The sequence below is a fragment of the Nocardia sp. SSK8 genome, assembly GCF_037034205.1.
Lineage (GTDB): Bacteria > Actinomycetota > Actinomycetes > Mycobacteriales > Mycobacteriaceae > Nocardia.
In genome coordinates, this window is the sequence record NZ_JBAGKD010000010.1 from 57,672 (window position 1) to 115,342 (window position 57,671).

Annotated in this window: 48 protein-coding genes, 2 pseudogenes and 1 riboswitch (1 of these 51 only partly in view); of the genes and pseudogenes, 23 read left to right on the top strand and 27 right to left on the bottom strand. The window is 71.6% G+C overall.

From position 1 onward, the window contains the following. Positions 1-30: 30 nt before the first annotated feature. From WA675_RS19075 to WA675_RS19090, 4 genes are all read right to left on the bottom strand, one after another. Positions 31-786, bottom strand: a complete 756-nt coding sequence (locus tag WA675_RS19075; RefSeq protein ID WP_336085984.1) for a cell division protein SepF — start codon at positions 784-786, stop codon at positions 31-33. 107 nt (positions 787-893) lie between these two features. After that, positions 894-1,694, bottom strand: coding sequence for a YggS family pyridoxal phosphate-dependent enzyme (locus tag WA675_RS19080; protein WP_336085986.1), 801 nt, complete (start codon positions 1,692-1,694; stop codon positions 894-896). Next, positions 1,691-2,422 carry a peptidoglycan editing factor PgeF gene (pgeF, locus tag WA675_RS19085; protein WP_336085988.1) on the bottom strand — a complete coding sequence of 244 codons (732 nt, stop codon included), beginning with the start codon at positions 2,420-2,422 and terminating at the stop codon, positions 1,691-1,693. The genes WA675_RS19080 and pgeF overlap by 4 nt, the downstream gene beginning before the upstream one ends. Before the next feature lie 210 nt (positions 2,423-2,632). Beyond that, entirely contained in the window at positions 2,633-5,977 is a 3,345-nt protein-coding gene (locus WA675_RS19090) for an AAA family ATPase (protein ID WP_336085990.1), read from the bottom strand. A 165-nt stretch (positions 5,978-6,142) separates the two neighbouring features. On the opposite strand from WA675_RS19090, the gene WA675_RS19095 reads away from it, so the two are divergent. Further along, positions 6,143-6,685, top strand: a complete 543-nt coding sequence (locus WA675_RS19095) for an LppU/SCO3897 family protein (protein WP_336085992.1) — start codon at positions 6,143-6,145, stop codon at positions 6,683-6,685. A 67-nt stretch (positions 6,686-6,752) separates the two neighbouring features. Here the strand turns inward: WA675_RS19095 and ftsZ are convergent, their stop codons facing one another. From ftsZ to WA675_RS19170, 15 genes and pseudogenes are all read right to left on the bottom strand, one after another. Continuing rightward, positions 6,753-8,012: a cell division protein FtsZ gene (ftsZ, locus tag WA675_RS19100; RefSeq protein ID WP_336085994.1), complete on the bottom strand. Its 1,260-nt coding sequence runs from the start codon at positions 8,010-8,012 to the stop codon at positions 6,753-6,755. 132 nt (positions 8,013-8,144) lie between these two features. Continuing rightward, positions 8,145-8,822 (bottom strand): cell division protein FtsQ/DivIB, encoded by a 678-nt coding sequence (locus tag WA675_RS19105; RefSeq protein ID WP_336085996.1) that lies wholly within the window; start codon positions 8,820-8,822, stop codon positions 8,145-8,147. A gap of 8 nt (positions 8,823-8,830) precedes the next feature. Beyond that, positions 8,831-10,342, bottom strand: coding sequence for a UDP-N-acetylmuramate--L-alanine ligase (gene murC, locus WA675_RS19110; protein WP_336085997.1), 1,512 nt, complete (start codon positions 10,340-10,342; stop codon positions 8,831-8,833). After that, entirely contained in the window at positions 10,339-11,454 is a 1,116-nt protein-coding gene (gene murG / locus WA675_RS19115) for an undecaprenyldiphospho-muramoylpentapeptide beta-N-acetylglucosaminyltransferase (RefSeq protein WP_336085998.1), read from the bottom strand. Before murG ends, murC begins: the two co-directional genes overlap by 4 nt. Further along, on the bottom strand, positions 11,451-12,893 hold the full coding sequence (gene ftsW, locus WA675_RS19120; RefSeq protein ID WP_442945671.1) for a putative lipid II flippase FtsW: 1,443 nt from the start codon (positions 12,891-12,893) through the stop codon (positions 11,451-11,453). Before ftsW ends, murG begins: the two co-directional genes overlap by 4 nt. A gap of 43 nt (positions 12,894-12,936) precedes the next feature. Beyond that, positions 12,937-14,373: a UDP-N-acetylmuramoyl-L-alanine--D-glutamate ligase gene (gene murD / locus WA675_RS19125; RefSeq protein ID WP_336086148.1), complete on the bottom strand. Its 1,437-nt coding sequence runs from the start codon at positions 14,371-14,373 to the stop codon at positions 12,937-12,939. Between the two features lie 50 nt (positions 14,374-14,423). Next, positions 14,424-15,500, bottom strand: coding sequence for a phospho-N-acetylmuramoyl-pentapeptide-transferase (gene mraY, locus WA675_RS19130; protein WP_336085999.1), 1,077 nt, complete (start codon positions 15,498-15,500; stop codon positions 14,424-14,426). A 52-nt stretch (positions 15,501-15,552) separates the two neighbouring features. Continuing rightward, positions 15,553-17,046 (bottom strand): UDP-N-acetylmuramoyl-tripeptide--D-alanyl-D-alanine ligase, encoded by a 1,494-nt coding sequence (locus tag WA675_RS19135; RefSeq protein ID WP_336086000.1) that lies wholly within the window; start codon positions 17,044-17,046, stop codon positions 15,553-15,555. Next, a complete protein-coding gene (locus WA675_RS19140) occupies positions 17,043-18,626 on the bottom strand; it encodes a UDP-N-acetylmuramoyl-L-alanyl-D-glutamate--2,6-diaminopimelate ligase (RefSeq protein WP_336086001.1) in 1,584 nt (527 codons plus the stop codon). The genes WA675_RS19135 and WA675_RS19140 overlap by 4 nt, the downstream gene beginning before the upstream one ends. A 104-nt stretch (positions 18,627-18,730) precedes the next feature. Beyond that, positions 18,731-20,614 carry a peptidoglycan D,D-transpeptidase FtsI family protein gene (locus WA675_RS19145; protein WP_336086003.1) on the bottom strand — a complete coding sequence of 628 codons (1,884 nt, stop codon included), beginning with the start codon at positions 20,612-20,614 and terminating at the stop codon, positions 18,731-18,733. After that, positions 20,611-21,576 (bottom strand): hypothetical protein, encoded by a 966-nt coding sequence (locus tag WA675_RS19150; RefSeq protein WP_336086004.1) that lies wholly within the window; start codon positions 21,574-21,576, stop codon positions 20,611-20,613. The genes WA675_RS19145 and WA675_RS19150 overlap by 4 nt, the downstream gene beginning before the upstream one ends. After that, positions 21,573-22,726 (bottom strand): annotated as a pseudogene (gene rsmH, locus WA675_RS19155) (16S rRNA (cytosine(1402)-N(4))-methyltransferase RsmH). The gene WA675_RS19150 and the pseudogene rsmH overlap by 4 nt, the downstream one beginning before the upstream one ends. A gap of 28 nt (positions 22,727-22,754) precedes the next feature. Then, positions 22,755-23,186, bottom strand: a complete 432-nt coding sequence (gene mraZ, locus WA675_RS19160; RefSeq protein ID WP_336086006.1) for a division/cell wall cluster transcriptional repressor MraZ — start codon at positions 23,184-23,186, stop codon at positions 22,755-22,757. A gap of 412 nt (positions 23,187-23,598) precedes the next feature. Beyond that, complete coding sequence (locus WA675_RS19165; RefSeq protein WP_336086007.1) at positions 23,599-24,027, bottom strand: DUF3040 domain-containing protein; 429 nt, start codon at positions 24,025-24,027, stop codon at positions 23,599-23,601. A 125-nt stretch (positions 24,028-24,152) separates the two neighbouring features. After that, positions 24,153-24,602 carry an SAV_6107 family HEPN domain-containing protein gene (locus tag WA675_RS19170; RefSeq protein ID WP_336086008.1) on the bottom strand — a complete coding sequence of 150 codons (450 nt, stop codon included), beginning with the start codon at positions 24,600-24,602 and terminating at the stop codon, positions 24,153-24,155. Between the two features lie 116 nt (positions 24,603-24,718). Here WA675_RS19170 and WA675_RS19175 point away from each other — a divergent pair, with 116 nt between their 5' ends. From WA675_RS19175 to WA675_RS19195, 5 genes are all read left to right on the top strand, one after another. Then, a complete protein-coding gene (locus WA675_RS19175; protein ID WP_336086009.1) occupies positions 24,719-25,351 on the top strand; it encodes a GNAT family N-acetyltransferase in 633 nt (210 codons plus the stop codon). Next, positions 25,348-26,916, top strand: a complete 1,569-nt coding sequence (locus WA675_RS19180; RefSeq protein ID WP_336086010.1) for a phytoene desaturase family protein — start codon at positions 25,348-25,350, stop codon at positions 26,914-26,916. Before WA675_RS19175 ends, WA675_RS19180 begins: the two co-directional genes overlap by 4 nt. Positions 26,917-27,154: 238 nt before the next feature. Next, positions 27,155-27,937 carry a carotenoid biosynthesis protein gene (locus WA675_RS19185; RefSeq protein WP_442945678.1) on the top strand — a complete coding sequence of 261 codons (783 nt, stop codon included), beginning with the start codon at positions 27,155-27,157 and terminating at the stop codon, positions 27,935-27,937. Positions 27,938-28,085: 148 nt separating this feature from the next. Beyond that, complete coding sequence (locus WA675_RS19190) at positions 28,086-28,865, top strand: LppM family (lipo)protein (RefSeq protein WP_442945672.1); 780 nt, start codon at positions 28,086-28,088, stop codon at positions 28,863-28,865. A gap of 1 nt (position 28,866) precedes the next feature. After that, positions 28,867-30,039, top strand: a complete 1,173-nt coding sequence (locus WA675_RS19195) for a glycosyltransferase (protein ID WP_336086011.1) — start codon at positions 28,867-28,869, stop codon at positions 30,037-30,039. 14 nt (positions 30,040-30,053) lie between these two features. Here WA675_RS19195 and WA675_RS19200 read toward each other — a convergent pair whose 3' ends face one another. After that, complete coding sequence (locus tag WA675_RS19200; RefSeq protein ID WP_336086012.1) at positions 30,054-30,758, bottom strand: hypothetical protein; 705 nt, start codon at positions 30,756-30,758, stop codon at positions 30,054-30,056. 213 nt (positions 30,759-30,971) lie between these two features. Further along, positions 30,972-31,062: riboswitch (SAM riboswitch) on the top strand. A gap of 39 nt (positions 31,063-31,101) precedes the next feature. On the opposite strand from WA675_RS19200, the gene WA675_RS19205 reads away from it, so the two are divergent. From WA675_RS19205 to WA675_RS19245, 9 genes and pseudogenes are all read left to right on the top strand, one after another. Then, positions 31,102-32,718 (top strand): ABC transporter substrate-binding protein, encoded by a 1,617-nt coding sequence (locus tag WA675_RS19205; protein ID WP_442945679.1) that lies wholly within the window; start codon positions 31,102-31,104, stop codon positions 32,716-32,718. A 34-nt stretch (positions 32,719-32,752) separates the two neighbouring features. After that, complete coding sequence (locus tag WA675_RS19210; protein ID WP_336086152.1) at positions 32,753-33,778, top strand: ABC transporter permease; 1,026 nt, start codon at positions 32,753-32,755, stop codon at positions 33,776-33,778. Then, positions 33,771-34,664: an ABC transporter permease gene (locus tag WA675_RS19215; protein WP_336086013.1), complete on the top strand. Its 894-nt coding sequence runs from the start codon at positions 33,771-33,773 to the stop codon at positions 34,662-34,664. The genes WA675_RS19210 and WA675_RS19215 overlap by 8 nt, the downstream gene beginning before the upstream one ends. Continuing rightward, positions 34,661-36,325 carry an ABC transporter ATP-binding protein gene (locus tag WA675_RS19220; protein WP_336086014.1) on the top strand — a complete coding sequence of 555 codons (1,665 nt, stop codon included), beginning with the start codon at positions 34,661-34,663 and terminating at the stop codon, positions 36,323-36,325. Before WA675_RS19215 ends, WA675_RS19220 begins: the two co-directional genes overlap by 4 nt. Beyond that, positions 36,322-37,395, top strand: a pseudogene (locus WA675_RS19225) (LLM class flavin-dependent oxidoreductase); the annotation flags it as partial. The gene WA675_RS19220 and the pseudogene WA675_RS19225, both read left to right, overlap by 4 nt. Positions 37,396-37,700: 305 nt before the next feature. Then, positions 37,701-39,062 (top strand): NtaA/DmoA family FMN-dependent monooxygenase, encoded by a 1,362-nt coding sequence (locus WA675_RS19230; RefSeq protein WP_336086016.1) that lies wholly within the window; start codon positions 37,701-37,703, stop codon positions 39,060-39,062. After that, the gene (locus tag WA675_RS19235) at positions 39,059-39,865 is read left to right on the top strand and encodes a DUF1684 domain-containing protein (RefSeq protein ID WP_336086017.1); all 807 of its coding nucleotides are present in this window, start codon (positions 39,059-39,061) and stop codon (positions 39,863-39,865) included. Before WA675_RS19230 ends, WA675_RS19235 begins: the two co-directional genes overlap by 4 nt. Further along, entirely contained in the window at positions 39,862-41,013 is a 1,152-nt protein-coding gene (locus tag WA675_RS19240) for an LLM class flavin-dependent oxidoreductase (RefSeq protein ID WP_336086018.1), read from the top strand. Before WA675_RS19235 ends, WA675_RS19240 begins: the two co-directional genes overlap by 4 nt. Before the next feature lie 131 nt (positions 41,014-41,144). Continuing rightward, positions 41,145-41,723: a DUF2867 domain-containing protein gene (locus WA675_RS19245; RefSeq protein ID WP_442945673.1), complete on the top strand. Its 579-nt coding sequence runs from the start codon at positions 41,145-41,147 to the stop codon at positions 41,721-41,723. A 3-nt stretch (positions 41,724-41,726) separates the two neighbouring features. Here WA675_RS19245 and WA675_RS19250 read toward each other — a convergent pair whose 3' ends face one another. Next, positions 41,727-42,668, bottom strand: coding sequence for a methylenetetrahydrofolate reductase (locus WA675_RS19250; RefSeq protein ID WP_442945680.1), 942 nt, complete (start codon positions 42,666-42,668; stop codon positions 41,727-41,729). 183 nt (positions 42,669-42,851) lie between these two features. Between WA675_RS19250 and WA675_RS19255 the strand changes: the two genes are divergently transcribed. From WA675_RS19255 to WA675_RS19270, 4 genes are all read left to right on the top strand, one after another. Beyond that, a complete protein-coding gene (locus tag WA675_RS19255) occupies positions 42,852-44,000 on the top strand; it encodes a polyprenyl synthetase family protein (protein ID WP_336086021.1) in 1,149 nt (382 codons plus the stop codon). A 19-nt stretch (positions 44,001-44,019) separates the two neighbouring features. Next, the gene (gene crtI / locus WA675_RS19260) at positions 44,020-45,591 is read left to right on the top strand and encodes a phytoene desaturase family protein (protein WP_336086022.1); all 1,572 of its coding nucleotides are present in this window, start codon (positions 44,020-44,022) and stop codon (positions 45,589-45,591) included. Positions 45,592-45,701: 110 nt separating this feature from the next. Next, positions 45,702-47,354: an alpha-(1->6)-mannopyranosyltransferase A gene (locus WA675_RS19265; RefSeq protein ID WP_336086155.1), complete on the top strand. Its 1,653-nt coding sequence runs from the start codon at positions 45,702-45,704 to the stop codon at positions 47,352-47,354. After that, a complete protein-coding gene (locus WA675_RS19270; protein ID WP_336086023.1) occupies positions 47,351-48,361 on the top strand; it encodes a phytoene/squalene synthase family protein in 1,011 nt (336 codons plus the stop codon). Before WA675_RS19265 ends, WA675_RS19270 begins: the two co-directional genes overlap by 4 nt. A gap of 207 nt (positions 48,362-48,568) precedes the next feature. Here WA675_RS19270 and WA675_RS19275 read toward each other — a convergent pair whose 3' ends face one another. Continuing rightward, a complete protein-coding gene (locus tag WA675_RS19275; RefSeq protein WP_336086024.1) occupies positions 48,569-48,937 on the bottom strand; it encodes an Rv2175c family DNA-binding protein in 369 nt (122 codons plus the stop codon). Positions 48,938-49,086: 149 nt separating this feature from the next. On the opposite strand from WA675_RS19275, the gene pknB reads away from it, so the two are divergent. Continuing rightward, a complete protein-coding gene (gene pknB / locus WA675_RS19280) occupies positions 49,087-51,036 on the top strand; it encodes a Stk1 family PASTA domain-containing Ser/Thr kinase (protein WP_336086025.1) in 1,950 nt (649 codons plus the stop codon). 17 nt (positions 51,037-51,053) lie between these two features. Here pknB and WA675_RS19285 read toward each other — a convergent pair whose 3' ends face one another. Beyond that, positions 51,054-51,302 carry a hypothetical protein gene (locus WA675_RS19285; protein ID WP_336086026.1) on the bottom strand — a complete coding sequence of 83 codons (249 nt, stop codon included), beginning with the start codon at positions 51,300-51,302 and terminating at the stop codon, positions 51,054-51,056. Between the two features lie 86 nt (positions 51,303-51,388). Between WA675_RS19285 and WA675_RS19290 the strand changes: the two genes are divergently transcribed. Together WA675_RS19290 and WA675_RS19295 are read left to right on the top strand one after the other, a co-directional pair. Continuing rightward, complete coding sequence (locus tag WA675_RS19290; protein ID WP_336086027.1) at positions 51,389-51,730, top strand: ArsR/SmtB family transcription factor; 342 nt, start codon at positions 51,389-51,391, stop codon at positions 51,728-51,730. Between the two features lie 3 nt (positions 51,731-51,733). Further along, a complete protein-coding gene (locus tag WA675_RS19295) occupies positions 51,734-52,219 on the top strand; it encodes an SRPBCC family protein (protein WP_336086028.1) in 486 nt (161 codons plus the stop codon). Positions 52,220-52,387: 168 nt separating this feature from the next. On the opposite strand, the gene WA675_RS19300 is transcribed toward WA675_RS19295, so the two are convergent. Next, positions 52,388-53,773: a class II 3-deoxy-7-phosphoheptulonate synthase gene (locus WA675_RS19300; protein ID WP_336086029.1), complete on the bottom strand. Its 1,386-nt coding sequence runs from the start codon at positions 53,771-53,773 to the stop codon at positions 52,388-52,390. Between the two features lie 123 nt (positions 53,774-53,896). Here WA675_RS19300 and WA675_RS19305 point away from each other — a divergent pair, with 123 nt between their 5' ends. Beyond that, on the top strand, positions 53,897-54,394 hold the full coding sequence (locus tag WA675_RS19305) for a polyadenylate-specific 3'-exoribonuclease AS (RefSeq protein ID WP_336086156.1): 498 nt from the start codon (positions 53,897-53,899) through the stop codon (positions 54,392-54,394). Positions 54,395-54,460: 66 nt separating this feature from the next. On the opposite strand, the gene qcrB is transcribed toward WA675_RS19305, so the two are convergent. The 3 genes in view from qcrB to qcrC are tightly spaced (each overlapping or abutting the next) and all read right to left on the bottom strand, a layout consistent with a single transcriptional unit that may run on beyond the window. Next, a complete protein-coding gene (gene qcrB / locus WA675_RS19310; RefSeq protein ID WP_336086030.1) occupies positions 54,461-56,086 on the bottom strand; it encodes a cytochrome bc1 complex cytochrome b subunit in 1,626 nt (541 codons plus the stop codon). Next, entirely contained in the window at positions 56,083-57,222 is a 1,140-nt protein-coding gene (gene qcrA / locus WA675_RS19315; RefSeq protein ID WP_336086031.1) for a cytochrome bc1 complex Rieske iron-sulfur subunit, read from the bottom strand. The genes qcrB and qcrA overlap by 4 nt, the downstream gene beginning before the upstream one ends. Then, a protein-coding gene (qcrC, locus tag WA675_RS19320) for a cytochrome bc1 complex diheme cytochrome c subunit (RefSeq protein WP_336086032.1) crosses the window boundary here: on the bottom strand, positions 57,219-57,671 show its 3' portion. 411 nt of this gene lie beyond the right edge of the window; the window shows 453 of its 864 coding nt (coding positions 412-864); the start codon falls outside the window, past its right edge; its stop codon occupies positions 57,219-57,221. Before qcrC ends, qcrA begins: the two co-directional genes overlap by 4 nt.

Below are 57,671 nucleotides of genomic sequence, written 5' to 3' on the forward strand. Positions count from 1 at the left end.
GCGGCCATCAGCCGGTGACGGAGACCGTCCCTATTTCTGGTTGTAGAAGCCGTTTTCGGCGATCCGGCGCCGCTCTTCCGCCGATACGTCGACATCGGCCGGTGAGAGCAGGAACACCTTCGTCGCCACCTTGTCGAAGGACCCGCGCAACGCGAAAGCGAGTCCGGCGGCGAAATCGACCAGCCGTTTGGCATCGGCGTTGCTCAGGTCGACCAGGTCCATGATGACCGGGTTGCCCTCGCGGAATCGCTCACCGATGATCCTGGCCTCGCTGTAATCGCGCGGGCGCAGCGTGGTGATCTTGGACAAGGGACCTCCGTCCTCGAAGATCCCAGGCCGCCGCGCGGGCGCAGGCTCGGGGCGCATGCGCTCCTCCAACCTGCGCTCCTCGGCGTCGGGATCGACCGCGAGCGCACCACGAGTGGAGCCGCGCATACCGGGTGCGACACCGCCGGCCCGGAACGAGCGGCCCGACGACGGGGCCGTATCGATCCTGGTCGGGCGCCGTGGCGTGTCGTAGCGATCGTCGGCGTAGGTGTCGGCGACATAATCGTCGCGACGCGCCTGGTAGGCCGACTTGTAGGCCGGCTGCGGGTAGTCGTCGGCCTCGTCCTCGAAACGGTCGGGGACGTACCGGTCTTCGGCGTAGCGGTCGTAGCCGCGCGGCCGGGGACGGCCCGCGCGCTCCTCGGCGCCGCGGGGGGCGTGATCGTCGACGTAATCGTCTTCGTACTCGTCGAGCGGAACCATGCCGAAGTACGCCTTGAACTTGTGCAGCGTGCTCATCTGGTCGACCTTCCTTCGGCCCCGGTGGCGGCCGGGTGTTGAAGTTCTTGCTCAGCGCCTCGTCGGCCCAATCGTATGTGTCGAATGTGACTGATGAGGTTTCTTTGCTACGCCGAGGTTATCGGTCGGGCGCCCATCAAGGCGGTACCGACACGCACACACGTCGAACCGTGTTCGACCGCTTTCTCCAAATCACCCGACATACCTGCAGAAAGTTCGGTGGCGTCGGCGTGTTGGACGAGCAGCGAAGTGTGCAAAGTCGCAAGCTTCGCAAAGGAGGCATGAGTGTTCGCGTCAAGGGGCGGAATCGCCATCAGACCGGCCAGATGCAGGCCGGGCGCCTTCGCGACCAGGTCCGCGAGGGCGGGCAGATCGGCAGGCGCGACACCCCCGCGCCCGGGGTCGTCGTCCAGGCTCACCTGTAGCAGCACACGCAGGGGTTCTGCGCGTTCGCCCGCGGCGAGCGCGTCCTGCGCGGCCCGGTCCAGCGCGTTAGCCAGACGTTCGCTGTCGACCGAGTGCACGGTGTGCGCCCAGCGGGCGACCGCGCGGGCCTTGTTGCGTTGCAAGCGGCCGATCATGTGCCATTCGGCGTCGTCGTAGGCCAGGGCGTCGACCTTGGCCGAGGCCTCCTGCTCGCGGGACTCGCCGAACTCGCGGCGGCCGAGGTGGTAGAGGATGTCGACGTCGGCGGCCGGGAAGAACTTCGTCACCGGGAGCAGGCGGACCGAACCGGCCGGTCGGCCCGCGGCGGCGACGGCGGTGTCGATCCGGGTGAGCAGGCCGTTCAGGGCGGTCGAGAGTTCGGCGACCCGGGCCGGGTCGGGCGCGCTCGTGCCGAGTCCGTTCGGCGTGCTCGGGCGGCCGTGGTCACGCGGCGCGTCCGCCTCCGGTCGCTGACCGCTCATGCCGTCGGGTCCATCCAGATCACCCCGGCGATGCGGCCGGTCGGGGCGCCGCGGCGGTGGCTGAACAGGGTCTTGTCCTCGATGGTGCAGCGCGGGTCGACGGCCACCCCGCCCACGCCCGCCTCGGTGAGCTGGCGGCGGATGCCCGCGCGCAGGTCGAGGCCGGGAGTCTTGCGGACCGTGGTGGTGGCGCTGCCCGGCAGGTGGGCCTCGACGTCGGCGCGCATGGCGGCGGGCACCTCGTACTGACGGCCGGAGGCGGCCGGGCCGAGGAAGGCGCCGATCCGCTCGACCCGGGCACCCACCGAGACCATGGCGTCCAGGACCCGGGGCACGATGCCGATGCGGGCGCCGACCCGGCCCGCGTGCACGGCGGCGATCACACCCGCCTCGTCGTCGGAGAGCAGGATCGGCACGCAGTCGGCGCTGAGCACCACCAGCGCGAGGTTCGGCACGGTGGTGACCAGCGCGTCGGTCACCGGCACCGGCTCGGCGCGCGGCCCGTCGACGATCTCCACCGCGCGGCCGTGCACCTGCTCCATCCACACCAGCCGGTCCGGGGTGAGCCCGATGCCCTCGGCCAGGCGAACCCGGTTGCGGCGCACGGCTTCCGGATCGTCCCCGACGTGATCGCCCAGGTTGAACGAGTCGTACGGGGCGACGGAGAAGCCACCGGCGCGGGTGGTGGTCACCCGGCGCACGGTCACGGTGGGAGGCGCGGAAGTCATGCGGTCGAGGGTAGTGCGGGTGGGGGTAGGGGTGCCCGGTGAGGTCGGTCGCCCCGCACCGCGTGGGCCGCCGACCGAGGCCGGGCGCCGCTTCGCCGATCCACCTACCGACACGACCCCGGTGACCCATTCGGGCAGACAATGTGGTTGGGCCGGGGCCTGGGCTGAGGCCGGAGCCAAGACTGGGCCAGGGTTGGGCCGGGGCCGCGGTCAGGCGATGGGGGTCGGTGTGTCGAGTTCGGCGAGCTTGCGGGCGATGCCCGCGCGGCCGGTGAGGCCGAGTTTGCGCAGGACGCGGCCGAGGTGGTCCTCGACGGTGCGCGGGCTCAGGTACAGATGGGCGGCGATGTCCTTGTTGGAGTGACCGTGCGCGGCCAGCTCGGCGACCTCGCGTTCGCGACGGGTGAGGGTGGCGGTACCGGGTCTTTGCCGTCCGGCCAGACTGCGCTGGGCGGTGATCGTCTCGGCGAGCAGCCGCTGCGCTCCGGCCTCGGCGAACACCGCGCGTGCGGCGGCGAACCGGCCGGTCGCCGCGCCGAAATCACCCCGGCGCCCAGCGCTGATCCCGCCCACGAGTTCGGCCTGGGCGGCATGGACGACCATGCCCGCCGCGCCGAACGCCCTGGCAGCCGCCGTCGCCGCCGCGGCCGCCGAATCCCACGCGCCGACCGCGGCCTCGTACTCCGCCCGCGCCAGCAGCGCCGCCCCGACCTGACTCCCGGGCGCGGCCTCGACCGGGCCGCCGTGCGCGACACCGGCGTCGCTCCCGTGCGCGACACCGACCTCGCTACCCGACGGGACACCGACCAGGCCGCCACGCGCGTCGGCGACCTCGCTGCCATGCGCCACACCGACCTCGCTCCCGCGCGCGACACCGACCTCACTACCGGGCGCGGCACCGACGTCGCTGTTCTGCGCATCACCCGCTGGGCCGCCGCGCGCGTCACCATGTGCGCTGTCGGGCGCGGCCTCGATGGAGATCGCGTCGGACGTCGGGAAGGAGTGTCCGGGGTGGGTGGCGGGGATCGGTGGGATGCCTGCTGCTCGTTCGGCTCGGGTGATCAGGGCGGCGGCGGTGGGGAGGTCGCCGGTGGACAGGGCGGTGTGGGCGGCGCGGGCCAGGAGGGTGGGTTGGAGGGGGCCTGGGTGGGGGTCGGGGGTGGGGGGCGGCGGGGTGGGGAGGCCGAGGGTGCGGGCGGTGTCGGTGAGGATGTTGTCGACGACGCGGCGCCACCAGCGGACGGCGGGGCGGGGCAGGGCGGCGACGGTATGCCAGTGGGCGGTGGTGAGGTCGGTGGGGGCGGTGAGCTGGAGGGTGCGGAGTTTGACGGCGCCCGCGAAGGCGAGCAGATCGGGGTAGTGGAAGGTGGTCGCGGATTCGGTGGCGTCGTCGGCCGCGGCGAGGGATTCGGTGAGGCGGCCGAGTTTGGCCAGCGAGTAGGCGCGCACGGTATGCAGTTCGGCGAGGGCGTAGCTGCGGCCGAAGCGGCGGCTCACGGCGATGGCGCGGTCGAGCAGGCGCAGGCCGTCCTGGTCGCGGTCGAGGAAGTACGCGCACCAGCCGAATGCGGGGACGGCATGGACGATCTCGCGCAGCCCCGCGTCGTCGAGAGCCGCGAAGGCCACGGCACAGCCGTCGTAGTGGGGACCGGCCTCGGCGAAGCGGGCATCGGCGAGCAGGCTCAGACAGCGCAGCGCGGTTACCGCGGCGACAACGGCCCGATCCGCACTCACGGTCGCGGGAACGAGGGCCGGATCCACGCTCGCCGTAGAAACAACGACCGGATCCGCACTCACGGCCGACGCAACGACAGCCAGATCCACGCTCGCCGTAGAAACAACAGCCGGGTCCGCACTCACGGCCGACGCAACGACAGCCGGATCGGCGACGGCCGGATCCGCGTGGGCGGGGGCGGCGACGGCGGGATCCGCGTGGGCGGGGACGGCGACGGCGGGATCCGTGTGGGCGGGGGCGGTGAACAGGGTGGCCAGGCGGGTGCGGGCCTCCGTGTCCTGGTGGTCCTGCATTTCGAGGATGGCGAGTTCGAGCTGGACGGGGCCGTCGCCGGGGCGGCGGGGTAGCGACGCGGCGGTTCCGAGTAGTGCGCGGGCCTGGTCGACGCGGCCCAGCATGCGGGCGCACCGGGCGGACAGCAGCAGGGCCTCTAGCTGGTGCGGGCCTGTCGTTTCGGCGACCGGCGCGAGCTCCTCCCCCGCTCGCGCGGCGGCACCGGACAACAGCAGCGCGCGGCCCAGGGCCAGTGCGTCGGCCAGTGGATCGGTGGCGGCGGGCGCGAGGCGCCGGGCGGTGGCGAGCCAGCGCGCGCTCGCTTCGGGGGCGTCGGCCAGGACCTGGCCGGCGGCCAGACGTAGTTCGGCACCCGCGAGCTCGTCGGCACCGAGCAGGGCGTGTTCGAGATGGCGGGCGCGCGCGGGCATCGGGGCGTCGCGCGCCCGCAGGGTGAGGGCGGCGCGACGGTGGGCCATGGCCCGCCAGCCGGGTGGGGCCAGCCGGTAGGCGGCGGTGCGGACCAGCGGGTGGGTGAAGGCCACGGCGCCGTCGCTCACCCCGGCCACGCCCCGGGTGACCAGCCCGTCGAGACCCGCGACCACCACCTCGGTGCCCAGATCGGCGGTCGCGCACACCAGTTCGAGATCGGGCGGGACACCGCAGACGGCGACCGCCTGGGCGACCAGCCGTTCGACGGCGGGCAGCTCGGCCAGTTCGGCGCGGATCGTCCGGTCCAGCGCCGCGTAGTCGTCCGCGGACGGATCCGGATCCGCCCCGCTCAGCGCGCGTTCCAGCGCCCGCTCGGACAGACCGGCCAGCAGCGACAGGTACAGCGGATTGCCGCGCGAGGCGATCAGCAGCCGTTCCCGCCTGCGCGCGTCCTGTTCCGGCAGCAGCCCCGCCACATCGGCTTGCGTGAACGGCGGCACGAGCACCCGCACCGCCCGCACCCGCGGCGCCCCCCACAACCGGGAGATCGCCGCCGGACAGCTCCCGCTCCGGCATCCGAGCAGCACCCGCAACCCCGCGGGCCGCTTCCGGATCAGATCCGCCAGCACCCGCACCGATTCCGAATCCGCCCACTGCACGTCATCGACGACGAGCAAGGTCTCGACCTCGCCCAACGCGCTCCGCAACCACCGCCCGGGGTCGGCATCCGTCCGCCCGATCACGGCGACGACGGAAACGCGGCCATCGGCATCGCGCACCGTCGACCGCGCGGGGTCGGTGGGCGGTTCCTCAGGTGCGGAGACCCTCGCGGCCGCGTCGGCGGCGGCTTCTGCGGCCGCGAAGGTGGGGTCGGCGGTGGTGAGCTGGTCGGTGATGTCGTCGGCCAGGTAGCGGGGTTGGGTGCGGGCGTCTTCGGCGCCGGTCACCACGATGACGCGGCACGGCGCGGTGTGCGCGAAGTGGGCGATCAAGCGGGACTTGCCGATTCCGGCGGGGCCCTCGACCAGCAGTAGCCAGGGGGCGTCGGGGGTGGTGAAGGTGGTGGTGAGGGCGGCGAGTTCGGCGGTGCGGCCCACGAAAGCGCGCTCGATCATGGCCCTCCGTCCGCCGCGCCGCTGTCCCGGCGCACAGAGCCTAACCCGGACCATAGGTCGGATAATCCCGTGGTTTCCCGGATGCTCGCTCGCCGGGGGTGCGGTTGGGTGATCGGGGCCGCTCGCCGCCGAGGCGCGGTGAGGTATTCCAGAAAGAAGGTTCGCATGACGTTCACCGGCAAGGGAATGGTTTCGCGGTTCGCGCTCGCACTGCTCGCGGTCACGGCACTCGGTGCCGCGGGCTGCTCCGCGGTGGACAAGGTCACCGAGGTGGCCAAGGACGCGGGCAAGTCCGACACCGCCCGCGCGAAGGTCGGTGACTGCATCAACGTCATCTCGGCGTCGGTGGTCGATTCCGAGACCGAGCCGGTGGCCTGCTCGGCCGAGAACGCGGTCTACCAGGTGGTGCAGGTCCACGATCAGAAGGTCGAGTGCCACGAGGACTACACCTCCTACGAGGAGACCTACGGCAGCGGGGGCACCCTCGCCTTCCTGTGCCTGGCCCCGAACTTCAAGGAGGGCAACTGTTACAACGAGGGCATGATGACCGGCTACAAGTACGTGCCGTGCACCGCCGCCGACGCCGACTTCAAGGTGATCACCCGCGTCGACGGCCAGGTCGACGAGAACCTGTGCACCGCGGAGGCCGACCAGTTCCTGGTGGTCAACGAGCCGAAGATCACCTACTGCATGGGCCCGGTCGCCTGAGCCACCCGCACACGCGGAAGGGCCCGAACTCCAGGGAGTTCGGGCCCTTCCGGTGTTCCGGGGACGACTACCGGCGCATGAAGATCGGCACCTCGATGTCGTCGTCATCGTCACCGTCGTCGCGCTGATCGGGGTTGTTGACCCGGTTCATTGCGGCCTCGGTGACCCGCTGACGCTCGGACTCGCGGTACCGCTCGGTGTCGCGGTAGTTCGGCGCGGCCGCCCGGCCCCCGGAGACCCCGGCGGTCGCGGGCTCGGTGGGCCGCACCGGCGCCTCGGTGGGCCTGCTCTGCCCGATCTCCCCCGCCCGGCCGGAGCCGATCGGGTTGGTGCCGGTGCGGGCGGTCGGCGTGGTGTTCTCGAAACTGCGCCGGGCCGGGCCGCCGCCGTCGAAGCCCGCGGCGATGACGGTGACGCGCACCTCGTCGCCCAGCGAATCGTCGATGACGGTACCGAAGATGATGTTGGCCTCGATGTGTGCCGCTTCCTGCACCAGCGAGGCGGCCTCGTTGATCTCGAACAGGCCCAGATCCGAGCCGCCCGCGATCGAGAGCAGCACGCCGTGCGCGCCGTCCATCGACGCCTCGAGCAGCGGCGAGTTGATCGCCGTCTCGGCGGCCTTGACCGAGCGGCCCTCGCCGCGCGCCGAGCCAATGCCCATGAGCGCCGAACCGGCGCCCGACATCACGGATTTCACGTCGGCGAAGTCGACGTTGATCAGGCCCGGGGTGGTGATCAGGTCGGTGATGCCCTGAACACCGTTGAGCAGCACCTCATCCGCCGAACGGAACGCGTCCATCAGGCTCACCGCCGCGTCGCCGAGCTGCAGCAGCCGGTCGTTCGGGATGACGATGAGGGTGTCGCAGGATTCGCGGAGCAGGTTGATGCCGACCTCGGCCTGGTTGCCACGGCGCTTGCCCTCGAAGGAGAACGGCCGGGTGACCACACCGATGGTCAGCGCGCCCAGCTTCCGGGCGATGCTGGCGACGACGGGTGCGCCACCGGTACCGGTGCCACCGCCCTCGCCCGCGGTCACGAAGACCATGTCGGCGCCCTTGAGCACCTCTTCGATCTCGTCCTTGTGGTCTTCGGCGGCCTTGCGGCCCACCTCGGGATCGGCACCGGCGCCGAGTCCGCGGGTGAGTTCGCGGCCGACATCGAGTTTGACGTCGGCATCACTCATGAGCAGGGCTTGGGCGTCGGTGTTGACCGCGATGAACTCGACTCCCTTGAGTCCCTGTTCGATCATTCGGTTGACGGCGTTCACGCCGCCGCCGCCGATACCGACGACCTTGATCACGGCAAGGTAGTTGTGCGGGGGCGTCATGGGCTCTCGCCTTCCTTCGATCTAAAAACCCTCAACCTCAACCATAGGGTTGGCGTTATGTCAAGTATCCGACTGCTGCGGAACGCTATTCGCAGCAACTGCGATCCCGGCGCAGGCGCGCCGACGTTTCGCTCACTTTACCGTGACCAGATTCGGACTCGACACGTCGAACACGGTCCCCTCACGGGTCAGCAGCGGCATCACGACGGCAGCTTTGCGCTCGCCGTCGCCCGTGCCGCCCCACACTACCTTCCTACCATCCCGCAGGTTCAGCGAGACATCCGAAATCGACCGTGCGACAACCTCACCCACCTGCACCGACAGCGCGGGCGGCAGCGTGACCAGCACATCCACCGCCGCCCGGGTCGCCGCGGGACCGGTGAACGAGCCCTCGGTGAGCAACTTCGGAACGCCGATCGGCGTCTGCGGTTCGATCGCGAATTCGACGCTCTCGGCGTCGATCAGGTGCGCGCCGTCCGGAGATTCCACGTACACCACCGGGGTTCGCTCCACCACCGTGACCAGTACGGAGGACGGGAACTTGCGCTGCACCCGGACCGAACGCACCTTCGGGATAGCCGCGACCCGCTGGGCGATCGCGTTGGTATCGATCCGCAACATCGAACGGCCGTCGGGGATTTCGAGGCGAGAACGGACCTCTTCCTCGGAAACCGTGGACAAACCGTCGATTCGCACGGTCCGTACCGACAGCGCGGGAGTGAACCAGGCGACCAGCACCAGCGCCGTGACGACGACCAGCCCGGCCGCCGTCCAGAGCCGGTAGCCGCGCCACCCGCGCGCGGCGGGCATCGGCAATCTCACCGGCCGCCCTGCTGCGGCCGGGCCCGCAGGGCGTCGAGGATCTGCACGCCGAGCATGGTGACGTCACCGGCGCCCATGGTGATCACCACGTCCCCGGGCTGGGCCAGCCCGGCGACCTGCTTGCCCACCTTGGACATATCCGGCTGGTAGTGCACCGGCACGGTGACCGCCTGGGCCACCAGCGCGCCGTTGACACCGGGCAGCGGCTCCTCGCGCGCACCGTAGACATCGAGTACGACGACCTCGTCGGCCAGGCTCAGCGCGGTGCCGAACTCGGCGGCGAAAGTGGCGGTGCGGCTGTAGAGATGCGGCTGGAACACCACGATCACCTGTCCGCGCCGGGTGCGGGCGCCGTCGCGGGCCTCCTGGGCGACCAGCTGGGCGGCCGCCTCGAGCACGGCGCGGACCTCGGTGGGATGGTGGGCGTAGTCGTCGAAGACGCGCACGCCGTTCTCCCGGCCGGTGAACTGGAAGCGGCGGTGCACGCCGCCGAATCCCTCCAGGCCCTGCACGATCTCGTCGATGTCGGCGCCGGTGGCCCGGGCGGCCAGCAGCGCGGCCAGCGCGTTGAGCGCCATGTGCCTGCCCGGCACCGCCAGCCGGACCGTGCGCGGGGTGCTCTCGCCCGCCAGCTCGAATTCCACGATGCCGCCGACATCGCGCGGCTGCCAGTCCAGCAGGCGCGCGCCCACGGGCACCGGGGCGTCGCCGAGATCGCCCGAGCCGTAGCCGAGTACCTCCACGCCGCGCTCGCGCAGCCGCGGGGCGACCCGGTGGGCCAGGGCCAGCGAACCGGGGTCGTCCAGGCACACCACCAGCAGGCCGCCGGGGGCGAGCCGGTCGGCGAAATCGTCGAAGACCTGGATGTAGGCCTCGTCGGTGCCGAAGAAGTCCAGGTGGTCGGACTCGATATTGGTGACCACCGCGACGTCCGGGTCGTATTGCAGCAGGGAGCCGTCGGACTCGTCGGCCTCGGCCACGAAGATGTCGCCGCTGCCGTGGTGGGCGTTGGTGCCCGCCTCGTTGAGCTCGCCGCCGACCGCGAAGGACGGGTCGGCGCCGCAGTGCTGCAGCGAGACGATGAGCATCGAGGTGGTGGAGGTCTTGCCGTGGGTGCCCGAGACCAGCAGGGTCTTGTGCCCGCGCATCAGCGCGGCCAGCACGGTCGGGCGCAGCAGCACCGGGATCTTGCGCCGATTGGCCTCGACCAGTTCGGGATTGGTCTTCGGGATGGCGGCGTAGGTGGTGACCACGACGGTCGGGCCGCCGGGCAGCAGGTCCAGCGCGTCGGCGTCGTGGCCGATGCGCACCTGGGCGCCGCGGGCCCGCAGCGACAGCACGCCGCGGCTCTCCTTGGCGTCGCTGCCCGAGACCGCGCCACCGCGCGCCAGCAGGATGCGCGCGATGCCCGACATCCCGGCACCGCCGATGCCGACCATGTGCACGCGTTCGAGTTCGGCGGGCAGGGCCGCGCCGGTGGCCTCGCCGATCTCGGCCGGGCCGCTCATCGGGCGGCCTCGACGACGATCCCGGCCACCGTGTCGGCGGCGTCGCGATGGCCCGCACCGGCGGCGGCGCGGCTCATCTCGGCCAGACGGTCGGGGTCGAGCAGCAGCGGAATCACCTCATCGATCACGTATTTCGGGGTCAGCTCGGCGTCGGGAACAATTCTGCCACCACCCTGGGCCACCACCGGGCGGGCGTTGAACTCCTGCTCGCCGTTGCCGTGCGGCAGCGGCACGTAGAAGGCGGGCAGCCCGACCGCCGACACCTCGGCCACGGTCATCGCGCCCGAGCGGCACACCACCGCGTCGGCGGCGGCGTAGGCCAGATCCATCCGGGACAGGTACGGCACCGCGACATAGGGCGCGGCGGGGTCACCGGTGTTCAACTCGAGGGAGTTCTTGGGCCCGTGCGCGTGCAGCACCGAGATCCCCGCGGCGGCCAGCTGGTCCGCCGCGCCCGCGACGGCCTCGTTGAGGCTGCGCGCGCCCTGGGAGCCGCCGAACACCAGCAGCACCGGTCCCTCGGCGGGCAGGCCGAAACTCTCGCGGGCCCGCGCCCGCAGCGCGGGCCGGTCGAGCTCGGTGATGGCCGCGCGCACCGGGATGCCGACCACCTGGGCGTGCGCCAGTCCCGAGTCCGGGACCGCGGCCAGCACCCGGGTGGCCACCCGGGCGCCCACCTTGTTGGCCAGGCCCGCCTTGGCGTTGGCCTCGTGCACGATCACCGGCACCTTGCGCTCGCGCCCGAACAGGCCACCGCGCGCGGCCAGATAGGCGGGCAGTGAGACATAGCCGCCGAAACCGATGATCACGTCGGCCTGCACCTCGTCGATGACGGCCCTGGTCGCACGCACCGAAGCACGCACCCGTCCGGGCAGGCGCAGCAGATCGGCGGAGGGCTTGCGCGGCAACGGCACCGGCGGGATCAGCTCCAGCGGGTAGCCGCGCTCGGGCACGAGCGTGGTCTCGAGACCGCGTGCGGTGCCCAGCGCGGTCACCCGGATCGTCTCGTCGAGCCTGCGCAGCGCATCGGCCACGGCCAGCGCGGGTTCGATGTGGCCTGCGGTGCCCCCGCCTGCGACGATCACCGACAACCCGGATCGCGGGTTACTCACCTGGATTTACCTCGTTCTTTTGCGTGTGGCATCGGATAGGTCGGTTCCCATGCTCTGGTCGACCGTAGCGAACTCGTGCCGCGGCTCTCCGGTGCGCGTCGCCGTCGCTGCGCGGGCGCCGGGCGGCGCGGCGCCTGACGTGGGCGTTCGGCTTTCGGGCGCGCGGCCTTGCGCGGCGCGTCGGCACGCACCGGGCTGTACACCTCCGGGATCGGTAGCCGCAACAGCCTGCTGACCCGCCCGTCCTGGCCGTTCTGCAATGCCGAGACCGCCTCCGGTTCGTGCCGGGCGGCGCTGGCGATGATGCCGAACATGAACAGCGTGATCGCCAGCGACGAGCCACCGGCCGAGACCAGCGGCAGCTGCAGGCCGGTCACCGGCAGCAGCCCGACGACATAGCCGGTGTTGATCAGCGCCTGCGCGGTGATCCACGCCGTCGCGGTCGCGGTCAGCAGCCGCAGGAACGGGTCCACCGAGCGCAGCGCGATCCGGATGCCGGTGTAGACGAACAGCGCGAACAGCGCCAGCACCAGGGTGCAGCCGAGGAAGCCCAGCTCCTCGCCGATGATGGCGAAGATGAAGTCGTTGTGCGAGTTGGGCAGATAGCTCCACTTGGCCCGGCTCTGCCCGAGGCCGCGGCCCCAGATGCCGCCGTCGGCGAGGGAGTATTTGGCCTGGCGGGCCTGGTAGTTCACGCCCTGCGGGTCGTCGCCGGGGTTGAAGAAGGCGCGCACCCGGTCGGAGCGGTAGCCCGCCGACAGCGCCAGGATGGAGGCGGCGACCAGGCCGGTCACCATGATCCCCACGAACAGCCGCACCGGCAGGCCGCCGAACCACAGCAGCGCCATCAGCACGATGCCCAGCGCGATCGTGGTGGACAGGTTCGGTTCCAGCACGACCAGCAGGCACACCAGCAGACCGGCGGGCACCAGCGGCACCAGGATGTCCTTGAGCTGGCCGCCGCGCCGCGAGGCCAGCAGATGCGCGCCCCACACCACCAGCGTCACCTTGACGACCTCGGACGGCTGGATCGACAGCGGGCCGATGTCGAACCAGCGGCGCGCGCCGCCGTGCACCGAGCCGATACCGGGGATGAGCACCAGCACCAGCGCGAGCACCGAGATGCTGAAGATCGGGAACGACCACTGCCGCACCAGTCGCAGCGGCAGCCGCAGCGCGATGTAGAAGGCGACCGCGCCGAGCCCGGCGAACATGGCCTGCTGGATGAACAGCGAGTACGCCGAGCCCCCGCCCGCGTAGGCCTCGACGCTCGAGGCGGACAGCACCATCACCAGACCGAGCACGGTCAGCAGGGTGGCGATGGTGACCACCAGGTGGAACGACGCGAGCGGGCGGGCCAGCCAGGCACCGAAGCGCTCCCCCGCCCAGTTCGGCCGGGCCGTGGCCGTTCCGCCCCGGCGTCCTAGCTGGTTGCGCACGCTGCCTCCTCGTGGCGCAGACAGTTCCGCCGGGGCGTGGATGTCACAGCGCCCGCCCGATGTCACCGTCTTCCAAAGCCGTCACCGCGTCCACGAAACAGCGTCCGCGGTGGGTGTAGTCGTCGTACATGTCCAGGGAGGCCGCCGCGGGCGCGAGCAGGACCGTGTCCCCGGCACTGGCCAGACCCGCCGCGGCGCGCACCGCGCGGCCCATGACCGCCTCGGCACGCTGAGATCTCGACGAGTCCATGTCTGCATCGTCTCCCGCGTCCAGCGCGATGACCGGGACTTCGGGTGCGTGTCGCGCCAACGCGGCGGCGATCACGGGCGCGTCGGCCCCGAACAGGACCGCGCCGACGAGCCGGTCGCCCACCTCTTCGATGAGGTCGTCGACGGTGGCGCCCTTGAGCAGCCCACCCGCCACCCACACCACGTGCGGGTGCGCCAGGATCGAGGCGCGCGCGGCGTGCGGGTTGGTGGCCTTGGAGTCGTCGATGAACTCCACCCCGCCGAGTTCGCGCACGAACGCGGTGCGGTGCGGGCCCACCTTGTGCTCGGCCAGGCCCTCCTTGACGAACTGCGGGGCCACGTCGATAGCCCTGGTCAGCGCGGAGGCGGCCAGCGCGTCGGCGATGCCCGCGGGGCCCTGCGGGCTGATGTCGGAGGTCTCGGCGAGGATGGCGGCCTTGGTGAAGGCGCGGTCGAGCAGTTTGCCGTCGACCACGCCCAGTTCGCCGTCGGCGGGCACGCCGATGCGGAAGCCGACGGTGCGGCGGGCCTTGGCCTTGCGGGCCAGCGAGCCCGCGACCGGGTCGTCGAGGCCGACCACGCCGATCCGGCCGGTCAGCGCGCGGGCCTTGGCGGCGGCGTAGGCGTCCAGGCCGCCGTGCCAGTCCAGGTGGTCCTCGGCGACATTGAGCACCACGCCTGCCTCCGGGCGCACCGAGGGCGCCCAGTGCAGCTGGAACGAGGACAGCTCGACCGCGAGGACCTGCGGGCCGGGATTGCGGCGCAGCGCGTCCAGGATCGGCAGGCCGATATTGCCGCAGGCCACACTGGCGATGCCCGCGGCGCGCAGGATCGAGTGGGTCATATTGGTGGTGGTGGTCTTGCCGTTGGTGCCGGTGATCACCAGCCACTTGCGGACCGGGCCGTAGATCCTGGCCTGATCGACCCACCAGGCGAATTCGACGTCACCCCAGACCGGGATGCCCTCGGTGACCGCCGAGACCAGCACCGGCGAGTCCGGCCGCCAGCCGGGGCTGGTAATGACCAGCGCGAACCGGCTCAGATCGGCCTTCTCCAGCTCGACGCCGGTGGCGACCTCGAGCCCGAGTTCGGCGGCCTCGGCCAGGGCCTTGGCGCCGTTGTCGGTGACCACGGGGTGCGCGCCGATATCGCGCAGCGGTTCGATCAGCGAGCGCCCGGAGACGCCCCAGCCCGCGACGAGCACGTCACGGCCACGCAGGAATTCCAGCATCGGGCCCGGCGAGCGCAGGGCCCGGGGAGAGTGTTCGACCATGTCCGCGCTCACCCGACCTGTGACAGATATTCGCTGTAGAACAGCCCGAGACCCACGGCGGCGGAGATGCCCGCCAGGATCCAGAACCGGATGATCACCGTCGTCTCGGCCCACTTGCTCAATTCGAAGTGGTGGTGGAACGGCGCCATCTTGAACAACCGGTTGCGGGTGGTGCGGAACACCGCGACCTGCAGCATCACCGAGGCGGCCTCGGCGACGAACAGCGCGCCGATCACGGCCATCAGCAGCTCGGTACGGGTGGTGATGGACAGACCCGCGATCAGGCCACCCAGAGCCAGCGAACCGGTGTCACCCATGAAGATCTTGGCCGGGGCCGCGTTCCACCACAGGAAACCGATGCAGGCCGCGGCCGCGGCGGCGCAGACCAGCGCCAGGTCCAGCGGGTCGCGCACGTCGTAGCAGCCGGGGCCCGGGTTGGTCGAGCAGGCGTTGCGGTACTGCCAGAAGGTGATGATCACGTAGGCGCCCAGCAGCAGGCTCATCGAGCCCGCGGCCAGGCCGTCGAGGCCGTCGGTGAGGTTGACCGCGTTGGACCAGGCGATCACCAGGAACAGCACCCAGACCACGAAGATCAGCGCGCCCATCGACACCGTGCTCCAGTCGCGCACATACGACAGGTGCTTGCTGGCCGGAGCCAGGCCGTCGGCGTTGCGGAACTGCAGGGCCAGGACCGCGAAGATGACCGCGGCGGCCGTCTGGCCGATGTACTTGCCCGCGGCGGTGAGGCCGAGGTTGCGCTGTTTGCGCAGCTTGATGAAGTCGTCGAGGAAGCCCACCACGCCCAGCGCGGTGGTCAGGCCGAGCACCAGCAGGCCGGAGGCGGTCGGGCCCTCGGCGTCGTAGCCGATGCCGATGAGGTGGGAACCGAGGTATCCGGCCCACATGCCGATCAGGATGGCGACGCCACCCATGGTCGGGGTGCCGCGCTTGGCCTGGTGGCTGGCCGGGCCGTCGACCCGGATCTCCTGCCCGAAGCCCTGCCTGGCGAACACCCGGATCAGCAACGGCGTCAACAGGATCGACACCGCCAGGGCGATCCCCGCCGCGAAGAGAATCTGCCTCACGCCCGCGCCTCACTGACGCCGAGCGCAGGCGCGCTGCCGATGGCCGCTGTTTTCATGCCTGCGTACTACCTTCCCCTGCCCTGGTCAGGTGTTCGGCGACAGCCCACAGACCGACCGCCTTGGACGCCTTGACCAGTACCACATCGCCTGCGGCGATCTCGTCGTCGAGCAGCGCGATCGCCGCGTCGATATCGGGGACGAGGACGGACTCCTCGCCCCATGAGCCTTCCATCACCGCACCCTGGTGCATACCCCGGGAGGGTCGTCCGGTGCCGACCACGATCAACCGGTCGACATCCAGGCGTACCGCCAGCCGTCCGATCGCGTCGTGTTCGATCACCGAGTCGTCGCCGAGCTCGCCCATCTCGCCGAGCACCGCCCAGCTGCGCCGGGGCTTCTCCCCCGCCTTGGCCAGGGTGACCAGCGCCTTGAGCGCGGCCCGGACCGAGTCGGGGTTGGCGTTGTAGGAGTCGTTGACGACGGTGACGCCCTCGGGCGTGGTTCGCACGTCCATCCGGCGCGCCGAGGCCGCGGTGGCCCCGCCCAGCGCCTCGGCGACGGTGGCCAGGTCGGCGCCGCATTCCAGCGCGACGGCGGCCGCGGCCAGCGCGTTGCCGACCTGGTGTTCGCCGTGCACGGCCAGGGTCACCGGGATCGAGTCGCCCCCGGCGTGCAGCACGAAGCTCGCCCTGGCCTGCTCGTCGGTGCGCACGTCGGTGGCGCGGATATCGGCGTCACCGGACAGGCCGACCTTGACCACGCGCGCCTTCGTGCGCGCGGCCATGGCCGAGACGTGCGGGTCGTCGGCGTTGAGCACCGCCAGCCCCTCGGCGGGCAGTGCCTCGACCAGCTCGCCCTTGGCGACGGCGATGGCCTCGCGGCTGCCGAATTCGCCGAGGTGGGCGGTGCCGACATTGAGCACAACGCCGATGCGCGGCGGCGCGATGCGCGCCAGCGCCGCGATGTGGCCGCGGCCGCGCGCGGACAGTTCCAGCGCGAGGAACTTGGTGTCCAGCCCGGCGCGCAGGGCGGTCCAGGGGTGGCCGAGTTCGTTGTTGAACGAGCCGGGCGGCGCGACGACCGGACCCAGCGGGGCCAGCACGGCGGCCAGCAGGTCCTTGGTGGAGGTCTTGCCGGAGGACCCGGTGACGCCAACGACGGTGAGCCCGGTGCGTTCGGCGAGGCGCTCGGTGCTCACCCGGGCCAGCTCGGCCAGCGCGGCCAGCACCGCGGCGCCGGAACCGTCGCCGTCGTGGCTCAGCGCCACCGAGGTGGCGGGCACCGACCCGCGTTCGGGCGCGACGACGATGGCGGGCACGCCCACCGGGCGGGCGGCCAGCACGGCGACCGCGCCCGCGGCGACCGCGGCGGGCGCGTGATCGTGGCCGTCGGCGTTGGCGCCCGGCAGCGCGAGGAACAGATCGCCGGAACCGACGCGGCGCGAATCGAATTCCACCGCACCGGTCACCCGGGCCTGGGGATCGGGGACGTCGTGCAGTTCACCGCCGACCACGTCCGCGATCTCGCGCAGTGTCATCTCGATCATGAAACCCTCGAGTCCTCCGAGTCGGTGGGCGAATCCTGCCGGGGCGCCAGCGCGTCCAGCGCCTCGGCGACCACGATCCGGTCGTCGAAGACGTACTTGACGCCCTGGACCTCCTGCCCCGACTCGTGGCCCTTGCCCGCGATGAGTACCACGTCACCCGGGCGGGCCCAGGCGACGGCGGCGGCGATGGCCGCCGCCCGGTCACCGATCTCGCAAATCTCGCCGCGGTCGGTGGCCGGAAGTTCGTGCGCGCCCGCGATGATCGCGGCGCGGATGGCCGCCGGGTCCTCCGAGCGCGGATTGTCGTCGGTGACGATCATCAGGTCGGCCCGCGCGCCCGCCGCGCCCATGAGCGGACGCTTGGCCACATCGCGGTCGCCGCCGGCGCCGACGATCACGGCCAGCCTGCCGTGCCCGGCCTCGGTCAGGTGCCCGCGCAGCGTGGTGACCACCGATTCGACGGCGGCGGGCTTGTGCGCGTAGTCGACGACCACCAGGAAGTCCTGGCCGCGGTCGACCCGCTGCATCCGGCCCGGCACGTCCACCTCGGCCAGCGCGGGCGCGGCCACGGCGGGGTCCACCCCGGCCGCGGCGCAGGTCGCGACGGCCAGCAGGGCGTTGGCGATGTTGTAGCGCCCGGGCAGGCGCAGCCGCATGCTGAGCGGTCCGTCGGGGCCCGCGGCGGTGAACTCCTGGGCCCCGGCGGTGGTCTTGACCTCGCCGGCGAGCTGCCAGTCGGCGGGCTCGCGGGTGCCGACGGTGACCGGCGCGTCGAGTTCGGCGGCCAGCCTGCGACCCCACTGGTCGTCCACGCAGACCACCGCGGCGCGCGCGGCGACGGAGGAACCGGTGAAGAGCGTGCGCTTGGCACCGAAGTAGTCCTCGAAGTCGGCGTGGAAGTCGAGGTGGTCCTGGGAGAGGTTGGTGAAGGCGCCCACGGCGAACCGCACGCCGTCGACCCGGCCCAGGGCCAGCGCGTGGCTGGACACCTCCATCACGACCGCCCGCACGCCCTGCTCGACCATCGCGGCGAACATCGCGTGCAGCTGGGGTGCCTCGGGCGTGGTGAGCGCGCTGGGCACGTGCTGCCCGCCGATGCGCGTCTCGATGGTGCCGATGAGGCCGGTCTTCAGCCCGGCGGCCACCAGGCCCGCCTCCACCAGGTACGAGGTGGTGGTCTTCCCGGAAGTGCCGGTGATGCCGATGATCCGCAGCGCGTCGCTGGGATGGCCGTAGATCTCGGCCGAGAGTTCGCCGAGCACGGCGCGCGGCTGTGCGCGCACCAGCAGCGGCACGGCGAGGTCGCCGATCAGTTCGGCGCCCTCGGCATCGGTGAACACCGCGACCGCGCCGCGGGAGACGGCGTCGGCGGCGAAGCGGGCACCGTGGGCGTTGGCGCCGGGCAGGGCGGCGAACAGGTCGCCGGGGCGGACCGCGTTGGACCGCTGCTCGATACCGGTGACCGTCACCCCGGACACCGGGGTGGTGACCGTGGCGCCGGTGAGGTCCAGCAAGGCCTGCAGCGACGTCGACGGCGGCGTGGTGGGCCGGAGCGCGTGCGGGCTGGACTGCGCGGGCACAAGGCTCCTCTCTGAGAGTGATCGAGCGCGTGGGCGAGACGAGCAGTCAGGTTACCGACGCGCGGAGACGGACGGACAATGCGGGTTGGGCATCGGGCGAGCGGTCAGAGCCCGGCCTCCAGGACGAGGCGTTTCGGTTCCGGCGACGGCGGTACTCTGTCACGCTGCAATGCCCAGGAGGCGATGCTGTGGAACAGCGGCGCGGCCGAGCCGCCGCCGCTGCCGTCGGAGCTGCGCACCGGCGCGTCGAGCATCATGCCGATCACGTAGCGCGGGTTGTCGGCGGGCGCCATCCCGGCGAAGGTGATGTAGTACGACGAGGTCGAGTAGCAGCGGCAGGCCGGGTCGACCTTCTGCGCGGTGCCGGTCTTGCCCGCCACCTGATAGCCCTCGATCGCGGCCTGCCCGCCGGTGCCCATCTGCACGCCCATCGGGTCCTTCTGCACGGTCGCCTGGAACATGGTGCGCAGGGTCTCGGCGGTCTGCGGGCTCACCACCCGGACGCCGTCGGGCTGCAGTTCCTCGGTGCGGGTGCCGTCGGGGGCGATCTTGGCCTTGACGATGCGCGGCGGGATGCGCAGGCCGTCGTTGGCGATGGCCTGGTACATGCCGGTCATCTGCAGGGTCGTCATCGACAGGCCCTGGCCGATGGGCAGATTGGCGAAGGTGCCGCCGGACCACTGGTCGCGGGCGGGCAGCAGGCCGGGGCTCTCGCCGGGCAGGCCGATGCCGGTGCGCTGCCCCAGGCCGAAGCGGTCGAGCATGTCGGCGAAACGGTCCTCGCCGACGCGCTGGGCGAGCATGAGCGTGCCGACATTGGAGGACTTCCCGAACACGCCGGTGGTGGTGTAGGGCGCCACATCGTGCTGCCAGGCGTCGTTGACGGTGACCCCGGCCATCCGGATCGAGCCGGGCACCTGCAGCACCTCGTCCGGGTTGGTCACCCCGTACTCGATGGCCGCGGCCGCGGTGACGATCTTGTTCACCGACCCGGGTTCGAACGGTTCGGCGACCGACGGGTTGCTCATGTTCGCCGAGGCCCAATGCTGCGGTCCCAGTGCGGGATTGAAGGTGTTGTCATTGGCCATGGCCAGCACTTGGCCGGTCTTGGCGTCGAGCACCACCGCCGAGGCGGAGGCCGCGCCGGAGAGCTGTTTGGCCTGCTGTACCTGTTGCTGCACGTAGTACTGCAGGTCCTCGTCGAGGGTCAGTTCCACGCCGTAGCCGTTGACCGCGGGCTGCTGATCGCGGTAGCTGCCCGGGATGACCGCGCCGTCGGAACCCTTGTCGTAGGTGCGGGATCCGTCGGTGCCGGCGAGCACCGAGTCCAGCGCGGACTCGAGGCCGATCTGCCCGTGCCCGTCCCAGCCGGTCGCGCCGACGACGTTGGCGGCCAGCGCGCCGCCGGGATACTCGCGCAGGTCCTGGCGCTCGGCGCCGACCTCGGGGAACTCGGCCGTGATCTCGGCGGCGATCCGCGGGTCGACATTGCGGGCCAGGTAGTGGAAGGGCTTGTCGCTGCGCAGTTTGTCGAGCAGCTCCTCCTCCTTGGGCCCGCTGTCGCCGAGCTTCTTGTGGATGAACTTCGCGATGTCCTTCAACCGCTGGTCCGGGTCCGGCGCCTTGGGCTTGGCCTTCTTGGCCTCGGCGAGCTGCTCGCGCACCCGGACCGGCTGGAAGGTCAGCGCGTTGGCGGTGATGGTGAAGGCCAGCCGGTTGCCGTGCCGGTCGGTGATGGGGCCGCGCACGGCGGCCTCGGTCTCCTTGTGCGTGCGCTGCGAGGCGGCCTGCGCGGACAGCGCGGGCGCGGCCAGGCTCTGGATGTAGAGCAGCTGCAGGGCGACCACGGCCAGGGTGGCCAGCAGGGTGACCCGGCCGATGCCCAGCCGCAACCGGATCGGCCGGTCCGGCGAGAGCGAGCCGGACCGGCGAGGACGCGGCGAGACCGGTCCACGTCGCGACGACGACGCGGAACCGCTGCGCTTCATCGGGGGCCGCCCTCCGATTCGATCATCTGGGGCGACTCGCTCGGCGGGACGACCGCAGTAGTCGGAGCGGCACCCGGTGCGGGCGGCGGCGTGTCGGCCTGCGGCAGGGGTGCGCCCTGCTCGGCGGGGGCCACGGCGACGTCCACCCGGTCGGGCACGAGCACCGGCGCGGCCGGATCGACGGGGGCCTGACCCACGGGGGCCTGGCCGGTGAGCTCCGGATCCGCCACGGGCGCCGGAACCTCGGCGGGCGCGGGGGTTTCGCCGGGGGCGGGCGGGGTCGCCTCGCCCACGGGGACGGTCGGCGCGGGTGCGGGGGCGGCACCCGGCGCCGCGAGCACCGGCGCCGGGACGGCATCCGCGGGGGCGGGGGTCGCGGTCAGCGCGCCCGGCTGCACCGGCACCACCCGCTCCCCCTGGGCCTGGGCCGGATTCGGCGTGGCCGGGTTCGGGGTGGTGGTCGGCGGGCCGTTCAGCGGCGGGGCCGGTGCGCCCTGGGCGGGCGAGGGCGTGCCGATGACGGTGATCTCGCCGTCCGGGCCGAGCACCAGCCGGGCCGGGTCCTTGGCCGGGATCATGCCGAGATCGCGGGCGCGGGCGGCCAGTTCGGGGGCGGAGTCGGCGGCGGCCACCTCGCGCTGCAGCGCGGCCCGCTCGTCGGCGAGCTTGCGGTTGACCGCGCGGGCGTCACCGAGCTGGTAGCTGTCCTCGGCGGCGCGCGTGGTCAGCAGCAGGGTCAGCGCCAGGCCGCAGCCGAGCAGTCCGATGATGGCCGTGACGAACGGGATCCGCCCGGCCATGGTCGAGGCCCGCTCGGGCAGTTCGATGCCGTCGAGCAGCTGGGCCCTGGTGCGCTTGCGAGCGTAGGCCCGCTGCGCCGCACCGGACTTGACTCGTTCGGCCGCCTGCACGCGACGGGCCGTGCGCTTCGGCACGGCGACGGTGCTCGTCCGCACACTCATCGTGTCCCCTCCTGTGTCCTCCCTGATCTCTCCGCGATCCGTTCCGCCGCGCGCATCCGCACCGGCGCCGATCGCGGATTGACCTCGATCTCGGACTCCGTCGCTTTCTCCGCACCCCGGGTGAGCATCCGGAATTCCGGTCCCATGCCGGGCAATTCGACCGGCAGATCCATCGGGGACCGGGACACGATCCGGGGTGCGAACTCCTGTTTGACCAGCCGGGCTTCCAGTGACTGGTACGACATGACGCAGATCCGCCCGCCGACGCGCAGCGCGTCGAGCGCGGCGGGCAGGGCCGCGCGCAGCGAGTCGAGCTCGCCGTTGACCTCCACCCGCAGCGCCTGGAATGTGCGCTTGGCGGGATGCCCGCCGGTGCGCCGCGCGGCGGCCGGAATGGTGTCGTAGAGCAGCTCGACCAGCTCGGCGCTGGTGGTGAACGGGCGAACGGCGCGGCGGCGCAATACCTCCGAGGCGATCTTGCCCGCGAACCGCTCGTCGCCGTAGGTCTTGAGCACCCGGGCCAGATCGCCGTGGCTGTAGGTGTTGAGCACGTCGGCGGCGGTGGGTCCGGTGGTGGGATCCATTCGCATGTCCAGCGGCGCGTCGACCGAGTAGGCGAAGCCGCGGTCGGCCTCGTCGAGCTGCATCGAGGACACCCCGAGATCCATGAGAATCGCGGCGACGGAACCGATTTCGGGTAATCCGGCCTCGTCGAGGGCGGCGGGGATGCCGTCGTAGCGGGTGTGCACCAGGGTGATCCGGTCGGCGTAGGGCGCCAGGCGCTCACCGGCCAGTTTCAGCGCGGTGGTGTCGCGGTCGAGCCCGACCAGATGCGCGTGCGGGTAGGTGCGCAGGAAATGTTCGGCGTGCCCGCCGAGGCCGAGGGTCGCGTCGAGATAGACCGCGCCCGGTTCGCTCAGCGCGGGGCCGAGCAGTTCGTCGGCGCGCTCGAGCAGAACCGGCACATGACGGGGGTTCTCGGTGTCATGGTTCACCTCGACCTCCCGGGATAGGACCTCGCGTCGCAGACGAGTCGCCATGCCACACAGTGCTTTTCGAATGAGAATGGTGTTCGCGAATGCGTCGAGGTCTCTGACCGAGGCGCGGCACCTGGCGTCGGGGAAGTACGTCAGGGTCCACGCCCGGGCAGAGGCCTCGCAGCACTCGCGTGCTCCGGGCTAGAAGATTCCGCCCAGCGACTCGTCTCTGGCTTGCGCGTAGTCCTCCTCGTGCTCGTCGAGGTAGGACTCCCACGCCTGCTTGTCCCATATCTCGAGGAAGTCGACCGAACCGATCACCACGCAATCTTTTCCGAGATTGGCGTAGCGCCGATGGTCCGGCGACAGCGTGATCCGGCCCTGTGCGTCCGGACGTTGCTCGTCGGTGCCCGCGGCCAGTGCTCGAACGAAAGCCCTTGCCTGCGGGTTGCTTCGAGACGCCGCCGCGGCCCGCCGCGCGAGCGCGGTGAACTCGTCTTTCGGATACACGGCCAGGCTGTGGTCTTGACCCTTCGTGACCATCAACCCTCCCGCCAGTTCGTCTCGAAACTTCGCGGGCAACGTCAGTCGCCCTTTGTCGTCCAGGCGGGGGGTGTAGGTACCGAGAAACATCCCGGCCACCTCCCTACTGGATCACCTCGCCGTAACGGCCTCTCCTGTAGTGCGCGACCCACATTACCCCACTTTCCCCCACTTTCAATCGAAACCCCGGGTGATCTCGCTCCCCGCCAACACAATTCCGCAGGTCATGCCAGCTATCACTGAGATTCGGGGTTATCGCGTGTTCGGAGAACCCGCGCGGGTCGGCCACCCGGGGCTCCGACAACGTTCAGCAAACTTCGCAGGTACCGGCGGGTAATACGGCGGCGTGGGGAAATTCGGCGGGGCGCGGTGGGGAAGGGTGGGGAAGGTGGGGGCGTCGCCCTGGCGGCCGGTACCCGGCCACGAACAGGCGAAGGCGGCGCCGCACCCGATTCGGGTGCGGCGCCGCCTTCGATGCTGTCGCGCTCCGGCGAGGGGCGAGCTACTCCTGCTCGAACCTTCGGCGGAAGCGGTCTTCCATGCGCTCGGAGAAACCGCCGGACTTGCGCTGGCGGCCGCCTCGGCCGGACGAACCGCCGGACGGGCCGGAACCCGCGGCGGGCGCCTCGGACTGGTCCGCCTGCGCGGACCGATGCGAGTTGCCGAGCATCAGCAGCACGCCGGCGCCGAACATGGCGATGAATCCGACGAGACTGATGATCGGGAAACCGCCCGGCTTGAATGGCAGGGCGAGGCCGGCGACGAGAAGCACCAGACCGATGGCGAACAACGCCGCGGCTTGGAGCCTGCGTCGGCTCGACGTGGAGCGAAGTCGTCCGCCACGGACGGACGAGGCGAACTTCGGATCCTCAGCATAGAGAGCGCTCTCGATCTGTTCGAGCATGCGCTGCTCGTGCTCGGAGAGTGGCACGGTACCTCCCCCGGCACTAGGCGTGGCTGGTCGCCTCCGGGTAGGCGACGGGTAGCCGACCTTGGCGGCTATCTGCTCCCCATGATACGAGTTCGATCGAAGCCGTACCACCTACTCGGTGATAACTAAGCTGTCATGTCCCGGTCGCGACTCGGCTGCGGCCGGGCCTTGACCGCGGCGACCAGCGCATCGTCGACGTCATAGAGGAATGCGCCCACCCGTGAGCAGAACTCGTCGGCCTGGGTGTCGGTGATCGCGCGGTCCAGTCCAGCCTCCAGCGCGGCCCGCAATTGCGAGTGCGCCTCGAAGTAGTCGGCCCACATCGCAAACTCCGGTGCGGCGCGTCTCAGCAACACCCACGCGCTGCGCGAGCGCGCCCGTGGCGCCCGGTCGGCGCCGGTGAGCGCGATCATGGCGCCCGCGCCGCGCAGGGCGGCCAGGTAAGCGGTGCGCAGCCGCTCCCCCGGGTCGTGTTCCCAGGCCGAATCGGTGAGCAGGGCGTCGGCCTGGCGTAGCAGCCCGCCCGCGCGACCGTCGTGTGCCGCGTGCTCCCGACCATCATTGCGACCAGCCATCTGCTGCCCCTTTCACCCCTCGCACGGATCGAACAAGCATTCGAACGTTTGAATTGAGATTGAATATAGGGACACCCACCGACAACTTCCGCGTCCGCGCGCCATCGACGAGAGCCATGACAGCCGTCAAGCCCAAACACACCCCCGCACCCGTCGTCGTCGACCTCAGCGTCGCCGCGCTGCGCGCACGCCTGCACGACGCCCTGTCGGTGTATGTCGCCGCCATGGACTATCCGCGCGGCACCGAGCACCACCGCGCCCCGATGTGGACCGAGCACACCACCCGGGCGGGCTGGCGCGCGGTGGCCGCGCTGCTGCCCGACGACTCGGGCGCGGTCGACCTGCGCACCTCGCCCATCCTCGCCATCGCCTACGGCTACAGCGGCGCCCCGCGGCAGTGGTGGCACCAGCAGGTGCACACCGGGATGCGCCGCTGCGGCTGGCCCGAGGCCGCCGCGCGCGACCTGCTCGCCGACTATTTCGAGCTCACCGAGCTGCACGTGCACCCGGCCGCGCAGGGGCACGGGATCGGCTCCACGCTGCTGGAACGGCTGCTGGCCGACCGGCCGGAGGCGGCGGTGCTGCTGTCCACGCCGGAGGTGCCCGAGGAGGCCAACCGGGCCTGGCGGCTGTACCGGCGTGCCGGATTCACCGATGTGATCCGCAATTTCGTCTTCGCCGGGGACACCCGGCCGTTCGCCATCCTCGGCAGGCGTCTGCCGCTGCCTACCTCCGGCAGCCGGGAGTGAGCGCGCCGGAGACCACCGTCGTCGTCGGTTCGGGGCACAACGCGCTGGTCGCGGCCTGCTATCTGGCGCGGGCGGGGCAGCGGGTGGTGGTGCTCGAGCGCGACGAGGTGCCCGGCGGGGCGGTCTCGACCGTCGAGCGGTTCCCGGGGCATCAGGTGGACCGCGGTTCCTCGGCGCACATCATGATCCGGCACACCGGGATCATCGAGGAGCTCGAGCTCGACCGGTTCGGGCTGCGATACATCGACTGCGACCCGTGGGGTTTCACCCCGTCCGACGGGGTGCGCGCGCCGATCGTGTTCCACCGGGATCTGGACCAGACCTGCGCCTCGATCGCGGCCGCGTGCGGTACCCGCGACGCCGAGGCCTACCGGCGCTTCGTCGGCGTGTGGGGCGAGCGCAGCGCCCGGGTGATGCGGGCGTTCGGCGCGCCGCCGACACCGGGAAAGCTGGTGCGCTCGTTCTGGGGGCTGGACGCGCGCGACGGCGGCAGCGCCCTCTCCCGGGAGTTCCTGCAGTCCGGGGACGCGCTGCTGGACTACTGGTTCGACGACGAGCGGCTCAAGGCCTCGCTGGCCTGGTTCGGCGCGCAGTCCGGGCCCCCGATGTCGGAACCGGGGACCGCGCCGATGGCCGGGTTCGCCGCGCTCATGCACACCCTGCCGCCCGGGCGGGCCGTGGGGGGAAGTGGGGCGTTGAGCGCGGCGCTGATCGCGCGGTTGCGGGCCGACGGCGGCGAGCTGCACACCGGCGAGGCCGTCACCGCGCTGCGCCGGACCGGGGACCGGTGGCAGGTGAGCACCGCCGAGCGCACCCTGTCAGCGGACACCGTGGTCGCGGGCGCGCACATCCTCGCGACGCTCGAGTTGCTGCGCGCGGGCGGTTTCGACGCGCCCCTGCTCGACGACTGGCAGCGCCGCATCCGGGTCGGCCCCGGTATCGGCATGGTGGTGCGGCTGGCCACCGACCGGCTCCCCCACTATCCCGGCGCCTTCCCCTCCGATTCCGCGCGCGGCCTGCAGTTCCTGGTGTCGGACCGCAATCAGCTGCGCCGGGCCCACGGTGCCGCGCTCGGCGGCGCGCTGCCCCCGCGCCCGGTGGTGCTGGCCATGAGTTTCAGCGCCGTCGACCCGACCATCGCCCCACCGGGTGAACACCAGCTCTCGCTGTGGGCACAGTGGCATCCCTACGCGCTGGCCGACGGCAGCGGCTGGGCCCGCCACGGCGACCGCGAGGCGGACCGCATCGTCGCCGAGGTCGACCGGTACGCACCGGGATTCAGCTCCTCGATCCGGCAGCGATTCGTGCAGACCCCCGTCGACCTGGAACGCGAGATGGGCCTGCGCGGCGGCAATGTGATGCACGTGGAGATGTCGCTGGACCAGATGATGCTCTGGCGCCCCCTACCCGAACTGTCCAACCAGCGCGTCCCCGGCGCCCCCGGCCTCTACCTCACCGGCGCCTCCACCCACCCGGGCGGCGGTGTATCGGGCGCGAGCGGACGCAGCGCGGCCCGCCTGGTCCTCACCGACCGGCGCCGATTCCCGATGCCGCGCAGGCGATGAGCGCCCGGCTGGCCAGCGGTTCGCACATCCCACCCAGACGCTGCCACCCGGCGACGCGTCACCGGGTCAGAACACGCCGCAGCCCCACAGTTCGCCACAGCCCTGCGGCTCGTGGTAGGTCCGCGATGCGCCGCGGTCCCATGCCCCTGTCGGCCAACCGCGTCGGATCGCCGAGGCGGTGGCGATAGTGGCTCGCCTGAACCAACTCGCCGACGCGAGTGGTCGTGCCATCGGTGCGCTGCGCGACTGGGTACGGGTCGACCCGCGCCGTGCGATCCCCGCGATCTCGGCGGTGCTGCTGGTGCTGGTGCAGATCGCCTATCCGCTCAGTGCGGGTGGGGCGCGGGATCGGATCACCGTGGTGGTGGTGTTGCTGTCGGCGGGGACGGCGTTGCTGCACGCGGTGACGACGCGGGGCGTGCGCTGGGGGCTGGGGTTTTTGGTCATCGTGTCGGGGCTCGGGTTGGCGGCGGAGGTCGTCGGGACCGCGACCGGGGTTCCGTTCGGGGCCTATTCCTATGCGGTCGATCGGCTCGGGCCCGCGGTGGCGGAGGTGCCGCTGGTGGTGCCGTTGGCGTGGACCGGGGGGTTGTATCCGGTGTGGATCGTCGCGGGGCTGCTGGCCGGATCGGTGGTGGGGCGGGCGGGGCTGTTCGTGGTGGGAGCGGTCGGGTGGGATCTGTTTCTCGATCCGCAGATGGTGGCGGACGGGCAGTGGACCTGGGTGGTGACCGATGCGGGGTTGCCGGGGCTCGCGCGGATCCCGTACACGAACTACCTCGGCTGGGCGGTGGTGGCGTCGCTGATGGCGGTGCTGCTCAGCGGGCTGGATCGGCGGCGGGTCACGGTCTCGGTCGCGGTGCCGGTGGCGGTGTTCTGCTGGACCTGGCTGGGGTCCACGCTCGCGCACGCGGTGTTCCTGGGGCTGCCCGCGTCGGCGGTGTGGGGATTCGTGGGGATGGCGCCGCTGGGGATCCCGCTGCTGCTGCGGGGGCGGCGACTCCGCGAACACCGGGCCTGATCCCGGCGGCCCCGGAATCCGGGCGATCACTTCGGCGGCGAACGCGATGCCGATCGGGCACCCGGACCGGAGCGAAAGCGCAGTTCGGCGCGGGCTGGTGGAACGCACCGGCCCCGTCGGGTGGGTTCTCGGGCCGGGGCCTGGCACGATGTCAACCGTGCAGCCGAGTCCCGTCGCCGACATGCCCCCCACTCCGCCGCGTTCCCGCGTGCCCGCGCGCCGCGCCGCGGCCGTCGCCGTCCTGCTGGCCCTGCTGGTGCCCGCGCTGGCCGGCTGCCTGCGTGTACAGGTGTCGATGGGCGTGTCGTCCAACGACCGGGTCTCGGGCCGGATCGTGGCCGCGGTGGTGCCCACCGGGCCCGACGACAAGGGACCGCAGCTGAAGGCGCCGGACCAGGTCGCGGCCAAGGTGCGGGTGGAGACCTACAACCAGGACGGGTACGTCGGCACCCAGGTGTTCTTCGACGATCTGACCTTCGGCGAGGTCGGCCAGCTGGGCGGGCTCTCGGATCAGACCCAGGGCATGTTCAACCTGGAGTTCCAGCGCTCGGGTGATCTGGTGAGCCTCAGCGGCCGCGTCGACCTGGAGTCGGTGCCGCCGCACGGCTCCGACGTGCAGTTCTCCATCGCCTTCCCCTCGCGCGTGGCCAAGACCAACGGCACCCGCGAGGGCGACAACACCGTGTCCTGGAAGCTGCCCGCCGGTGAGGTGTCGACCCTGCGCGCGGAGGTGAAGTACGCCGATCCGAACACCCGCTCGTTCGCGGGCTGGGCCGGGATCGTCGGCGGCATCACCCTCGCGGTCGCGGCGCTGGTGGCCGGGATGGCCTTCCGCGACCGCAATGCCGGGCCGCCCAACGCGCCGCGCGGCCGTTTCTCCCCGAGTGAGATGTGGCGCGATATCGCCGCCCGCAGGCTGGGCCGCTGACATGGGCGCGGCGGGCCGCTCGCTGACCTGGCTGGGCACCGGCCTGGCCGCGCTCGGCGCGAGCACCGCCGTCTACAACCTGGTCACCCTGCGTACCCTGCCGCGCCGGGTCGCGGGCGTGATCGAACCGGTCACCGTGTGCGTGCCCGCCCGCGACGAGGCCGCGCGCCTGCCCGCGCTGATCGCGGATCTGCGCGCGCAGACCGGAGTGCCGCGGCTGCGGGTGCTCATCCTCGACGACGCCTCCACCGACGGCACCTACGAGGCCGCGCTGTCCGCGATCGGCGGCGACGACCGGTTCACCGTGCTGCGCTCGGCCGCCCATCCCGCCCCCGGCTGGACCGGCAAGGCCGCCGCCTGCGCGCGGCTGGCGGCCCGCGCCGACGCGGCCGCGCTGGTCTTCGTGGATGCCGATGTGCGGCTGGCCCCGCAGGCGATCGCCGCGGCGGTCACCGAATTGCGCAGGCGCGGCGCGGGTCTGGTGTCGGCGTGGCCGGTGCAGGAGTCGGGGTCGGGCACCGAGCATCTGGTGCAGCCGCTGCTGGCCTGGTCGTGGGCCTCGACCCTGCCGGTGGGCCCGGCCAATCACAGCCTGCGCCCGTCCACCGCGGTGGCGTGCGGGCAGTTCCTCGCCGTCGACGCCGAGGCGTACCGGGCGGGCGGCGGGCACGCGGCCGTCGCCGCCAGCGCCACCGAGGATCTCGATCTCGCCCGGGCCCTGCGCCGGGCCGGGCACCGCACCGCCCTGGTCACCGCGAGTCACGCCGCGCGGACCCGCATGTACACCGGCGCCGACGAACTCACCAACGGCTATACCCGCTGGCTGTGGTCGGCCTACGGCGGGCGCATCGAGGGTGGTGCCGCCATCGGCCTGCTGCTCGCCCTGGCCTATTGGCTGCCCCCACTGGCCGCGCTCCTCGGCCGTGGCCGCACCCGGCGGGCGGGCGTGCTGGGTTACCTGGCGGCCGTCACGGGCCGGATCGTCGCCCGCGGCACCGAAACCCGCCGCCCACCCGGCCGGACCGACGTGCTCTCCGCCGCGGCACACCCCATCGCCGTCGGCCACTATCTCGCCCTGTGGGTCCGTTCGCACCGGCACCACCGCAGCGGCGACCTGCGCTGGAAGCAGCGCCCGCTGGTCACCCCCGACACGTCGATCTCCCTGCGCGCCTAGCCGTTCCGGACCGATCAGGGGACCTCGGTGATGCCGATGGTCGGGAAGAAGAAGCAGGACTTGCCCGCGTTATCGGTGGTGCCGAAGACCGCCGCGAGGACGGTGCCGTGGCCGGTATCGACCGGGACCGCGCGCACCCCACCGAGCGGGATCGCGGCGAAGAAGAAGTCGCGGATGGTGTTCTCGGCGAGAGGCCGTAGTTCCACCGGCACTTCGGGCGGCACCATGGCGCGCACGATCTCGGCGATCGAGCCCATCGAGGCCAGGCCGCCGCGCCCGGTGCTGAGATTGAGCCACGCCACCTGCATGCCCGCGGTTTCGGTGGCGGGCGTGTCGGGGGCCATGCCGTAGGGCAGGAAGGTGAACAGCGTCTGGCCGGATTTCACGGCCGTCAGGTCCAGGCCGGGGATCGGTACGGCGTTGCTGGGCCACGGGCCGGGGACCGCCCCCGCGACGGCGGGGACCAGGCCCATGCCCTCGCCCGCGCAGTTCGCCGCGACCGTGGGATACAGGAACGGCTGCACGCCGAGCGCTTTCAGTGTCTCGACCACGGTCTGGTAGGCGCCGAGCAGGTCGGCGGGGCCCGCGGTGGCGGCGGGCGCGTCGCGGGTGACGGCCGGGGTGGCCGGTTGGGCGACGGCTGCGGGGGCGGCCAGCAACACCGTGGCGGCGCAGGCCGTCAGGGCGGTCAGCACGGGAATACGACGCGGCACGATCACGGCGCAACTCCTCATCGTCGGCCCCCGCGGATCCGACGCTACTCCGCGAAACCCCTGATCCGGCCGAGAGACACGGCACCGTAGACCCTCCGATGCCGCGCAAGTATGCCCGCCCCACGCCGCGCGCCCAACCGCTGCGCTCACGGTGATTTCTACCGTTGTGAAGTATCCGGCCGGTGCCACATGCTGGTTCAGCTCCGAGCAGCCGGAGCGCAACCATCCAGAGCGACCGAGAGACCTGGCTCGACGACGTCGCAGCAACCAACCCGTCACGGGTGGGTGCTTCTGCCCGGTCCGATGGAGGGCTCACCCCGTGCCACGCATTCCCTGGAGTCACCCCGTGATCCGTCCTCGCCATCGCCTCGCCGCTCTCGCCGGAGCGCTCGCCGCCGTCACCACCGTGGTGGCCTGCGGCAGCGACACCGCGGGAACCGGCGGTGACGCCGGCCCGCCGCGCCCCGGCGGCACCCTGCGCTACGGCCTGTCCGGCGCGCCGACCTGCTCGGACCCGGCCCAGTCGGGTACCAACCAGACCATCTACGTGGCCCGCCAGATCGTCGACTCGCTCACCGATCAGGACCCCGCCACCGGCGAGATCACCCCGTGGCTGGCGCGCAGCTGGGAGGTCAGCCCCGACGCCAGGGTATTCACCTTCCACCTGGCCGACGGCGTCACCTTCAGCGACGGCACCCCGCTCACCGCCGACTCGGTGCGCGACACCTTCGACGCGGTCATCCGCCTCGGCGGCGTCGAGGCGCCGCTGGGCGTGAGCTACCTGGCCAACTATGTCGGCACCACCGCGGTCGACAAGCTCACCGCGCGCGTCGAGTTCAGCCAGCCGAACGCGCAGTTCCTGCAAGCCTCGTCCACGCCACAGCTGGGCATCCTGGCCGCCTCGACCAATGCCAAGGGCGCCGAGGAACGCTGCTCGGGCGACAATATCGGCAGCGGCCCGTTCACCTACGCCGAGTACAAGCAGGACATCTCCGCGACGCTGGCCAAGCGCACCGGATACGACTGGGGCTCGGCCGTCTTCGGGCACCAGGGCGAGGCCTATCTCGACCGCATCGAGTTCACCGTGGTGCCGGAGTCGGGCGTGCGCACCGGCAGCCTGTCCTCCGGACAGCTCGACGCCATCAGCGACGCGCTGCCCCAGGACGCCCCGCAGATCGAGGCGACCGGCGGGCGGATCCTGTCCACCTCGAACCCCGGCACCCCGTTCGGCCTGCAGTTCAATGTGACCCGCGGTCCGCTGCGCGACCCGGCCGTGCGCCAGGCGCTGCTGCCCGCCCTGGACCGCCAGCAGCTCGTCGACACCGTGCTCGGCCCGCAATTCAAGCCCGCCACCTCGGCGCTGGCCTCGGCCACCCCGGCCTACCTCGACCAGTCCGCGCGACTGGCCTACGACCCCGCGAAGACGGCATCGCTGCTGGATCAGGCGGGCTGGGTCCCCGGCGCCGACGGCATCCGGGTCAAGAACGGGGAGCGGCTGAGCTTCGCGGTGACCTTCAGCCAGGTGTTCGCGGGCAACCAGGCGGTGCTGGAGCTGGTGCAGCAGCAGCTGCGCCAGGTGGGGGTCGACCTGAAGCTGGACCTGGTGTCGACGCCGGAGGCCATCGCGCGCCAGAACGCCAAGGACTACGACGCGGTCTACGGCAACTCCACCCGCGCCGACGGTGACATCCTGCGCACCTCCTTCGCCCTGGCCGGGCGCAATCTGAACGCGCGCGGCCCGATTCCGGCCCTGGATCAGGTACTCGACCAGCAGCTGGCCACCACCGACACCGCCGCGCGGGCCGCGCTGATCGCGCAGGCCCAGCGCGAGGTGCTCGACAACGGCCTCGCCCTGCCCACCGTCGAGCTGTCCCAGGCGATCGGCGCGGCCGGGCACACCCAGGACCTGACGTTCGAGGCTTCGGCCCGGCTGCAGTTCTTCGACACCTGGCTGAGCGGGCACTGAGATGAGCGAGGTGGTCGCGCGGCGCCCGGCCGGGCTGCCCCGGTACGTGGGTTCGCGGGTGCTGCAGGCGCTCTGGGTGCTGTGGGCGGCGTTCACGATCTCGTTCGTGGTGCTGTATCTGCTGCCCTCGGACCCGGTATCGATGGCGGCCGACATCAGCAGCGGCACGCCGATCGACCAGGCCGCGGTCGCGGAGATGCAGGCGCGCTACGGGCTGGACCGGCCGCTGTGGGACCAGTACGCGACGGCGCTGGGTCATGCCGTCACCGGTGATCTCGGGCGGTCCATCGCCTCCGGGCAACCGGTGACCGAGGCGCTCACCGACGCGCTGCCGTCCACCCTCGCGCTGGCCTCGCTGGCACTGCTGTTCGCGGTGGCAGGCGGGACGGCGCTGGCCTTCGCGGCCACCTACACGCGCCGTCCGTGGCTGCGCGACACCCTGGCCGCGCTGCCGCCGGTGGGCGTGGCGGTGCCGACCTTCTGGACCGGCCTGATCCTGTTGCAGCTGTTCTCCTTCCGGCTGCACTGGTTCCCCGCGTTCGGCGGCACCGGGGTGCGTGGCACACTGCTGCCCGCGCTCACCCTGGCGCTGCCGGTCGGCGCGGTGATCGCGCAGGTGCTCGCGGCCGGGCTGGCCCAGACCTGGCGCCAGCCGTTCACCGAGGTGGCGCTGGCCAAGGGGGCCTCGCGCTGGTGGGTGCAGTGGCGCCACGTCGCGCGGTTGGCGAGCGTGCCCGCCTTCACCATCGCGGGCGTGCTGGTGGGGACCATGCTGGCGGGTTCGGTGGTGGTGGAGTCGGTGTTCGCCCGGCCCGGGATCGGGCGGCTGACCCAGACCTCCGTGCTCAACCAGGACATTCCCGTGGTGCAGGGCGTGGTGCTGTTGTCGGCGCTGATCTTCGTGGTGGTGAATCTGGTGGTCGACCTGGTCTATCCGTTGCTCGATCCGCGGATCACCGGCACCACTGCTACCCGCGGGGCCAAGACCACCACCGCCGACACCCAGGCGGTGTCGGAGTCCTCCTCCCCTGCCGACACCGAAGGGAGCCACCATGGTTGACCTCCTAGTCCGCCGGTCCCCAGTGGCCGACCGCACCACCACCGGGCCCACGGTGGATACCCACCGGGTGGCCGACACCGCCCGCTGGGTCCGTGCCCACCTCGGGCTGCTCGTCGCACTCGCGGTGCTCGCCGTCGCGGTCGGCTGGGCGCTGGCCCCCTCGGTGTTCGCCTCCGGCGATCCGCTGACCGGCGTGCCCGCCGAGAAGTTCCAGGGCCCCGGCGCGACGCACTGGTTCGGCACCGACAATCTCGGCCGCGACCTCTACACCCGGATGGTGCACGGCGCCGGGCTCTCGCTCACCGCCACGCTCTCGGCGGTCGCGATCGCGCTGGTCGCGGGCTCGCTGCTGGGTCTGCTGGCGGGGGCGGCGGGCGGGATCGTCGACACCGTGATCATGCGCGTGGTCGACGTGCTGCTGTCGATTCCGGCGCTGCTGCTGTCGCTGGCGCTGGTGACCGCGCTGGGCTTCGGCACCCGGAATGTGGCCATCGCCGTGGGTGTCTCGCTGATCGCCAATTTCGCCCGGGTGCTGCGCTCGGAGGTGCTGCGGGTGCGGCACGCGCCCTATGTGGAGGCGGCGCACGCCTCCGGAGTGCGCTGGTACGCCGTGCTCACCCGGCATGTGCTGCCGAACTCGATCCAGCCGGTGCTGGCGCTGGCCGCGGTCGAATTCGGGATGGCGGTGCTGGCGGTGTCCTCGCTCAGTTTCCTGGGCTACGGCACCAAACCGCCGACGCCCGAATGGGGTTCGCTGATCTCGGAGGGCCGCAACTTCCTGGCCTCGGCGTGGTGGCTGACCACCCTGCCGGGTCTGGTGATCATCGCCGTCGTGCTCGCGGCCCAGCGGCTGGGCCGGGCGGCCGGAAGGAGCGGGAACCGATGAGCGACACGATCATCGAGACAGCCACCGGGCGCCGGGAAACCGCCGGTGCGGACCGGCCCGTGCTGCGGGTGACGGATCTGCGCGTCGATTACCGCACCGGGGCCCGGACGGTGCCCGCGCTGCGCGGCGCCTCGATCGAGGTGGCGCGCGGGGAGATCGTCGCGCTGGTGGGCGAGTCCGGTTCGGGGAAATCGACGCTGGCGCAGGCGGTGATCGGCCTGCTCGGGCCCGCGGCACAGCTGGCCGCCGGGCGGATCGAGCTCGGCGGCGAGCGGGTGGACCCGGCCGACGAGAAGTCGCTGCGGCGGCTGCGCGGCGCCCGGGTGGGTTTCGTGCCGCAGGACCCGGGACTGTCGCTCAATCCGGTCCGGCGCGTCGGCGACCAGATAGCCGAGGCGCTGCGCGTGCACCGGCTCGCCGATCGGCGCGGCGCCGCCGTCCGCGCGCTGGCGCTGCTCGCGGAGGTCGGGCTGGACCGGCCCGCGGTGCGGGCGCGGCAGTATCCGCACGAGCTGTCCGGCGGGCAGCGGCAGCGGGTGCTCATCGCGATCGCGCTGGCCTGCGGGCCGGAACTGATCATCGCCGACGAACCCACCAGCGCGCTCGACGCGACGGTGGCACGCCAGGTCCTCGACCGGCTGGCCGAGCGGATCGCCGCGCGCGGCACCGCCGTGCTGCTGATCACCCACGATCTGGCCGTGGCCGCCGAACGCGCCGACCGGCTGGTGGTGCTCGAGCAGGGCGAGGTCGTCGAAGCGGGTCCGGCCGCCCAGGTGCTCACCCGACCGGCACACCCCTACACCCGGCGGTTGCTGGCCGCCTCCCCCGCGCTGGCGCCCAGCGGATTCCGGCCGCCGCGCCCGCGCGCGCAGGCGCCGCTGCTGTCGGTCGAGGCCCTGCGCAAGCGCTTCCCCGCGGCCGGGATCACCGCCGTCGACGCGGTCTCGTTCTCGCTCGATCGCGGCGAGACCCTGGCCCTGGTGGGCGAATCGGGATCGGGCAAGTCGACCACGGCGCGGATCGCGGTGCGGCTCACCGAGGCCGACGGCGGCACGGTCACCTTCGACGGGCACGACCTCACCCGCGCGCGGCGCGGCAGGCTGCGGGCGCTGCGCAGGCGGTTCCAGGTGGTGTACCAGAACCCGTACTCCTCGCTGGATCCGCGCTGGCGGGTCGGCGAGATCATCGCCGAGCCGCTGCGCGCCTACGGCCTTCCCGACCGGCCCGCCCGGGTGCGCGAGCTGCTCGGCCAGGTGGCGCTGCCACCGGACTTCGCCGAGCGCAGGCCCGCGGAACTGTCCGGTGGGCAGCGTCAGCGGGTGGCGATCGCCCGCGCGCTGGCCCTGCGCCCCGAGCTGCTGGTGCTCGACGAACCGGTCTCCGCGCTGGACGCCTCGGTGCAGGCCCAGATCCTCGACCTGCTCGACGGGCTACAGCGGGAACTGTCACTGGGCTACCTGTTCATCTCCCACGACTTGGCCGTGGTGCGCCAGATCAGCGACCGCGTGGCGGTCATGCGGCACGGCCGGATCGTCGAGACCGGGCCCACCGCGACGCTGTTCACCGATCCGCGCGACCCCTACACCCGCGAGCTGCTCGCGGCGATCCCCGATCCGGGCATCCGGATCGGGGCCCCCGACGGAAAGGACGACCTGCGATGAGCGGGCCCACCTGGTTCCTCGGTCTCGAACTCTCGGGCACCGGAACGCATCCCACGTCCTGGCGGCGCGCCGACTCGCGGGCCGAGGACCTGTTCACCGCGGCGTACTGGACCGCGCTGGTGCGCGAGGCCGAACGGCTCGGCATCGACGCGGTCTTCCTGACCGACTCCTTCGCCGTCCAGGAGGGCGGTACCGGGGTGACCCGCGGGCGGCTCGACGCCGTCGCCATCGCCGCGCGCACCGCCCCGCTCACCCGGCGCGTCGGCCTGATCCCGCAGGTCCCGGTGACCCACACCGAGCCGTTCCACGTGTCCAAGGCCATCGCCGCGCTGGACTTCGCCAGTGCGGGCCGCGCGGGCTGGGAGGTCACCGTGTCCCCTGGTGCCGTCGAAGCGAAAGCGTTCGGCCGCAAGGATGTTCAGGACGCGGAGTCGCTGTGGCACGAGGCCGGGGAAGCGGTCGAGGTGGTGACGCGGCTGTGGGACAGCTGGGAGGACGACGCCGAGATCCGCGATGTGCCCACCGGCCGTTTCATCGACCGCGACCGCCTGCACTACATCGACTTCACCGGCGAGCATTTCGCCGTCAAGGGCCCGGCCATCACCCCGCGCTCCCCGCAGGGCCAGCCGATCATCACGGTCCACGCCCACGACGGACCTTCCACCGACCTGGCCGTCCACCACGCCGACCTGATCCGCATCACCGCCCCTGACGCCTCCACCGCCGCCGACCACCGCCTCGCCCTGCGCGCCGCCCTCGTCGCGGCGGGCCGCGACCCGGATTCCGTCCGCGTCTTGCTCGACCTGCCGGTCCACCTTGCCGATTCACCGGAATCCGCCACCGCCGAGGTCGCCGAGCTCGACCACTGGCTCGCCACCGCCACCGCCACCGACCAGCCGCCTGCTGTCACATCCACCTCCCCGTCGCCCCGCACCACGACCGCCACCGCTACCGACCAGCCGCCTGCTGTCACGTCCACCTCCCCCTCCCCCCGCACCACGGCCGCCACCGGCACCAAACCGGCCGCGACAGGGCCCACCCCACCCGACTCGACGGGCACGACCGGCGCCGCCACCGCACCCACCGCGGCCGAGGGGGTCGGCGCCCCCATCGAACGGTCGTCCGCTGTCCACGGCGACCTGCGGCTGGTGGGCACCGTGGCCGATCTCGCCGCACTGCTCGCCGAGCTGGCGGATGTCGTGGACGGTGTCGTCCTGCGACCCCTCGCGCTGCACGCGACCCTGGCCGCGCTCACCGACCACCACAGCCCGACCGAACCGGTCGAGGTGCCCGACGACACCGCACCGCCCACCTTCCGCGAGCGTCTCGGGTTGCCCCGCCCGGCCAGCCGCTACGTCCCGACGGGAGCCACGCTGTGACCCAGCCCCGCAAGCGAGTTCACCTCGCCGCACACTTCCCCGGCGTCAACAACACCACCGTCTGGGCCGATCCGGCGTCGAAATCGCAGGTCGACTTCGCCTCGTTCGAGCATCTGGCGCGCACCGCCGAGCGTGGGCTGTTCGACTTCTTCTTCCTGGCCGAGGGGTTGCGGCTGCGCGAGCATCGCGGCCGCATCCACGACCTGGACGTGGTCGGCAGGCCCGACACGCTGACCGTGCTCAACGCGGTCGCCGCCGTGACCGAACGGCTGGGGCTGGCGGGCACCATCAACAGCACCTACAACGAGCCGTTCGAGCTGGCCAAGCAGTTCGCCGCGCTCGATCACCTCTCCGGCGGGCGGGCGGCGTGGAATGTGGTGACCTCCTCCGACGCGTTCACCGGCGAGAACTTCCGGCGCGGCGGCTATCTCGAGCACGGCCAGCGCTACCGGCGCGCGGCCGAGGTGGTCGCGGCGACCCGCGCGCTGTGGGACAGCTGGCCCGCCGATTCGCTGGTGCTCGACCGGGATCGGGGCGTGTTCGCCCGCGAGATCCCCACCACCGCCGTGCACACCACGCACGTCGATATCGAGGCACCGTTCGTCGTGCCGCCGAGCCCGCAGGGGCACCCGGTGCTGTTGCAGGCGGGCGATTCCGACGAGGGCCGCGAGTTCGGCGCCCGCACCGCCGACGCCATCTTCACCGTGCACGGCACCCTCGAGGCGGGCCAGCAGTTCTACGCCGACATCAAGGGCAGGCTCGCGAAATACGGGCGCGGCCACGACGAACTGCTCGTCTTCCCCGCCGCCACGTTCGTCCTGGGCGACTCGGAAGCCGACGCGCACGAGCGTGCCCGCGCCATCCGCTACCAGCAGGTGAGCCCGCAGACCGCGATCGCCTTCCTGGAACAGGTCTGGGGCCGTGACCTGTCCGGCTACGACCCCGACGGCCCGCTGCCCGAGATCGAACCCGACGCCACCGCCGAGATCACCCGGGGCCGGGTGCGGCACACCAAAGACCCGGTGGCCGTGGCGAAGTCGTGGCGCGAGAAGGCCGAGGCGCGGCAGCTGAGCATTCGCGAACTCGTCATCGAGGTGACCGCGCGTCAGCAGTTCGTCGGCACCGCGGCCCAGGTCGCCGCGCAGATCGACCACTATGTGCAGTCCGATGCCGCCGACGGGTTCATCCTCGTCCCCCACCTGACCCCCACCGGCCTCGACGAATTCGTCGACACGGTGGTGCCCGAACTGCAGGACCGTGGCAGTTTCCGCACCGCCTACACCGGAACCACCCTGCGCGACCACCTGGGTCTGCGTCATCCCCACCATCCCGTCGCCGAAGGAGCACGCGCGTCATGACCATCACCGTCGACCACACCGCCACCACCCCCTTCACCGACGACTGGCACCGCTGGCACGGCGCCCGCGAGGACGCCCTGCGCGATCCGCTCGGCTGGCTCAGCCTCACCGGGCTGCACTGGCTCACCGACCGGCCCGAGCGCCTCGACGGCCTGCCCGGCACCTGGTGGGTCACCGACGACAAGGTGTTCATCACCGCCCAGCCCGCCGACCGGCTCGACGTGGACGACGACCGGATCGCCGGGGTACGCATCGTGACCCCGGCCGAGGGCGCGCCGGGTATCAGCGTGCGCAACGAGGAGAAGGTCTACGAGGTGATCCGCCGCTCCGGGCAGTACGCGGTGCGTGTGCACGACCCGGCCGCGCCCACCCTGGCCACGTTCAGCGGCGTGGCGGCCTACCCGGTCGACCCGCGCTGGGTGGTGACCGGGCGGTTCACCGCCTTCGACGCGGCGCGCACCGTCACCACCGGCGCCGTCGTGGACGGGCTCGAGCACCACCACGCCGCCGCGGGCACGATCGAATTCCGGATCGGCACGGTCGCCGAGACCCTCGTCGCCTTCGGCACGCCCACCGATCTGCGGGTGCTGTTCACCGACGCCACCAGCGGCGTCACCACCTATCCGGCGGCGCGGTCGCTGGCGGTGGGCGCGGTCGAGGCCGACGGCACCGTCACCCTGGACTTCAACCGGGCGGTGAATCTGCCCTGCGCCTTCACCGATTTCGCCACCTGCCCGGTCGCGCCGCCGGAGAACCGGCTGCGGGTGGCGATCGAAGCGGGCGAGAAGGATCCGAAGCAGTGAGCGTTCCCCTCTCGATCCTCGATCTGTCCCCGATCAGCGCGGGCTCGAATGCCGCGCAGGCCGTGCGCAATTCGGTCGACCTGGCCCGCCACGCCGAGGACTGGGGCTATCACCGGTACTGGCTGGCCGAGCACCATTTCGTGTCGGTGGCCAGTTCGTCCTCGCTGACCCTGCTCGCGCTGGTCGCCGCGGCCACCACCCGGATCCGGGTGGGCACCGGGGCGGTGCAGGTGGGGCAGCACACCTCGGTCTCGATCGTGGAGGCCTTCGGCATCGTCGACGCGGTGCGACCCGGCCGCGTCGACATCGGCCTGGGCCGCTCCGGACACCGGCGCGCCCAGTTCGACGCCGAGGCGGCCACCGCCAAGGGCGGGCATCCGGTCCTGGACACGGTGACCGGGCGCACCGAGATCCGCGACGGCGTGGTGGTGCCGCCCCCGTTCGATCCGCGCCGGATCACCGACCGCTCGCGCTTCTTCGCCGCGGCCGAGGCGCTGCAACAGCCCGGCGCGGAATCACCGGACTTCGCCGAGCAGGTGGCCGAGGTGCGGGCCCTGCTCGACGGCAGCTATGTCGCGGCCAACGGGGTCGCCCTGCACGCGGTGCCGGGTGAGGGGATCGAGGCCGAGGTGTGGCTGTTCGGCAGTTCGGCCGGAGAGAGCGCGCGCCTGGCCGGGGAGCTGGGCTTGCCGTTCGCGGCGGCCTATCACGTCTCGCCGGGCACCGCGCTGGACGCGGTCGAGGCGTACCGCGCGGCCTTCCGACCCTCCGAGCGGCTCGCGCGCCCGCACGTGATCGTCTCCGCCGATGTGGTGGTCGCCCCCGACGACGACACCGCCCGGCACCGCGCGAGCACCTACGGCCACTGGGTGCACAGCGTGCGCAGCGGCTCGGGCGCGGCCGACTACCTCGATCCGGCCACCGCCGCCCCGCTCACCGCCGACCAGGTGCGCCTGGTCGAGGACCGGCTGGCCGCGCAGATCGTCGGCTCCCCCGCCACCGCGGTCGAACGGCTCGCCGCGTTGCAGCGGGTCACCGGGGCCGACGAACTGCTGGTCACGACCATCACCTTCGACCACGCCGACCGCCTGGAATCGCATCGGCTGCTGGCCGAGGCGTGGGCGCGGCGCGCGGTGCGGGCGGCCTGACCGGGACGGGCCGCGGATCGATCCGGCCGCGGCCCGTCAAGCCGTCGTTTCTCACAGCGCCGGGATCTATACGTCGGCGTACAACAGCGCGTAGCCTCGACTTATACGTCACCGTATAGATGGAGGTTCCCGTGCGTCTCCCGACTTCGGCCCATACCGACCGCCCCTGGCGCATCCACGAGATCGCCCCGGATTTCCTCGTCGAGGACGTGTGGCGCATCCGCACGCCCGGCGGCCGCGCCGAGGACTTCCCCGCCCTGCTGGAGGCCCTGCGCGCGGACCGGGCCACCGACGGCCGCGGCCTCACCGCGATACTGTTCGCGATCCGCTGGAAGCTGGGCGCGCTGCTCGGCTGGGACCGCGACGACGCGGGCACCGGTGGCCGGGTGACCTCGCTGCGCGAACGCCTGCCCGCCGACCTGCGTGACACCCCCGTGCCCGCCGCGGACGGTCCGTTCACCCCGCTCTATGTCCTCGACGACGAATACGCCGCCGAGCTCGCCAACGGCACCATGCACGGCGTCGCGCACCTGGGCTGGGTCCCCGACGAGACCGGCTATCACCTGCGGATGGCGGTGCTGGTGCGGCCCAACGGCTGGGTCGGCCGCGCCTATATGGGCTTGATCAAGCCGTTCCGCTACCTGATCGTCTACCCGGCCATGACCCGCGCGTGGGAGCGCGCCTGGGCCGACCTCGCACGCGGCCGGTGACCGCTACGCGCTCAGCGGGGCGGCGGTGACGCCGTAGCCGAGGTTGGTGAGCACCTCGCTGGTCGCCTTGGCGAAATTGAGGGTGATGAAGTGCAGGCAGGGGGCGCCCTCGTCGATCAGGCGCTGGGCCAGCTCGGTGGCGATGCGGATGCCCTCGGCGCGCACGGCGGCGCGGTCCTCCTCCGGGCCGTCGCCCGCCGCGCGGGTCAGCCGGGCGACGATATCGGCGGGCACCGGACGGCCGCTGAGCTCCTCGGCCCGCTGGACGGTGCGCAGCGAGGTGATCGGCATGAGCTCGGGAATGATCGGCTTGGCGCCCTCGATCGGGTCCATCGCCACGACCCGGTCGCGCAACCGCAGGTAGTGCTCGACGTCGAAGAACATCTGGGTGATCGAATACTCCGCGCCCGCGCGCAGTTTCGCCGCCAGCTGCCGGGTGTCGTGGTCCAGATCCGGCGAGCGATGGTGTCCCTGCGGGAACGATGCGACGCCGACGTGGAAATCGCCCAGGTCACGCACGATGCGGACCAGTTCCTCGGCGTATTCGACGCCCTCGGGGTGCTTGCGCCACTCCCCGAGCGGGTCACCGGGCGGGTCGCCGCGCAGGACCAGCACATTGCGGATGCCGGAGTCGGCGTAGGAGCCGACCAGCGAGCGCAGTTCGGCGATGCTGTGCCCGACGGCGGTCAGGTGCGCGACCGGCAGCAGGGTGGTCTCCTGGGCCAGCGCGCCGGTGATGCGCACGGTGCGGTCGCGGGTGGAGCCGCCCGCGCCGTAGGTCATCGAGACGAAGGCGGGGTGCATGCGCTCGAACTCGCGCACCGCCCGCCACAGCCGGGCCTCGCCCGCGGCGTCGCGGGGCGGATTGAATTCGACGGAGAACGGCACACCGCGACCCGCGTGGGTCCGCAGACTCTGCACCACCGAGGGGGTGTTCGAGACGATCGACGGCCGCGGGGCGGGTCGATCCGGGGTCGAACGTCCCCTGCCTTGGTCGAAAGTCACCGGTCCAGTGTAGTGGTGGGTGCCTTGTGCGCCGTCGGGGCGCCCGCGTGGCCCGCGTATCCTGCGACGGAACGACGGTGCGGCGCGCCGCCGCGTGCGACCGCCGGTCCATCCACTCGCCCCATGGAGGTCATCCTGTCCGCCGGAATCGGTACCCCGCTGTCCCGGACCGTCGCCGCCGCCCCGGCCGATCTGGCCGCGCTCACGCCGGGCACGCCCGCGTTCGTCGCGGCGATCGAGCAGGTGCTCGGCGAGTTCTTCGCGACCCGCCGCGAGATCGTCGACCCGCTGGGGCCGGTGTTCACCGAGGCCGCCGACGCGCTGGAACAGTTCGTCATCCGGGGTGGCAAGCGCGGCAGGCCCGGATTCGCCTGGACCGGCTGGCTGGGCGCGGGCGGCGATCCGGCCGGGCCCGAGGCCGCCGCGGTACTCACCACCTGCGCGGCGCTGGAACTGGTGCAGGCCTGCGCGCTGGTGCACGACGACATCATCGACTCCTCGCGGACCCGGCGCGGTTTCCCGACCGTGCACATCGAGTATCAGGACCGCCACCGCGCCGCGGGCTGGCCCGGCGACGGTGCCGAATACGGCCGCGCGGTCGCCATCCTGATCGGCGATCTGGCCCTGGCCTGGGCCGACGACCTGGTGCACGAGGCCGGGCTCGCCCCCGCCGCGCTGGCCCGCTTCGCCCCGGTGTGGGCGGCCATGCGCACCGAGGTGCTCGGCGGCCAGCTGCTCGACATCGACGGCGAGGCGGGCTGCGACGAATCCGTCGAGGCCGCGCTGCGGATCAACCGCTACAAGACCGCCGCCTACACCATCGAACGCCCGCTGCACCTGGGCGCCGCCCTGGCCGGTGCCGACGCCGAGCTGATCACCGCCCTGCGCACCTACGGCACCGACGTGGGCATCGCCTTCCAGCTCCGCGACGACCTGCTCGGCGTGTTCGGCGACCCGGCCGTCACCGGCAAGCCCTCCGGCGACGACCTGCGCGAGGGCAAGCGCACCGTCCTCATCGCCGAGGCCCTCCGCCGGGCGGGCGCCGACGACGCCGCGCTGATCCGCACCGGCCTCGGCACCGACCTCGACGACGCCGCCGTCGACCGGCTGCGCACCCTGCTCACCGAGCTGGGCGCCGTCGACGACGTGGAGCGCCGCATCACCGAGCTCACCGATACCGGGCTGGCCGCGGTGGCCGCCAGCACCGCCACCGCGCAGGCCAAGCGGCTGCTGCACGACATGGCACTGGCCGCCACCCGGCGCGCCGCCTGAGCCTGATAGGAAAAGCGCTGTGGGACAACAGAATCACGTAGTCGTGGTCGGCGCGGGACTTGCCGGGCTGGCCGCCGCGCTGCACCTGCGCGGCGCCGGGCACCAGGTGACCGTGCTGGAACGCGCCGATCATCCCGGCGGCCGGGTGGGCCGCTACCGCTTCGCCGACTACGAGATCGATGCCGGGGCCACCGTGCTCACCGTCCCGGAGCTGATCGACGAGGCGCTAGCCGCGGTCGGGCACACCCGCGACAGCGTCGGGCTGCGCATCCACCGCCTCGCCCCCGCCTATCACGCCCGCTTCGCCGACGGCACCGATATCCGCGTCTACGACGACGCCGAGACCATGGCCGCCGAGGTCACCCGCGCCTGCGGCCCGGCCGAGGCCCGCGGGTACCGGCGCCTGCGCGACTGGCTGGGCCGCGTCTACGCCGCCGAGTTCGACGACTTCATGGACGCGAACTTCGACTCCCCGCTCGATCTCGTGCGCAGCCGCCGCTCGCGGGCCTCGCTGGCCACCCTGGTCCGCCTGGGCGGGCTCGGCAAGCTCGGCCCCCGGGTGCGGTCCTACCTGCGCGACGAGCGGCTGAGCAGGCTGTTCACCTTCCAGGCGCTCTACGCGGGCACCGTCCCGGACAAGGCGCTGGCCCTCTACGGCGCCATCCCGCACATGGACACCTGCCTGGGCGTGTACTTCCCCGAGGGCGGGATGCGCGCCATCACCGCCGCGCTGGCCGAGGCGTTCACCGCGGCGGGCGGCGAGCTGGTCCTCGGCGCCGAGGTCGCCGGGATCGACTACGCGACCGGGCGCGACAGCACCCCCGGCCATCGCCACGCGGACGCCGTCCGGACCACCGACGGGCGCCGCGTCGCCTGCGATGCCGTGGTCGTGACCGCCGATCTGGGCTCGCTGCGCCGCTTCGGCCTGCGGCACCGCCGCGGCCTGCGCGCCTCGCCCTCGGCCGTGGTCGCGCACGGCACCGTGCCCGCCGAGGTCGCCGCCCGCTGGCCGGTGCAGGCGCACCACACCATCGATTTCGGGGCCGCCTGGGCGGAGACCTTCACCGAGATCTCCGCGCGCCGGGGCCGCGGGCAGCTGATGAGCGACCCGTCGCTGCTGCTCACCCGCCCCGCGCTCACCGACGACACCCAGTTCGTCGACCGCGCCGACGGCAGGCACGAACCGCTCTCGCTGCTCGCCCCCTGCCCCAACCTGACCGCCGCGCCCCTGGACTGGGATCGCGTCGGACCGGCCTACCTGCGCGAACTGCTCGACACCCTGGAGCGGCGCGGCTACACCGGAATCAGCGAGTACTTCACCGTCGATCATCTCGACACACCGGCGACGTGGGCCGCCGCGGGCATGATCGCGGGCACGCCGTTCTCGGTCGCGCACCTGTTCCGGCAGACCGGACCGTTCCGCCCACGCAACGTGCCAAGGGGTGTGGACAACGTCGTTCTCGCAGGTTGTGGCACCACTCCGGGGGTGGGCGTGCCCACGACGCTGCTGTCGGGCAAATTGGCCGCCGCGCGAATCACCGGTGGGCGGACGCGCACCGGTACCGACCACCGGGTTAGTGTTCGGAGTTGAAGCCGTAAACTGACGGCCGACTTATCAGCTCGCGGTTGCGACCGCCGACCATCCGGGGGGACCGACCGAATATGCCGCCCTCCGAGACGACCGTAGGCCCCATGGACACCATGCGTACTCTCGAGCCGCAGCGCCCCCTGCCCCCCGGGGCCTACCCCGGCGTCCGGACCTGGCTGCGCACCGCAGGCGACTTCGCGCGCAGCCCCGAGGGCCACGCGGCCCTGATGGGCTTTTTCGGCGCGGTGATGATCACCTTCGGCGGTTTCGGCGCGGGCGCGGTCCGCAAGCGCGACCCGCTACTCGAGGCGCTACACCTGTCCTGGTTGCGGTTCGGGCACGGGTACGCGCTGTCGATGATCCTCATCTGGGCGGGCGTGCTGATGATGATCACCGCCTGGGTCCGGCTGGGCCGGGCGACGCTGGGCAAGGGCTCGGCGACGGTCACCCTCAACGAGCTGCGCGCCATCGTCGGCATCTGGATCACCCCGCTGCTGTTCGCGGCGCCGATGTTCAGCCGCGACGCCTACTCCTACCTCGCCCAGGGCGCGCTGCTGCGCGACGGATTCGACCCCTACCAGGTGGGTCCGGTCGCCAATCCCGGCGTGCTGCTGGACAACGTGAGTCTGGTCTGGACCACCACCACCGCGCCGTACGGGCCGGTGTTCCTGCTCATGGGCCGCGCCATCACCATGATCACCGGCGACAACGTCATCGCGGGCACCATCGCCCTGCGCGTCGTGATGCTGCCGGGCCTGGCCCTGATGATGTGGGCGGTGCCGTATCTGACCAAGCACCTCGGCGGCAAACCGACGGTGGCGCTGTGGCTGGCGGTGCTCAACCCGCTGGTGCTGATCCACCTGATCGGCGGCGTGCACAACGAGATGCTGATGGTCGGCCTGATGTGCGCCGGGATCGCGCTGGTGCTCGAGCGTCATCACGTGGCGGGCATCGTGGTGGTCGCCATCGGTGTCGCCATCAAGGCCACCGCGGGCGTGGCGCTGCCGTTCCTGGTGTGGATCTGGATGTTGCACGAGAAGGAACGCCGCGCGGCCGAACGCGCGGCCGTGCACCCGGAGACCGTGCCCGCCGAGGACCCCAAGCATCCCGACGCGGCCCGGCCCAGCGCCGACATGCCGCATCCGCTGTTCATGTTCGCCAAGATCGCCGGTCTGGGCGTGACGGTGTTCGCGCTGGTGTTCGTCGCGGCCTCGGCCATCGCCGGAGTCGGCTTCGGCTGGGTGACGGCGCTGTCGGGCTCGAAGAAGATCATCAACTGGCTCTCGCTGCCCACCGTGTTCTCGCACATGATCACCTGGGTGACCCCGCTGGGCCTGGAATCGGTGCTCGACCCGGTCCGCGCGCTGTGCGCGGTGTCGCTGGTCGTGGTGCTGGTGGCCACCTGGTGGCGGTTCCGGCACAGCGAACGCGAGGCCGTGATGGGCATCCTCATCGCCTTCGTGGCGATCGTGCTGCTCTCCCCCGCCGCGCTGCCCTGGTACTACTCCTGGCCGCTGGCGCTGGCCGCCGGGTTCGCCCTGTCGGTGACCACGTTGCAGTGGCTGGTCGGGATCTGCACCTGGCTGATGCTGGTGTTCCAGCCCGACGGCTCGATCGGCCTCTACAACTTCTGGCACGTGGCCCTGGCCACCGCCGCCGCCGTGGTGGCCGCCGTGGCCCTGCGCACCGTCGACCCCCTGCACCTGCGCTCGGCCAGTTCGCGCGCCGCTGTCGCCGGGAAGACGGCACCGCCCGTCCGCGCATGAGCGGTCGCGCACCGGCCACTCTCGATCGCGCGGACCGCACCACGGCAGGACCGGCCGACCTCGACGCCGCCTACGCCACCTGCCGCCGCATCGCCGCCGAACACGGGCGCACGTATTACCTGGCCACCGCCCTGCTCACGCCCCCGCAGCGCCGGGCCGTGCACGCGCTGTACGCGTTCGCCCGCATGGTGGACGACATCGTCGACCACGCCGACAACCCCACCCACGTGCTCGACCCGCGCGAGACCCGCGCTCGTTCGACGCGTCCCCGGCCGGTCGAGGACCTCGACCTGGTCGAGAAGCAGCTGCGCCTGGCCATCGAAGACGGCCCGATCGACGCCACCGATCCCCTGCGGCGCCAGATCCTGGCCGCGACCGCCGACACGATCCGGCGCTACGGCATCGACCACGCCCATCTCTGGACGTTCCTCGACGCCATGCGCATGGACATCCCCGGCACCCCCACCCACCGCACCCGCTACGCCACCATGGGCGAACTGCGCGAGTACATGCGTGGGTCCGCCGCCGCCATCGGCCTGCAACTGTTACCGGTGCTGGGCACGGTGGTGCCCGTGGCGGAGGCCGAACCCGCTGCCGCGACCCTGGGCGAGGCGTTCCAGCTCACGAATTTCCTGCGCGACCTCGCCGAGGATCTGGACCGGGACCGCATCTACCTGCCCGCCGACGAACTGGCCGCCTTCGGCGTCGACGAGGCCCAGCTGCGCGCCTGCCGGGCCGCCGGGCACACCGACGCACCCCTGCGCCGGGCCCTGGCCCACCTGATCGCCGTCAACCGCGACCTCTACCGCCGCGCTACTCCGGGCATCGCCCTGCTCGACCCCCGCGTGCGCCCGGCCATCGGCACAGCCGCGATCCTCTACGCCGAAATCCTCGACCGCATCGAAGCGGCTGACCACCAGGTCTTCACCGCCCGAGCCACGGTCCCCCGGCACCGCCGAATCCTGGTCGCCGCCAAGGGTTTCGCCACCGCGGCCTACGGACGCTAGTCCTCGCTGCCCGGCAACCCATCGAGGGCCCGTCTACTCGGCCGACGGGAAGCAGGGTTCCGCGTGCCCGAAGCCCTGTCGCGGGGCACGTCCGGGTCCGCCGAGCGGTAGGCAAGGGGCAGCGCACCGGCTCGCGCGCGAGCACCCGAGCGGGCCATTCGTGCCGATCAGCCCGTCGAGCGCGGTCGGAACGTTTCGGCGGTGCCGTCAGAAGGGCTCGGCGGCGGCGCGGCGGACGACCTCGCGGGCGAGGGGTCCGTGGAGCGCGTCGACGGGGCGGCCGGGCAGCGAGTCGTCGGCGGTGTAGATCCAGCGCAGGATCTCCTCGTCGCTGTACTTGCCGTCGCGCATCACCGTGATCAGGCCGGGGAGCATGCGGACGATCTCGTCGTTGTCGTCGAAGAAGCGGGCGGGAATGCCGACGACACCCTTGCGGCGGATCGCGAGGAGCTGGTGGTCGCGCAGCAGCTGGTGCACCGCGGTCACCGGGATGCCGAGTATCTCGGCGGCCTCGGGGAGCGAGACGAGGGTTTCGGTGTCGGGCAGCACGTCATCGCTGCAGGGGAAGGCACTCACCCCCACAACGGTAATGGACGGGACGTGGCGTGCATCCGCTGGCATGCCATCCCCGCACGGCTACGATCGTGGTGGCCGCACCGGGCGGCCGGGTCGCTTGTCGCAGTGTCGCGAGGGGTGAGAAGTTTGTGAAAGCCGGAGGACATCACTTGATCGGCCAGATGCTGGAAGGGCGCTACCGCATCGACGCGCCGATCGCGCGCGGCGGAATGTCGATGGTGTTCCGGGGGACCGATACCCGGCTCGATCGCCCGGTGGCGATCAAGGTGATGGATCCGAAGTTCGCCGGGGATCCGCAGTTCCTCACCCGCTTCGAGTTCGAGGCACGCGCCGTGGCCAAGCTCAAGCACAACTCGCTGGTGGCCGTCTACGACCAGGGTATCGATGGCGAATACCCCTTCCTGATCATGGAACTGGTCGAGGGCGGCACCCTGCGCGAGCTGCTGCGCGAGCGCGGCCCGATGCCCCCGCACGCGGTGCGCGCGGTCGCCGAACCGGTGTTGCGCGCCATCGGCACCGCGCACGACGCGGGCCTGGTGCACCGCGACATCAAGCCGGAGAACGTGCTGATCTCCGACGCGGGCGAGGTGAAGATCGCCGATTTCGGCCTGGTGCGCGCGGTCGCCGCCGCAAACACCACCTCCGCCAGTGTGATCCTGGGCACCGCCGCCTACCTGTCCCCCGAGCAGGTCACCACCGGCACCGCCGACGCGCGCAGTGACGTGTACTCCTTCGGCATCCTGATCTTCGAGCTGCTCACCGGCCGGGTGCCGTTCACCGGCGACAATTCGCTCTCCGTGGCCTATCAGCGCGTCGAGAACGACGTGCCCGCCCCCAGCCAGTTCATCGGCGGTGTGCCGCCGGAGTTCGACGCGCTGGTCGCCAAAGCCACCTCCCGCGATCCCGCGCAGCGCTTCGCCGACGCCCACGAGATGGCCGCGCAGCTGCAGTCGATCGCGATGCTGCTGAATCTGCCGCCGTATCGGGTCCCCGCGCCGCGGGATTCGGCCGAGCATCTGTCCGAGAGCTACCGCACCGGCGCCGCGCACCATCCCGGCGAACGCCCCGCCACCCCGAATCCTATGCTCGCGCACCAGGTTCCGGCACCGGCCCCGCAGCAGCCCCAGCACACCCGCGTGGTGACCGCGCAGCGTCCACGCGCCGACGAGTACGCCCACGCCCAGCCCGTCCAGCACCCGCCGTACGCGCCCGCCGAGGACCATTCGCGCCGCACCGGGCTGATGTGGGTCGGCATCGTCACCGCGCTGACCCTGCTGGTCGGCATCGGCGGCTGGTGGGTCGGCGTCGGCCGCTACACCGCGGTGCCGCCGATCGCCGGAATGGACTCCGAGCGGGCCGTCGCGGTGCTGCAGGAGGCCGGATTCGAGACCGTGCTGCGGCAGAAGTCCTCCGATACCGTCCCGGTGGGCGGGGTCGTCGGCACCGATCCGTCGGCGGGCTCGCGCGTCACCAAGAGCTCGACGGTCGCGGTCCTGATCTCCAACGGCAAGCCCCGCGTCCCCGATATCAAGCCCGGTGACGATATCAGCACCACCAACGAGGCCATTCGCGACGCGGGCTTGCAGCCGATCGACGCCGGTGAAGCCGCCAGTACCGCCCCGAAAGGCTCCCTGGCCAAGGTGGAGCCCGCCCCCGGGACGATCCTGCCGATGGGCGCCCAGGTGAAGGTATATCGCAGCAAGGGCTCGCAACCGGTCAATGTGCCCGATGTCCGAGGCAAGTCCACCGAGGACGCCACCAAGGCCCTGACAGCGGCGGGGCTGACCGTGCGCGAGACCCGCGTGCAGTTCGACAAGAGCGTGGAGGGCGACAAGGCGATCGCCACCGAACCCGCCGTCGGCACCACCTTGCAGTCCGGTGACACCGTCACCCTGGTCGTCTCGAACGCGGTGAAGGTGCCCTCGGTGCTCAGCGACACCGTGCAGGAGGCACGCGACCGGCTGCAACAGCTCGGACTCCAGGTCGAGGTGAAACAGATCATCGCCAACGAGAACGGCCACGTGGTCGGGCAGTCGGCCGGAGTCGGCGCCCTGGTGCCCCCCGGCAGCACCGTCACCCTGACGGCGCTGCCGATCTGACCGGGCTTACCCGAGACTCAGTCGGGTACCCAGTAGCGGAACCGGAAGGACCAGCCGTCGCCGGTGTCGTAGCACTCCCCGGCGCTGAATTCCTGCAGATTGTTGTTCGCGGCCTGGTCGTAGGCGGCCTGTCGCAGGTCGTTGCACGACCCGGCGGTCGGCATCGGTCCCGCGACCTCGTTGCGCCACCACGCGTTCGCCGCGCCCGCCGTGCCGACCGAGATCACCACGGCCAGTAGCGCCACGACACCTGTTCTCCGAAACATCTTTTCCCCCCTGGTATTTCGTTGGTCCCGCCAGTGTACAGATCGAGGGTTGACAACATACAACCACTTGGTTGTACATTGGAGGGGTGAACGACACCGACGAGGACGCGGCCGACGCCATGTTCCACGCGCTCGCCGACCGCACCCGGCGCGATATCGTGCGCCGCGTGCTGGCCGGGGAGCATTCGGTGTCGGCACTGGCGGAGAACTACGACATGAGCTTCGCCGCTGTCCAGAAGCACGTGGCCGTGCTGGAACGTGCCGGACTGCTGACCAAGCGACGCCAGGGCCGGGAACAACTGGCCAGTGGCGAGGTCGCTGCGGTCCGCACGGTCGCCGGCATGCTCGCCGAATTGGAACAGATCTGGCGCGGCCGTATCGGCCGGATCGACGACCTCATCGCCCTCGACCCTCACCAGGAGGAATGAATCATGCCCGTCACCGACGTCAGCCACGATCTCGACACCCGCACCCTGACCATCACCGCCGAATTCGCCGCCCCCCGCGCGCGGATCTGGCAGGTCTACGCCGACCCGCGCCAGCTGGAGAAGGTCTGGGGCCCGCCCACCTACCCGGCGACCGTGGTCGAGCACTCGCTCACCCCGGGCGGGCGGGTCACCTACTACATGACCTCCCCCGAAGGCGAGAAGTTCGCCGGGTACTGGGAGATCGTCGCCGTCGACGAACCCACCGGGTTCAGCTTCAAGGACGGCTTCGCCGACGAGAGCTTCAACCCCGTCACCACGATGCCGGTCTCCACCAACACCTACACCTTCACCGAGGACGGCGGCCGCACGACCGCCGTCTACGTCAGCGTCTACGACACCGCCGAGGGCCTGCAGCAGGTCCTCGACATGGGCGTCGTCGAAGGCGCGACCGGCGCGATCAACCAGATCGACGAGCTGGTGTCTGTCTGAGCGCTGGCGCGCTCGAGTCGCGGCCCCGAAGGGCCGCCGGTCAGCGCTCGAGACTCGCGCCTGCGGCGCGTGCGCTTTCGAGCACTGACCGGCGACCCGGCCGCGACCGGCCGCGACGCGGCCGCCGCTCCTCGAGGTCGCGGGTGCGGAGCCGGTTTGGAGCTCCGGCTAACGCAGCATCTCAGCCACGAGGAACGACAGCTCGAGGGACTGCTGGGTGTTGAGGCGGGGGTCGCAGGCCGTTTCGTAGCGGTCCTCGAGGTCGAGGTCGGAGATGTCCTGGGCGCCACCGAGGCATTCGGTGACGTTCTCGCCGGTCAGCTCGATGTGCAGGCCGCCGGGGTGGGTGCCCAGGGCCCGGTGCACCTCGAAGAAACCCTGCACCTCGTCGACGATGCGGTCGAAGTGGCGGGTCTTGAAACCGGTCGAGGACTCGTGGGTGTTGCCGTGCATGGGGTCGCACTGCCAGATCACCTGGTGGCCGGTGGCCTGCACCTTCTCGATGATGGGCGGCAGCACGTCGCGCACCTTGCCGTTGCCCATCCGGGCGACCAGGGTGAGGCGGCCGGGCTCGTTGTTCGGGTCGAGCCGCTCGACGTACTCCACCGCCTGGTCGGGGGTGGTGGTCGGGCCGATCTTGAGGCCGATCGGGTTGGCCAGGAGTTCGGCCAGCGCGATGTGGGCGCCGTCGAGCTGACGGGTGCGCTCACCGATCCACAGGAAGTGCGCCGAGAGGTCGTAGAGCAGCGGTTCGCCGGTCTCGGACTCGCTCAGGCGCAGCATGGCACGCTCGTAGTCGAGCACCAGCGCCTCGTGCGAGGCGTAGATGCGCGCCGATTTCAGGCTCGGGTCGTTGACCTGACAGGCGGTCATGAACCGCAGGCCGCGGTCGATCTCCTCGGCCAGCGCCTCGTAGCGCGCGCCCGCGGGCGACTGGGCGACGAAATCGCGGTTCCAGTCGTGCACCTTGTGCAGGTCGGCCATGCCCGCGCTGGTGAGCGCGCGGACCAGGTTCATCGCCGCGCTGGCGTTGGCGTAGGCGCGCACCAGCCGCGACGGGTCGTGGCGGCGCAGCGCCTGGTCGGCGACCAGCGAGTTGACCATGTCGCCGCGGTAGGAGGTGAGCCCCAGCGCGTCGGTGTCCGAGGAGCGCGGCTTGGCGTACTGGCCCGCGATCCGGGCCACCTTCACCACCGGCAGGCTGGCGCCGTAGGTGAGGACCACGGCCATCTGCAGCAGCGTGCGGATATTGCCGCGGATGTGCGGTTCGGTGTTGTCGGCGAAGGTCTCCGCGCAGTCACCGCCCTGCATGAGGAACGCCTCGCCACGAGCCACGGCGGCGAGCTGGGTCTTGAGCTCTTCCACCTCGGCGGGCAGGCAGATCGGCGGCACGCTCTCGAGCACGGTACGCATCGTGGCGGCCTCGTCGGCGTCCCAGGACGGCTGCTGCAGCGCGGGCCGCGCGAGGGCGGCGTCGAGCCGGTTGCGCAGCTCGGCGGGCAGCGGCGGCAGTTCCGGCAGGCGGTCAATGGGTACGTCGACGGTCCAGGTCACCAGATAAGAATACGCACCCGTGCGTAGTACGCGCGAAGTGCGCGGCATAGGGTCTTTTCGACCCATCCCGGGTCCGGGTCCGCACCGTCGCGGGCCTCCCACCGGCACGAAGAGGCGATCTCCCTGCGATATTTCTACGACTCGGAATTCATCGAGGACGGCTCGACGATCGATCTGATCTCGATCGGTGTCGTCTGTGAGGACGGGCGCGAGTACTACGCGGTGTCCACCGAATTCGACGCGAGCCGGGCCGGGCCGTGGGTACGCAAGCACGTGCTGCCGAAGTTGCCGCCGGTGGGATCGCCGCTGTATCGCACCCGTGAGCAGATCCGCGACGACCTGCACAAGTTCTTCCTGCCGCGACCGAGCGTGCAGCCGGAGCTGTGGGCCTGGGTGGCCGCCTACGACCATGTCGCGCTGTGCCAGCTCTGGGGCGATATGACCGCGCTGCCCAAGGAGATGCCCCGCTACACCAACGAGCTGCGCCAGCACTGGGTCGCGCACGGCAGCCCGGAGCTGCCGCCGATCCCCGGCGACGCCCACGACGCGCTGGCCGACGCCCGGCACAACCTGGCCAAGTTCGATGCCATCGAGGCCTACCGCCGCACCCCGCGCCTCTGAGCAGCGACAACACGAAAGGCCCCGGACCGCTGAGCGATCCGGGGCCTTGCGTTCGTGCGGGTGCGGTCAGTGACCCTTCGGGTCGCCGCCGTGCACGCGCGCCTGCTCGTCGGCGAGCGCGGTGAGCATCCGGTGCTCGTCGGCGTGCTCGTTCTCGAAGTAGGCGTCGGACTCGGCCTTGGGGTCGGGGCGCAGGAAGCTGCCCAGACCCGGCTTGCCCGCCGAACCCAGCTTGTTCATCTTCTTCGGCACCGCGGCGCCCTGGTACTCCAGCGGGATCGCGTGGCCGTGGTCGTCGACCGGGCCCAGCGGCTGGTGCACCTCGATGTACTCACCGTGCGGCAGTCGCTTGATCACACCGGTCTCGATGCCGTGCTCGAGCACCGCCCGGTCACTGCGCTGCAGACCGATGCAGAACCGGTAGGTCACGAAGTACGCGATGGGCGGCAGCAGCAGCACACCGATGCGGCCGATCCAGGTGGTCGCGTTCAGCGAGATGTCGAACTTCAGCGCGATGATGTCGTTGACACACGAGAGCGTGAGCACCACGTAGAACGCGATGGCCATGGCACCGATGGCGGTACGCACGGGCACGTCGCGCGGACGCTGCAGCAGGTTGTGGTGCGCGGTGTGATCGCCGGTGAGCCGCTTCTCGATCCACGGGTAGGCGATCAGCAGCGTGAACACCAGACCCATGACCAGCGCGACCCAGAACACCGCCGGGACCGTGTAGCGGCCCAGGTAGAGCTCCCACGGCGGCATCAGGCGGGCCATGCCGTCGGTCCACATCATGTAGAAGTCGGGCTGTGAACCCGCCGAGACCTGCGATGGGTTGTACGGACCCAGGTTCCAGATCGGGTTGATCTGCAGGACACCACCCATGATGCCGACGATGCCGAGGGTGAACGCGAAGAACGCGCCCTGGTCCGCGGCGAACACCGGCACGATGCGCGCGCCGACCACGTTGTTCTCGGTCCGGCCGGGGCCGGGGAACTGGGTGTGCTTCTGGTACCAGACCAGCGCGACGTGCGCGCCGATCAGCGCCAGGATGATGCCGGGCAGCAGCAGCACGTGCGCGATGTAGAGGCGCGGGATGATGATGTCGCCGGGGAAGTCGCCGCCGAACATCAGCCAGTGCAGCCAGGTACCCACGACCGGGACACCGATGGTGATACCGGAGAACGCGGCGCGCAGACCGGTACCGGAGAGCAGGTCGTCGGGCAGCGAGTACCCGAAGAAGCCCTCGAACATCGCCAGGATCAGCAGCAGCGAGCCGATCACCCAGTTCGCCTCACGCGGCTTGCGGAACGCGCCGGTGAAGAAGATGCGGAACAGGTGGATGATGATCGACGCCGCGAACAGCAGGGCCGCCCAGTGGTGGATCTGCCGGACGAACAGACCGCCGCGCACCTCGAAGGAGATGTTCAGCGCGGTCTCGTAGGCCCGCGACATACCGACACCGCGCAGCGGCTGGTAGGCACCGTCGTAGGTGACGTGCGCCATCGACGGGTCGAAGTACAGCGTCAGGTAGATACCCGACAGCAGCAGGATGATGAACGCGTACAGCGCGATCTCACCGAGCAGGAACGACCAGTGGGTCGGGAAGACCTTGTTGATCGACCGCTTCATGAACGCCGCGGCGCGATACCGCTCGTCCATCTCGTTGGCTTGGTTCGCCAGCAGAGTGCTCATGAACGACGCTCCCAGAAGGCCGGGCCGAGCGGCTCGATGAAGTCGCCGTTCGCGACCAGGAAGCCTTCGGCGTTGACGGTGATCGGCAGCTGAGGCAGTGCGCGGGCGGCGGGACCGAAGACCGGCTTACCCCACTCGGTCGCCGAGAACTGCGACTGGTGGCAGGGGCACAGGATGCGGTTGGTCTGCTGCTCGAACAGCGAGGTGGGGCAGCCGAGGTGGGTGCAGATCTTCGAGTAGGCGAAGTAGTCGCCGAAGTTGAAGCTCTCCTGGCCCTTGCGCTTGATCGCCTTCTCCGCGTCGGCGGTACGCAGGCGGATCAGCATCACGGAGTTGCGGATGCCACGCAGCGACTGCAGCGTCTCGTGCTCGTCGCCGCGCCACTTCTCCTTCCACGGGAACACCGTCTCCATGGCGCCCGCGTCCAGATCCTCCGGGCGCACCAGCACGACGTCCTGCGGACGGCCGGTGTCGCGACGGATGTAGATGGTCTCGCCCGGGTAGTCCGGGGTCCAGCCGGAGACCCACAGCGGCGACTTGTCGCCCTTGGCCCACGGGTTCTTGACCATGCCACCGACGAACACCAGCAGCGCGCCGATACCGAGCACGCCGACACCGGCGCCCGCGGTACCGAGCATCATCTTGCGGCGGCCCAGGGTGGAGGAGTCCAGCGCGTCCTGCAGTTCGGCGGCCAGGGTGCGACGCTCGACCTCGTCGGACGGGCCGTCGTGGCGCTGCTGGATGGAGATCTCGGCGGGGATGAACCGCTTGCGGATCAGCACCACCGCGATGCCGATGACCAGCACCGAGATACCGAAGGTCAGACCGACCAGCGGGGTGAACAGCGCGTAGGCCTGGTGGCCGTCCTGCCGGTTGCCCTTCCATTCCCAGGGCCAGAACAGGAAGACACCGATGAGCGCGGCCGCGGCGAGGCCGGAGATGGCGAACCAGAAGGTCACCGCCCGCTCGGCGCGCTTCTCGGCACGGGTGCCTTCGACGGGCCAGCGCTCGTTGCGGTACACGACCTCGACGTCGTCCCGTCCGGTGCCGAGCTCGACGAGCTCGTCGCGCGACATCGCGTCCAGTTCGTCCTCGGTCGGTTCCCGACCCATGTCGTTGTGCTCCTGTCCACTCATGATCGGGATCCGATCCACATCGCGGCGCCGACCACGGCGGTGATGCCGATGACCCAGATGGCCAGACCCTCGGTGGCCGGACCGAAACCACCCAGGTCCCAGCCGCCCGGGGACTTCTCCTCGGCCGCGTTCTTGATGTAGGCGACGATGTCGCGCTTCTCCTCCGACGACAGCTGCCGGTCGGAGAACTTCGGCATGTTCTGCGGGCCGGTGAGCATCGCGGTGTAGATCTGCGCCTCACTGGCCGGCTCCAGCGGCGGGGCGAACTTACCGCTGGAGAGCGCACCGCCGCGGGCGGTGAAGTTGTGGCAGGAGGCGCAGTTCATGCGGAACAGCTCCGAACCACGGGCGATGTCGGCGCCGCGCAGCGACTCCTGGGCGACCTCGCCGTTGGCGTCGCGGACCACCGAGGGGCCACCGCCGTTGGCGGCGACGTACGCGCCGAGCGC

What these genes read in the sequence shown, in the direction of transcription:
- WA675_RS19075 (WP_336085984.1), bottom strand. Translation starts at nt 786, where the DNA reads ATGAGCACGCTGCACAAGTTCAAGGCGTACTTCGGCATGGTTCCGCTC.
- WA675_RS19080 (WP_336085986.1), bottom strand. Translation starts at nt 1,694, where the DNA reads ATGAGCGGTCAGCGACCGGAGGCGGACGCGCCGCGTGACCACGGCCGC.
- pgeF (WP_336085988.1), bottom strand. Translation starts at nt 2,422, where the DNA reads ATGACTTCCGCGCCTCCCACCGTGACCGTGCGCCGGGTGACCACCACC.
- WA675_RS19090 (WP_336085990.1), bottom strand. Translation starts at nt 5,977, where the DNA reads ATGATCGAGCGCGCTTTCGTGGGCCGCACCGCCGAACTCGCCGCCCTC.
- WA675_RS19095 (WP_336085992.1), top strand. Translation starts at nt 6,143, where the DNA reads ATGACGTTCACCGGCAAGGGAATGGTTTCGCGGTTCGCGCTCGCACTG.
- ftsZ (WP_336085994.1), bottom strand. Translation starts at nt 8,012, where the DNA reads ATGACGCCCCCGCACAACTACCTTGCCGTGATCAAGGTCGTCGGTATC.
- WA675_RS19105 (WP_336085996.1), bottom strand. Translation starts at nt 8,822, where the DNA reads ATGCCCGCCGCGCGCGGGTGGCGCGGCTACCGGCTCTGGACGGCGGCC.
- murC (WP_336085997.1), bottom strand. Translation starts at nt 10,342, where the DNA reads ATGAGCGGCCCGGCCGAGATCGGCGAGGCCACCGGCGCGGCCCTGCCC.
- murD (WP_336086148.1), bottom strand. Translation starts at nt 14,373, where the DNA reads ATGCTGGAATTCCTGCGTGGCCGTGACGTGCTCGTCGCGGGCTGGGGC.
- WA675_RS19135 (WP_336086000.1), bottom strand. Translation starts at nt 17,046, where the DNA reads ATGATCGAGATGACACTGCGCGAGATCGCGGACGTGGTCGGCGGTGAA.
- WA675_RS19145 (WP_336086003.1), bottom strand. Translation starts at nt 20,614, where the DNA reads ATGAAGCGCAGCGGTTCCGCGTCGTCGTCGCGACGTGGACCGGTCTCG.
- WA675_RS19150 (WP_336086004.1), bottom strand. Translation starts at nt 21,576, where the DNA reads ATGAGTGTGCGGACGAGCACCGTCGCCGTGCCGAAGCGCACGGCCCGT.
- mraZ (WP_336086006.1), bottom strand. Translation starts at nt 23,186, where the DNA reads ATGTTTCTCGGTACCTACACCCCCCGCCTGGACGACAAAGGGCGACTG.
- WA675_RS19170 (WP_336086008.1), bottom strand. Translation starts at nt 24,602, where the DNA reads ATGGCTGGTCGCAATGATGGTCGGGAGCACGCGGCACACGACGGTCGC.
- WA675_RS19175 (WP_336086009.1), top strand. Translation starts at nt 24,719, where the DNA reads ATGACAGCCGTCAAGCCCAAACACACCCCCGCACCCGTCGTCGTCGAC.
- WA675_RS19190 (WP_442945672.1), top strand. Translation starts at nt 28,086, where the DNA reads ATGTCAACCGTGCAGCCGAGTCCCGTCGCCGACATGCCCCCCACTCCG.
- WA675_RS19195 (WP_336086011.1), top strand. Translation starts at nt 28,867, where the DNA reads ATGGGCGCGGCGGGCCGCTCGCTGACCTGGCTGGGCACCGGCCTGGCC.
- WA675_RS19215 (WP_336086013.1), top strand. Translation starts at nt 33,771, where the DNA reads ATGGTTGACCTCCTAGTCCGCCGGTCCCCAGTGGCCGACCGCACCACC.
- WA675_RS19220 (WP_336086014.1), top strand. Translation starts at nt 34,661, where the DNA reads ATGAGCGACACGATCATCGAGACAGCCACCGGGCGCCGGGAAACCGCC.
- WA675_RS19235 (WP_336086017.1), top strand. Translation starts at nt 39,059, where the DNA reads ATGACCATCACCGTCGACCACACCGCCACCACCCCCTTCACCGACGAC.
- WA675_RS19255 (WP_336086021.1), top strand. Translation starts at nt 42,852, where the DNA reads ATGGAGGTCATCCTGTCCGCCGGAATCGGTACCCCGCTGTCCCGGACC.
- WA675_RS19265 (WP_336086155.1), top strand. Translation starts at nt 45,702, where the DNA reads ATGCGTACTCTCGAGCCGCAGCGCCCCCTGCCCCCCGGGGCCTACCCC.
- WA675_RS19270 (WP_336086023.1), top strand. Translation starts at nt 47,351, where the DNA reads ATGAGCGGTCGCGCACCGGCCACTCTCGATCGCGCGGACCGCACCACG.
- WA675_RS19285 (WP_336086026.1), bottom strand. Translation starts at nt 51,302, where the DNA reads ATGTTTCGGAGAACAGGTGTCGTGGCGCTACTGGCCGTGGTGATCTCG.
- WA675_RS19295 (WP_336086028.1), top strand. Translation starts at nt 51,734, where the DNA reads ATGCCCGTCACCGACGTCAGCCACGATCTCGACACCCGCACCCTGACC.
- qcrB (WP_336086030.1), bottom strand. Translation starts at nt 56,086, where the DNA reads ATGAGCACTCTGCTGGCGAACCAAGCCAACGAGATGGACGAGCGGTAT.
- qcrA (WP_336086031.1), bottom strand. Translation starts at nt 57,222, where the DNA reads ATGAGTGGACAGGAGCACAACGACATGGGTCGGGAACCGACCGAGGAC.